The 57671-nt window shown below is 29.1% G+C and carries 48 protein-coding genes and 1 tRNA gene (1 of these 49 running past the window's edge); 17 read left to right on the top strand and 32 right to left on the bottom strand.

Annotated elements, in window-relative coordinates; translation table 11 throughout:
- The 5 genes from EU91_RS0108720 to galE form a co-directional block, all read right to left on the bottom strand.
- A partial coding sequence (locus EU91_RS0108720) for a calcium-binding protein (RefSeq protein WP_052041287.1) occupies window positions 1–1427 on the bottom strand: 1427 nt, incomplete at its 3' end.
- 282 nt (window positions 1428–1709) lie between these two features.
- The gene (locus EU91_RS02995) at window positions 1710–2879 is read right to left on the bottom strand and encodes an HlyD family secretion protein (protein WP_032524708.1); all 1170 of its coding nucleotides are present in this window, start codon (window positions 2877–2879) and stop codon (window positions 1710–1712) included.
- 1 nt (window position 2880) lies between these two features.
- Window positions 2881–5802 carry an ABC transporter transmembrane domain-containing protein gene (locus tag EU91_RS02990; RefSeq protein ID WP_052041289.1) on the bottom strand — a complete coding sequence of 974 codons (2922 nt, stop codon included), beginning with the start codon at window positions 5800–5802 and terminating at the stop codon, window positions 2881–2883.
- Window positions 5799–6545: a peptidylprolyl isomerase gene (locus EU91_RS08960; protein WP_052041291.1), complete on the bottom strand. Its 747-nt coding sequence runs from the start codon at window positions 6543–6545 to the stop codon at window positions 5799–5801. Before EU91_RS08960 ends, EU91_RS02990 begins: the two co-directional genes overlap by 4 nt.
- 10 nt (window positions 6546–6555) lie before the next feature.
- A complete protein-coding gene (gene galE, locus EU91_RS02985) occupies window positions 6556–7608 on the bottom strand; it encodes a UDP-glucose 4-epimerase GalE (protein WP_032524709.1) in 1053 nt (350 codons plus the stop codon).
- An 876-nt stretch (window positions 7609–8484) separates the two neighbouring features.
- Between galE and EU91_RS02980 the strand changes: the two genes are divergently transcribed.
- The 4 genes from EU91_RS02980 to EU91_RS02965 all read left to right on the top strand — a co-directional run bounded on the left by EU91_RS02980 (window position 8485) and on the right by EU91_RS02965 (window position 13164).
- Window positions 8485–9810: a lipopolysaccharide biosynthesis protein gene (locus tag EU91_RS02980; RefSeq protein ID WP_032524711.1), complete on the top strand. Its 1326-nt coding sequence runs from the start codon at window positions 8485–8487 to the stop codon at window positions 9808–9810.
- A complete protein-coding gene (locus EU91_RS02975) occupies window positions 9811–10785 on the top strand; it encodes a sulfotransferase (protein ID WP_032524712.1) in 975 nt (324 codons plus the stop codon).
- Between the two features lie 70 nt (window positions 10786–10855).
- Window positions 10856–11770 carry a GNAT family N-acetyltransferase gene (locus EU91_RS02970; RefSeq protein ID WP_032524713.1) on the top strand — a complete coding sequence of 305 codons (915 nt, stop codon included), beginning with the start codon at window positions 10856–10858 and terminating at the stop codon, window positions 11768–11770.
- 101 nt (window positions 11771–11871) lie between these two features.
- Window positions 11872–13164 (top strand): Wzz/FepE/Etk N-terminal domain-containing protein, encoded by a 1293-nt coding sequence (locus EU91_RS02965; RefSeq protein WP_032524714.1) that lies wholly within the window; start codon window positions 11872–11874, stop codon window positions 13162–13164.
- A 1470-nt stretch (window positions 13165–14634) separates the two neighbouring features.
- On the opposite strand, the gene EU91_RS02955 is transcribed toward EU91_RS02965, so the two are convergent.
- On the bottom strand, window positions 14635–15798 hold the full coding sequence (locus tag EU91_RS02955; RefSeq protein ID WP_032524716.1) for a glycosyltransferase: 1164 nt from the start codon (window positions 15796–15798) through the stop codon (window positions 14635–14637).
- Between the two features lie 158 nt (window positions 15799–15956).
- Here EU91_RS02955 and EU91_RS02950 point away from each other — a divergent pair, with 158 nt between their 5' ends.
- The 7 genes from EU91_RS02950 to EU91_RS02920 all read left to right on the top strand — a co-directional run bounded on the left by EU91_RS02950 (window position 15957) and on the right by EU91_RS02920 (window position 23616).
- A complete protein-coding gene (locus EU91_RS02950) occupies window positions 15957–17186 on the top strand; it encodes a glycosyltransferase family 4 protein (RefSeq protein ID WP_032524717.1) in 1230 nt (409 codons plus the stop codon).
- 71 nt (window positions 17187–17257) lie between these two features.
- A complete protein-coding gene (locus EU91_RS02945; protein ID WP_052041293.1) occupies window positions 17258–18100 on the top strand; it encodes a class I SAM-dependent methyltransferase in 843 nt (280 codons plus the stop codon).
- Window positions 18101–18103: 3 nt separating this feature from the next.
- Entirely contained in the window at window positions 18104–18754 is a 651-nt protein-coding gene (locus tag EU91_RS02940; protein ID WP_052041295.1) for a sugar transferase, read from the top strand.
- Complete coding sequence (locus EU91_RS02935; protein ID WP_032524718.1) at window positions 18751–19638, top strand: aldo/keto reductase; 888 nt, start codon at window positions 18751–18753, stop codon at window positions 19636–19638. The genes EU91_RS02940 and EU91_RS02935 overlap by 4 nt, the downstream gene beginning before the upstream one ends.
- Before the next feature lie 9 nt (window positions 19639–19647).
- Entirely contained in the window at window positions 19648–20682 is a 1035-nt protein-coding gene (locus EU91_RS02930) for a thiamine pyrophosphate-dependent dehydrogenase E1 component subunit alpha (RefSeq protein WP_032524719.1), read from the top strand.
- 10 nt (window positions 20683–20692) lie between these two features.
- Window positions 20693–21679 carry an alpha-ketoacid dehydrogenase subunit beta gene (locus EU91_RS02925; RefSeq protein WP_032524720.1) on the top strand — a complete coding sequence of 329 codons (987 nt, stop codon included), beginning with the start codon at window positions 20693–20695 and terminating at the stop codon, window positions 21677–21679.
- Window positions 21680–21732: 53 nt separating this feature from the next.
- Window positions 21733–23616, top strand: coding sequence for a polysaccharide biosynthesis protein (locus EU91_RS02920; RefSeq protein WP_032524721.1), 1884 nt, complete (start codon window positions 21733–21735; stop codon window positions 23614–23616).
- A gap of 2 nt (window positions 23617–23618) precedes the next feature.
- Here EU91_RS02920 and EU91_RS02915 read toward each other — a convergent pair whose 3' ends face one another.
- Genes EU91_RS02915 through EU91_RS02905 form a run of 3 tightly spaced genes read right to left on the bottom strand, consistent with a single transcriptional unit; the run spans window position 23619 to window position 27974 of the window.
- Window positions 23619–25592 carry a hypothetical protein gene (locus EU91_RS02915; protein ID WP_206538271.1) on the bottom strand — a complete coding sequence of 658 codons (1974 nt, stop codon included), beginning with the start codon at window positions 25590–25592 and terminating at the stop codon, window positions 23619–23621.
- Entirely contained in the window at window positions 25486–26838 is a 1353-nt protein-coding gene (locus EU91_RS02910) for a polysaccharide deacetylase family protein (RefSeq protein WP_032524722.1), read from the bottom strand. Before EU91_RS02910 ends, EU91_RS02915 begins: the two co-directional genes overlap by 107 nt.
- A gap of 32 nt (window positions 26839–26870) precedes the next feature.
- Window positions 26871–27974 carry a Gfo/Idh/MocA family protein gene (locus tag EU91_RS02905; protein ID WP_032524723.1) on the bottom strand — a complete coding sequence of 368 codons (1104 nt, stop codon included), beginning with the start codon at window positions 27972–27974 and terminating at the stop codon, window positions 26871–26873.
- 198 nt (window positions 27975–28172) lie between these two features.
- Here EU91_RS02905 and asnB point away from each other — a divergent pair, with 198 nt between their 5' ends.
- A complete protein-coding gene (gene asnB, locus EU91_RS02900; RefSeq protein WP_032524724.1) occupies window positions 28173–30056 on the top strand; it encodes an asparagine synthase (glutamine-hydrolyzing) in 1884 nt (627 codons plus the stop codon).
- A 9-nt stretch (window positions 30057–30065) separates the two neighbouring features.
- Complete coding sequence (locus EU91_RS0108735; RefSeq protein WP_032524725.1) at window positions 30066–31205, top strand: glycosyltransferase; 1140 nt, start codon at window positions 30066–30068, stop codon at window positions 31203–31205.
- Window positions 31206–31211: 6 nt separating this feature from the next.
- Here EU91_RS0108735 and EU91_RS02895 read toward each other — a convergent pair whose 3' ends face one another.
- The 10 genes from EU91_RS02895 to EU91_RS02850 form a co-directional block, all read right to left on the bottom strand.
- The gene (locus EU91_RS02895) at window positions 31212–32549 is read right to left on the bottom strand and encodes a nucleotide sugar dehydrogenase (protein WP_052041297.1); all 1338 of its coding nucleotides are present in this window, start codon (window positions 32547–32549) and stop codon (window positions 31212–31214) included.
- A gap of 104 nt (window positions 32550–32653) precedes the next feature.
- Entirely contained in the window at window positions 32654–33244 is a 591-nt protein-coding gene (locus tag EU91_RS02890) for an acyltransferase (RefSeq protein WP_032524726.1), read from the bottom strand.
- A gap of 150 nt (window positions 33245–33394) precedes the next feature.
- Window positions 33395–34600 (bottom strand): DegT/DnrJ/EryC1/StrS family aminotransferase, encoded by a 1206-nt coding sequence (locus tag EU91_RS02885; protein WP_275040662.1) that lies wholly within the window; start codon window positions 34598–34600, stop codon window positions 33395–33397.
- 274 nt (window positions 34601–34874) lie between these two features.
- Complete coding sequence (locus EU91_RS02880) at window positions 34875–35894, bottom strand: NAD-dependent epimerase (RefSeq protein WP_032524727.1); 1020 nt, start codon at window positions 35892–35894, stop codon at window positions 34875–34877.
- Window positions 35895–35927: 33 nt separating this feature from the next.
- Window positions 35928–37334, bottom strand: a complete 1407-nt coding sequence (locus EU91_RS02875) for a nucleotide sugar dehydrogenase (protein ID WP_032524728.1) — start codon at window positions 37332–37334, stop codon at window positions 35928–35930.
- Window positions 37335–37418: 84 nt separating this feature from the next.
- The gene (locus tag EU91_RS02870) at window positions 37419–38699 is read right to left on the bottom strand and encodes an O-antigen ligase family protein (protein WP_032524729.1); all 1281 of its coding nucleotides are present in this window, start codon (window positions 38697–38699) and stop codon (window positions 37419–37421) included.
- Window positions 38700–38772: 73 nt separating this feature from the next.
- Window positions 38773–38846: transfer RNA gene (locus tag EU91_RS02865), tRNA-Arg, on the bottom strand.
- A 169-nt stretch (window positions 38847–39015) separates the two neighbouring features.
- Window positions 39016–40026, bottom strand: a complete 1011-nt coding sequence (locus EU91_RS02860) for a GDP-L-fucose synthase family protein (RefSeq protein ID WP_241433940.1) — start codon at window positions 40024–40026, stop codon at window positions 39016–39018.
- Window positions 40027–40033: 7 nt separating this feature from the next.
- Window positions 40034–41170 carry a GDP-mannose 4,6-dehydratase gene (gene gmd / locus EU91_RS02855; RefSeq protein WP_032524731.1) on the bottom strand — a complete coding sequence of 379 codons (1137 nt, stop codon included), beginning with the start codon at window positions 41168–41170 and terminating at the stop codon, window positions 40034–40036.
- The gene (locus EU91_RS02850) at window positions 41167–42639 is read right to left on the bottom strand and encodes a mannose-1-phosphate guanylyltransferase/mannose-6-phosphate isomerase (protein WP_241433941.1); all 1473 of its coding nucleotides are present in this window, start codon (window positions 42637–42639) and stop codon (window positions 41167–41169) included. Before EU91_RS02850 ends, gmd begins: the two co-directional genes overlap by 4 nt.
- 103 nt (window positions 42640–42742) lie before the next feature.
- On the opposite strand from EU91_RS02850, the gene EU91_RS02845 reads away from it, so the two are divergent.
- A complete protein-coding gene (locus EU91_RS02845; RefSeq protein ID WP_032524732.1) occupies window positions 42743–43393 on the top strand; it encodes a hypothetical protein in 651 nt (216 codons plus the stop codon).
- Between the two features lie 226 nt (window positions 43394–43619).
- Here EU91_RS02845 and rsmI read toward each other — a convergent pair whose 3' ends face one another.
- Window positions 43620–44480 carry a 16S rRNA (cytidine(1402)-2'-O)-methyltransferase gene (rsmI, locus tag EU91_RS02835; RefSeq protein WP_032524734.1) on the bottom strand — a complete coding sequence of 287 codons (861 nt, stop codon included), beginning with the start codon at window positions 44478–44480 and terminating at the stop codon, window positions 43620–43622.
- Between the two features lie 3 nt (window positions 44481–44483).
- Between rsmI and EU91_RS02830 the strand changes: the two genes are divergently transcribed.
- Complete coding sequence (locus tag EU91_RS02830) at window positions 44484–45386, top strand: 3'(2'),5'-bisphosphate nucleotidase CysQ (protein WP_032524735.1); 903 nt, start codon at window positions 44484–44486, stop codon at window positions 45384–45386.
- 2 nt (window positions 45387–45388) lie between these two features.
- Here the strand turns inward: EU91_RS02830 and EU91_RS02825 are convergent, their stop codons facing one another.
- From EU91_RS02825 to sppA, 12 genes are all read right to left on the bottom strand, one after another.
- Window positions 45389–47554 carry a polyribonucleotide nucleotidyltransferase gene (locus tag EU91_RS02825; protein WP_032524736.1) on the bottom strand — a complete coding sequence of 722 codons (2166 nt, stop codon included), beginning with the start codon at window positions 47552–47554 and terminating at the stop codon, window positions 45389–45391.
- 179 nt (window positions 47555–47733) lie between these two features.
- Complete coding sequence (gene rpsN, locus EU91_RS02820; RefSeq protein ID WP_032524737.1) at window positions 47734–48036, bottom strand: 30S ribosomal protein S14; 303 nt, start codon at window positions 48034–48036, stop codon at window positions 47734–47736.
- Between the two features lie 57 nt (window positions 48037–48093).
- Entirely contained in the window at window positions 48094–49173 is a 1080-nt protein-coding gene (rseP, locus tag EU91_RS02815; RefSeq protein ID WP_032524738.1) for an RIP metalloprotease RseP, read from the bottom strand.
- 9 nt (window positions 49174–49182) lie between these two features.
- Window positions 49183–50460, bottom strand: coding sequence for a serine--tRNA ligase (gene serS, locus EU91_RS02810; protein WP_032524739.1), 1278 nt, complete (start codon window positions 50458–50460; stop codon window positions 49183–49185).
- A 124-nt stretch (window positions 50461–50584) separates the two neighbouring features.
- Window positions 50585–52051, bottom strand: a complete 1467-nt coding sequence (locus EU91_RS02805; RefSeq protein WP_032524740.1) for an AAA family ATPase — start codon at window positions 52049–52051, stop codon at window positions 50585–50587.
- A 15-nt stretch (window positions 52052–52066) separates the two neighbouring features.
- Window positions 52067–53209, bottom strand: coding sequence for a membrane protein insertase YidC (gene yidC / locus EU91_RS02800; RefSeq protein WP_032524741.1), 1143 nt, complete (start codon window positions 53207–53209; stop codon window positions 52067–52069).
- A 72-nt stretch (window positions 53210–53281) separates the two neighbouring features.
- Window positions 53282–53695, bottom strand: coding sequence for a PH domain-containing protein (locus EU91_RS02795; protein WP_032524742.1), 414 nt, complete (start codon window positions 53693–53695; stop codon window positions 53282–53284).
- The gene (gene rnpA, locus EU91_RS02790; RefSeq protein ID WP_032524743.1) at window positions 53692–54078 is read right to left on the bottom strand and encodes a ribonuclease P protein component; all 387 of its coding nucleotides are present in this window, start codon (window positions 54076–54078) and stop codon (window positions 53692–53694) included. Before rnpA ends, EU91_RS02795 begins: the two co-directional genes overlap by 4 nt.
- Before the next feature lie 16 nt (window positions 54079–54094).
- On the bottom strand, window positions 54095–54232 hold the full coding sequence (rpmH, locus tag EU91_RS02785; RefSeq protein WP_002808184.1) for a 50S ribosomal protein L34: 138 nt from the start codon (window positions 54230–54232) through the stop codon (window positions 54095–54097).
- 30 nt (window positions 54233–54262) lie between these two features.
- Window positions 54263–54844 carry a DUF2808 domain-containing protein gene (locus tag EU91_RS02780; protein WP_032524744.1) on the bottom strand — a complete coding sequence of 194 codons (582 nt, stop codon included), beginning with the start codon at window positions 54842–54844 and terminating at the stop codon, window positions 54263–54265.
- Window positions 54845–54914: 70 nt separating this feature from the next.
- Window positions 54915–55298, bottom strand: a complete 384-nt coding sequence (aroH, locus tag EU91_RS02775) for a chorismate mutase (RefSeq protein WP_082303033.1) — start codon at window positions 55296–55298, stop codon at window positions 54915–54917.
- A 6-nt stretch (window positions 55299–55304) separates the two neighbouring features.
- A complete protein-coding gene (gene sppA / locus EU91_RS02770) occupies window positions 55305–56114 on the bottom strand; it encodes a signal peptide peptidase SppA (RefSeq protein WP_032524745.1) in 810 nt (269 codons plus the stop codon).
- Window positions 56115–56166: 52 nt separating this feature from the next.
- Between sppA and EU91_RS02765 the strand changes: the two genes are divergently transcribed.
- Together EU91_RS02765 and EU91_RS02760 are read left to right on the top strand one after the other, a co-directional pair.
- Complete coding sequence (locus tag EU91_RS02765; RefSeq protein ID WP_032524746.1) at window positions 56167–57108, top strand: DMT family transporter; 942 nt, start codon at window positions 56167–56169, stop codon at window positions 57106–57108.
- A gap of 28 nt (window positions 57109–57136) precedes the next feature.
- Window positions 57137–57671: the beginning of a glycosyltransferase family 4 protein gene (locus EU91_RS02760; protein WP_032524747.1), read on the top strand. It continues 548 nt past the right edge of the window; the window shows 535 of its 1083 coding nt (coding positions 1–535); it begins with the start codon at window positions 57137–57139; the stop codon falls past the right edge of the window.

Below are 57671 nucleotides of genomic sequence, written 5' to 3' on the forward strand. Positions count from 1 at the left end.
GCTCCGCCATTGAGATAATCTGCCCCATTTCCGCCATCAAGAGTATCGTCCCCGCCATTGCCAAAAAGCTTATCATCCCCATCTTGACCAGTTAATGTATTTTCTCCACTATTACCTCTTAAGATATTGTTTAGGACATTACCAGTGGCATCGATATTATTAGAACCGGTGAGATTAAGATTTTCTACATCGGCAGAGGCAGTAAAGCTAACAGAAGAATAAATTAAATCAGTACCTTGTGAGAAATTTTCTGTAACGGTATCGCTAGTACTGTCAACCACATAAATATCATCCCCATCTCCACCTGACATGGCATCATGTCCATCTCCTCCATTGAGATAATCTGCCCCATTTCCTGCATCAAGAGTGTCATCCCCTCCATTGCCAAAAAGCTTATCATCCCCATCTTGACCAGTTAATGTATTTTCTCCACTATTACCTCTTAAGATATTGTTTAGGACATTACCAGTGGCATCGATATTATTAGAGCCGGTGAGATTAAGATTTTCTACATCGGCAGAGGCAGTAAAGCTAACAGAAGAACGAATTAAATCAGTACCTTGTGAGAAATTTTCTGTAACAGTATCGCTAGTACTGTCAACCACATAAATATCATCCCCATCTCCACCTGACATGGCATCATGTCCATCTCCTCCATTGAGATAATCTGCCCCATTTCCGCCATCAAGAGTGTCGTCCCCGCCATTGCCAAAAAGCTTATCATCCCCATCTTGGCCAGTTAATGTATTTTCTCCACTATTACCTCTTAAGATATTATTTGATATGTTACCAGTGGCATCGATATTATTAGAACCGGTGAGAGTTAGATTTTCTACATCGGCAGAGGCAGTAAAGCTAACAGAAGATTGAATTAAGTCAGTACCTTGTGAGAAATTTTCTGTAACGGTATCGCTAGTACTGTCAACCACATAAATATCATCCCCATCTCCACCTGACATGGCATCATGTCCATCTCCTCCATTGAGATAATCTGCCCCATTTCCTGCATCAAGAGTGTCGTCCCCTCCATTGCCAAAAAGCTTATCATCCCCATCTTTACCAGTTAATGTATTTTCTCCACTATTACCTCTTAAGATATTATTTGATATGTTACCAGTGGCATCGATATTATTAGAATCGGTGAGAGTTAGATTTTCTACATCTGCAGAGGCAGTAAAGCTAACAGAAGAATAAATTAAATCAGTACCTTGTGAGGGATTTTCTGTAACGGTGTCGCTAGTACTGTCAACCGCATAAATATCATCCCCATCTCCACCTGACATGGCATCATGTCCATCTCCTCCATTGAGATAATCTGCACCATTTCCTGCATTAAGAGTGTCGTCCCCGCCATTGCCAAAAAGCTTATCATCCCCATCTCCACCGATAAGGTTATTATTATTATCGTTGCCAATTAGTGTGCCCAAAATTAATAGTTTCTAAATACTAATAGCAGATTTGACATTAAGTATAAGACTAAATTTTTTTTCTTAGTGTAATAAAGACAATAACCTTTTAATAAGTAAAGTTATTGCTTACTATAAATAAGTTTTAATGGATAAATTAAAATAATTTTCTATAGTTTTGCCAATTAAATAAAAAAATACTTTTCATATAATTTTCTTTAAATATATTAAAACAAATTATAAGGGCCATATAAATAATTATTTTGTATTTTTTTTTCAAAATCTCTATAAACTCGAATAAGCTTAAATGCTTTTTATTGACTCAGCTTTATCTCTAAAACTTCCAAGAAGGAGTTTTAAGTAGCTAACTTTTCTTAACTTTATATTTGCTTTGAGAGACATTCCAACTTGCAGAGGCAATTCATTTCCATTGTTTAAAATTAAAGATTGAGAATTTAATTTTATACTTCCAGGGAAAAAATATTCTTGATTATTTTTTTCATTTAAATCAAGCACATCTGAACCAATTGAATCAACAATACCTTCTAAAGGAGCAAAGTCATTAGCAGGAAAAGAATCAATACTTATATCCACTGGCATTCCAATTTTAATAAAACCAATTTTGCTACTTGGTATTTTTACATCTGCCTCTAATTTGTTAAAGGGAACAATTTTCATAATAGAAAAGTTTGATTGAGCAACAAAGCCGATATTTCTTGGTCTCATATCAAAAACCATACCATTTACAGGAGACTTGATGGATTTATATCCTAATAGGACTTCAGCTTCTAATCCTTTAGCTTCTAATTCAGATACTTCAGATTCAATTTGCTTTATTTGTTGAGAAAGTATTAATGATTGCCTTTTTAAATTAATCTCATTTTCAACTATCTCACCTTCTAAGGAATTTATATCGCTTATTTTTTTAAGATAAGCTATTTCCGAAAGCGCTCCTTCATCAAATAATTCTTTGAATTTATTTTTAATTTCATCTTGAAGTTCAAACTCATTATTCAAGAATTTTAATTTACTTCTATACAATTCATTTAATTTAATTTTTTCCTCTTTTTTCAATTCCAATTCAACCTTTACTTGATTTAGTTGATTTTTTAAAGAGTTAACATTTTCTTTTAATATTTCATCATCAAGAACCAATAAAATTTGACCTTTAGATACTTCCTCGCCATCACTTACTAAAATATCTTTAACTACGCCACCTGAAGGAATATTGATAATTTTCACATCTCCAATTGGCTCAAGCTTGCCTTTTACTATTACGATTTCTTCTGTGTAAGCGAATGCCAACCAACTAATAGTTAAACCACTTACTGATAATAAACCCCAAGTCAAAGTTCTTATAAAAAAATTACTTTGTTTCAAATTTATATTATTTATTTCAAGTTTAGAAACTTTATCTTTTAATTTAATCTGTATCTTTTTAACGAAAGAATTAATCCTTTTTAGTTTCTCCAATTTATAACTCCCTAGTTTCCTGTAAAAGGGCAAAGTATCTGCCTTTATTCTCAATTAGCGCTTGATGAGTGCCTAATTCATCAATTCTACCTTCATGAAAAACTACTATTAAATTTGCTTCTTTAATAAGGGACAATCTATGCGTAATGAAAAATATCGAACCACTTTTTTGATAATTTAATAAATTCTCATATACTCTTTTTTCGGTGGAGTAATCAAGTGCACTTGTTGCTTCATCTAAAATAATAATTCTTGGATTTTTTAATAAAGTTCTTGCAATAGTAATTCTCTGTTTTTGACCTCCGCTTAATGTACTACCTTTTTCACTTATTAAAGTACTATAACCATCTGGAAGTTCCATAATAAAATCATGAGCACACGCCAATTTCGAAGCTTGAATTATATCCTTTTCGGTTGTTTCATAATCTTTTAAAGCAATATTATCTCGAATTGTTCCATTAAATAATAAAGGGTCTTGTGGAACAATACCAATTTGATTTCTTAAAGACTTTAGTTCAACTTTTGATATATCGAATCCATCTATTGAAATCTTCCCTTCATTAGGTGAATAAAGCCTATAAATAAGCTTCATAATTGTACTTTTTCCACTTCCACTTTGACCAACAATTGCCACAAAGTTATTTGGTTTAATGGAAAGATTTAATCCGCGTAAAAGATAATTTTGTTTATTATCAAATTTAAAATGAACATTTTCAAAATCTATAAATCCATTAATTTTTGGCATCATAATTTTACTTTTTTCTACTTCATTAATTTCCTTTTTTGTATTAACGATATCTGCTAATCTTTCAAAACTAATTTTAAGTTCCTGTATTTCTTGCCAAATATTGGATAGCCTAAGAAGAGGTTGAGTAACGTAACCAGAAATAATTCTGAATGCAATAAGTTGTCCTAATGATAAATAACCCTGAAGTACCATGCTTGCACCAAACCATAAAACTAATATCTGTGAAATTTTTTGGAGAACTTGACTTGATTGCATAAATATTGTTCCAGTTAATGTTTTCTCAAAACTTTTATTAATGAATCTTTCATATAATTTTTGCCATTTCAATTTACTTTTAATCTCATAGTTTTGAGATTTTACCGTTTCAATTCCATTTAAAATTTCTATAAGATGACTTTGGGATTTAGCATTTGTTTCGGCAACGCTTCTAAATTGTTTTTTAAATAAAGGTCCGCAAATAAAAGCAAGTAATATCTGAAATGGTAATACTATTAATGATATTAAAGTTAGCTTAATGCTATATGCAATCATTACTGCCAAATAAATAATTGAAAAAGCGCCTTCTAATAATGTTGTAAGAGCTTGGCTAGTTAAAAAATTTCTAATCTTTTCAAGTTCACTTATCCTTGAAGATAATTCCCCGGTACGCCTCTGCTGAAAGTAATTTAAAGGTAAACCTAAAAGGTGGTCAATGATTTCGCTAGATATTCTTTTATCTATTCTGTTAGAAGTATCCGATAAAAGAAAACTTTTTAATCCACTTAAAATCCCCTCAAAAATAGTAACAATTAATAAAGCAATTCCTAATACTTGAAGGGTATCAAGACTCCTTTGAGAAATCACTTTATCGATAATTATTTGTATTAAAAGTGGATTTGCAAGTGCTAATAATTGAATTACAAAACCTGCAATTAATATTTGTAAAAATACTCCTTTATACTTTTTAAAAAATGGGTAGAACCAATTCAATCCAAATACCTTTATTTGAGTCAAATTTGTTTTTTCCAGATTTAAAATCTCAATCCCATTTGGGAATAAATTATCTAAATTTTCAAAATTAATATTTTTATATCCTTCTAAAGGATTAATAATTTCTAGCCCTTCTCTATTAATTCCAGAAACAACTGCAAAGTCATCTTCCCATTTAATCAATGCTGGTGTTGTTATTCTATTTGCCATTTCTGAATTAATATTGGAAATATTAATTTGTAATCCATGATATGAAGCTATCTCTCCACAAACTCTTAAAGATATAAATTTATGATTAACTAAATACTCATTTAAGCTATTTTTTACCGATTCTTTTTTAAATGGAAAATGCATTATTTTTGCAATAATTTCAAAACAAGCCAAGGTTCCTTCTAAATGTCCCTTTACAGGTACATAAATTTCTTTTCCTACTTCAGCATTGTGAACATTATTTTTTAAAGGTATTGAGGTATTTAAAAGTTGAACATTTTTATCAAATCGTTTCTTTTTGTCTTTACTTATTTGGTTGACTTTCTCAAGTTTTATTTTTTCTATTTCTCTAGAAACAGAAAATAATCTTAATGGGAAATTTGAATTTTTTTGCAATAATTTTTCTACTTGAGCAAAAGATTGTATTTCAGACCATATTTCATAATCATCAGAAAAATAATTAGAAAATAATCTTTTGTTATTTCTTAGGCAATCATTAATTTGAAATTCATCAGGAGTTATTAAATTAATCTCTTTATAAAGTGAATCAAATAAATTTGTATATAAAAAAAAACTTTTTTTGTTAAGTTTTGGGAATTTTTTTAAAATAGATAATATTTCTGCTTCCCAAATATAATTATCGCAAAAATTTTTTATACTTAAATTTTCTTTATATAATTCAAGAAACTTTTTATCATCAATACTATAAACTATAAGTTCTTCAGAAGCCCTTACCTGTTCTATAGATTTCCCTCCAAGTAATGAAGCAATGCCAATAGTATTACCCTTTGATAACTTTAAAACTGATATTAATTTCCCATTAATTTCGGTTATTAATCTTGCATTACCATTTTTAATTAAAAAAACTTTATCAGCGAGAAATTTTTCAGATGATATTATTTCACCAGTTGCAAATTTAATCTCTTTACCAAAAGACTTAAATATGTCTAATAATTTTTCGTTATTTTTAATTTGCTTTGTGATTTTATCTATCATTGATTCCCATTTTTCAAATAATCATCAGTAAAATTTTTTACCAAATTATTTATATATTTATTAAAAATTTCTATTAAAAGCATATTTCTAGTTGGTTTATCAAGTTTTGCTTTTTTTTTGTTTATTAATTTCAATATTATCCACCATTCATCAACTTGAAAAGGTTGAATTAGGTCATTTGGGGAAGCATGTATTAACTTATTAACTATTAAAGTATTCATCCCCTGAAGATTTTTAGGTCCAAATAATCCTTTTGGATATAAACTACTGTAATATGAATAAGTTTCTGATAATTTTAAAAAATCTGACTCTTCAGAATCTATCCTAAAATATAATTCATATGCTAAATCTTTATTTTTAAGTCTAATTATATTAAAAGTATATTCATCTAGAAAATCTTTTCTCTCTAAAAAATAAGACTCTATTTCAGCCTGAAATTGTTGTTTCGCAAATTCTAAAATTTTTAAAGGTAAAGTTATTTGATAGTGAAGTTCCTCTTCTGTGTTACCTTTGATTTTTAAAATATTATCTAAATCTTTCTTATTCAAAATATTATTTTTTGAATAAAAATTTTTAATTTCCCTTTCGTATATATCTTTTTCTAAATATATGTCACTTGCGATTTTATCAATTAAAAAATTCCTAATAAGGTTAGGAAGCATATTTCCTGATTTTAAAAATTTTAATGTGTTTTTATTTATTTCATCTAAAAATTGAATAGTTTTTTGTTCTAAATTTTTCATTTATTTATTTTTAGATATAGCCATTTGGATTATTTTTTTTCCATTTCCATCCATCATGGCACATCTCATCGATCCCCTTTTTGGGAGACCAATTTAATATTTTTAAAGCAAGTTCATTACTAGCCACAAGCTTTTCAACATCGCCTTTCCGTCGTTTTGAAAATACATATGGGATTTTTACTTTATTAACTTTTTGGAATGAATTAATCAAATCTAATACTGTTACTCCTTTCCCAGTCCCTAAATTTATATTAATTATTTGCCCTTTGTTTTTAAATAAATAAATCATCGTACAAAGATGTGCATCAACAAGATCCATTACATGGATATAGTCTCTTATCGGAGTACCATCTTTTGTATTCCAGTCTTTCCCAAAAACTTCTAAGCAAGATAATTGTCCATGAGCTACTTTTAGGATTAAAGGAAAAATATTATTAGTATTTCCAGAAGGAGATTCTCCAATTAAGCCAGATGAATGTGATCCAATAGGGTTAAAGTATCTTAGATTTGCTATTCTCCAATCATTTGGAGCAGTATTATAAATATCCTTTAATAGAATTTCCATTGCAAGTTTGGTATTGCCATATGGATTAATTGGATTGAGAGGGTCATTTTCTTTTAAATTTTTATTTGATTTACCATAAATTGTTGCACTACTACTGAAAACTATGGTTTTGCAGTTAAATTTTTTCATTACTTCCAACAAATTTATAAGATTTAATAAGTTGCTTTGCCAATAAAGGCATGGATCACTAACTGATTCATTAACAGCCTTCAAACCTGCAAAATGTATTACTCCTTCAATGGGCTCATTAATATTTTTTTCAGATAAAAAAATTTCTTCTATTAAATTTTTATTATTTAAATCCCCTTTAATTACTTTAAGATTATCTTTGATATTTAATCCATTTGATTCGCATATTTTTAATACTCTTTCTAGGGATTTTGGATTGCTATTTATAAAGGAATCGATTACTACTATTTTGAATTTTTTTTCTAATAATGTTAGACACATATGACTTCCAATAAAACCAGCGCCACCAGTCACTAAAAATTTCTTCATCTCTAGCTTTTAGATAATAAATTTATGGTGTTTAATAATAATTTGATCATATAAATATTATTAAAAAATTAATTAATATGGGTATATTTAAATTTATAAGAAAAATTGATTTTTGGGAATATTAATAAATTAAAAATATAAAGAAATGATGACACTAATGAAATAGGTGAGATTAAAATCAATTAATCAAAAGAAAAAGTAGTTGCTTTTTAGGAATTCTTAATATTGTTAGCCCTGCGACCAACTTAGCTAAAACAGTTGCAAAAACTAGTTATAGCTTACTTGAGTACCTACAGGGCATGCAGGGGGGCAGCGATTCGAGTCCGCTTGGCTCCATAAGATTTCTAAAGATTTTAAGGATAAAAATTTTACTCAATTATTTCAGAATACAATTACTCTTTTTTTTGTGATTTAATTTTGTGAAGCATGCAGTGTGGGGCATTTGTTCAAATCCACATGGCTTAAGTTTATTAAGAAGAATTTTTAAAAGAAATTTCTTGTGCCAATCAGGTAAAAATTTGAATTTCTCAAAATTTTAATGAGGAATTGGCTTTTAATTATATATCTGATCTGAAATTCTCATAAATATTTTCTGCCATCATATAATTCCCAATTTGAGCAAAATGACAATTATCGATATATATAGGTAAATTTGTTTTTTTAAAAGTAAAAGTTAAATCAATCATCTGGTTACAGTTAATATATTCTTTATTGGAACAAATTTCATTCCACTGATTTTTAAGTTCTTTATAAAAAGATGTATAAAAATTCAAATGCTTTAATGGTTTTTTTCTCTCATGATTATTTATAATGATAAGCCTATAGGTTTTCTTAAAATCATATCTAATTTAATTTTTAATTCTTATTTTTTGAAGCATGATTGAATATTTTTTAAAAAAGGTTCCAAAGAAACTTGATTATTACAATAGTCTACTTTCAAATTCATATAAAGATATACTAAAACTTTCTTCAGGAGCTGCGACAAGTCAGCTAATAGCAATAACTACATTGCCTATAGTAACAAGGTTATATGGTCCGGAAAATTTTGGTATTTTAGGGGTTTTCATCTCTCTAATATCTGTCCTCTCAATATTTAGTACCTTAAGTCTCGAATTAGCTGTTGTCGTTCCTAAAAAGAAGTCAGAATCATTAAATTTAGTTTTTTTAGTGATTATCTTATCATTAATAAGTTGCGTAATTTATTTCATAATAGGTCTTATTTTTAAAGAAAATTTATTCACTGATTCAGGAATTTCTATAGTTAAACCGTTTATGTTATATTTGCCCGTTGCTATTTTTATTTTGGGCATTCATGAAGCATTTCAGGCTTTGCTCATAAAAAAACAACAATTTGGATTCATCTCAAAGATAATTGTTCAACAAAGATTAATAGCAGTTACTGTAAATTTGTTATTCTATCAATTTGGAGCTTTAGGTTTTATTCTTGGATATTTGATTAGCCAGGTTTTAGGACTTCTAAGAATGATAATAAAATCAAGTAATGATTTTATGAATTATGGAAAAATAAGTCTTAATAAATTAACAACGACTTTTCTCAAATATAAGAATTTTGCACTTTTCACTACTCCTGCATGCCTAATTAATTCTTTAAGCAAACAGTTGCCAAATTTAATTTTTGCATCTTATTTTGGCCCTAAAACTTTTGGTTTATTAATTCTATCTGAAAAACTATTACAACTACCTCTTAACTTAATAAGTGATCCTGTGGGAAAAGTTTTTCAAAGTAAAGCTCCAATAAAATTTAGAGAAGGTAATTTGTTTGATTTTATTACAAGAATAGTTCTTAGATTATTTATATATGGATTGATTATTTCAACAATTTTAATTTTTGTAATTTCTCCTCTGATGCCTCTTGTCTTTGGAGATGAATGGTCTGAGATTAAAAAAATATTACCTATCATGATTCCAATTTTTATTTCTACATTCGTAGTTACTCCTTTGAGTACAACATTTATTTCTATTAAAAAAAATAATTTTGGTTTATTTTCTCAGATTTTGCAACTCTTTACAAGGTTAACTCCTCTTTTAATTGGTTTGAAATTCTTTGATTTATCTTTTATTCAATCATTATCTATATACTCAACTTCATTTTTTATAGGTCAAAGTTTTTATATATTAATAATATATTTTGCAATAAATAAAAAAAAATTTATGAGTTTTTTTAAAGAAGATATTATATAAATGATTAAATCTCAAAAAAATTTACTTAAAAAATTTCTTAATTTAAATTTATATTTTTCGAAAATTATTTTTTGGATTAATAATCTTTTATTATCGAGAATTGAAAGATTATTTTCTTTTAATAAAGAATTAAAATATAGTCCTATTTTTATTGTTGGAGCACCGCGATCGGGATCTACGCTTTTAATGCAATTGATAATTCAATCTTTTGATGTTGGATACTTTACAAATTTGCATAATTTATTATTTGGATTCCCTGCATTAATTGATTATTTCTTTAACTGCAGAAAATATCTTAAAAAATCAAAAAATAAATTTAGTTCTTTTCATGGGACTACAAAAAATCTTTTTGGGGTATCAGAAAATTTCAAATGGTGGTATCGATTTTTTAAAATTTATCCAACATATACTTCTTTACTAGACTTAGATAAAAGATCTATGAGTAATTTTAGAATTTCTATCACATCGATGATAAATGTTGTTAAGAAACCATTTTTATTTAAAAATCTTTATTCATCATTTCGATTATTACCGATATGTGATACTTTGCCAGAAAGTTTATTTATTTTTATTACGAGAGATGAGCTGCAAAATGCGCACTCATTATTAAAGTGCAGGATTGATACTTTTCATAATTACGATGAATGGTTTTCTTTAGAGCCTAGAAATATAAATGATTTAAAGAAACTCAAACCACATGAGCAAGTAATTGAACAGGTTAGAGAAATAAATAAAACTATAAAAATGGATTTTAAAAATTCAAAAATTTCAAAAAGAAAAATTTTTTCTGTTTCATATGAAGATTTATGTGATAGACCATTCGAGGTAATTGAAAAATTGGAAGCTTTCTTTAAGGAAAATAATTGTAAGATTAAAAAAATTAAAAAATTTAAAAAGAAATTTAGAACAAATAAAAAAATATTAATTGATAAAGATTTATTTAATAAATTAGTAGATTATAAAAAAAATTCCTGATTCCCCTTAATGCTTCTAAAATAAGTAGATTGGAATGTTATTCTGAGATTTAAATAATAAACAAAATATTTTGAAGTTTAATGTTTTCTCAGAGGAATGGTGGCTTGATGCAGTTTCGATTAATGGTGAATGGGGTAGGGAAGATATTTTCGAAAATGGTAAATTAGTTGCTTCTTTCCCTTGGTATCTTAAAAAAAAAATTGGATTTAAATATTTATGTATGCCACCAATGACTCAATCATTGGGACCTTATATAGACCATCCAAATAATGTTAAATATGCTCAAAAGTTGTCTAGAGAAAAGTATTTAGTAAACGAATTAATTGATAAATTACCTTATTTTGATCACTTTGAGCAAGCATTCTCGGTTGAATTAACTAATTGGCTCCCATTTTATTGGAGAGGTTTTTCTCAGACAACACTATATACATATAGGTTATCAAATATCAGAAATCAGGAAAATTTATGGAAAGGTCTACAAACAAAAATCAGAACTGATATTCGTAAAGCCAAAAAAATTGGAGTTAATATAGAAATTTCTGATGACATTGAAAATTTTATTGAACTAAATTCTAAAACATTTTTAAATAAAGGTTTGAAAAACCCCTATAGTAATGAATTAATAAAAAGAATATATTATGCTTCAATAAAAAATAATTCTGGAGCTTTATTTCTAGCTAAAGGATTAGATGGAGAGACACATGCCGGTATTTTTTTGATCTGGAATAAATATTGTTCATATTATTTGTTAGGAGCAGGTGATCAAAATTTACGAAATAGTGGTGCTACTAGTCTTACTATTTGGGAAGGTATAAAATATGTTTCACAATTTACAGATATTTTTGATTTTGAAGGTTCAATGAATCCCTCAATAGAAAGTTTTTTCAGAGGTTTTGGAGCATATCAAGTGCCATATCACTTTGTAAAAAGAACAAATTCAAAAATTTTAAGTTTATTTAAATCTACAAAGTCTATTTTTAAATAAAAATCCTTTTCGAAAATTTAGTTTTCTTAATGTTATATTAATATAATTTAGAGTTTTAAACTCTCAGGTTATTTAAGATTTTTTTGTTATTTAATTAGATTATGAATCAAAATGAATATAACTTTAATAGTAATAATGAGTATTTTGATAAATCAATAAATTTGGTTAGTATTTTCAATGCATTAAAGAGAGGGAAAAAAATATTTTTTTTGCTAATTATCTTATCTACAATATTTTCAATTGGCACTTATAAATATCAAAAACCAATTTATAAAGGAAATTTAACATTCCGTATAGTTGAAAAGAATAATTTCGGTGAGATTTTATTTTTTGGAGATCAAGGTCAAATATTAAAATTAAATTCCTATAAAAATATAAATAAGCCTACCTTTAAAAAAATATTAACTTCTAAAGATTTACTTTATCCTGTTTTTGAAAGTTCCAAGCAAATATATAAAAAAAAGGGTATGGAAACCCCTATTTTTAATAATTGGATAAACAAAATTAATTTAGATTATATTGGTCAATCAGATGTCTTAAGTATAAGTTTTAAAGGTGAGAATAAAGAAATTATTTTAAAAAACTTGGATTTAATTTCTCAAGCATATAAGGATTATGCAGACTCAAATAAAATCATATCTAAGAAACTATTAAATTTCCTAATAGAAGAGAAAAAAGAATTTGAAAAAGAATATCAAAAAAATTTGAATGAGTATTCATCTAAAACAAATAATAAATTATCCGAGATTTCAATAATTAATGATGTTTTAGAAAGGAATAAAAAAACTCTCGAATATTTTGATGAACAAATTTTAAAGGCAAAATTATTAGCAGATTTTAAAATAAATTCCCCCACTTTTGAGATAATGTCATATCCTTATATTTCAGAAAAGCTTTCGCCAATTTTCATAAAGTCTTTAATAATAAGCCTAATAATTGCTTTGCTTGCATCGACTATTATTGTTTATATTAAGGAAAATATGGATGGATACATTTTCGAGATAGATGATTTAAAACAACTTATAAAATGTGATTTTATAGATACTTTAATTTTAAAAAATAAAAAAATTACAATTATGACTATAAATAAACTTTTTACTAACATAAAAGATGATAGTTATAAGAAATATAGTGATGAATTTAATGGCTTGATTTTAATGTCTAAAAATTTTAATTTAGATTTTCTGTTAGACAAGAATTATTCTTCATATTTAGATAGTAAATTAATTAGTTTGAGATTTGATGAAGAATTAAAGGTTGATAAGTGTAAAAATATAATTTTATTAATTCAACCAGGATCAGTTACCAAAAAGGATATTTTTTTAATAAATCAATATTTATATCTCTATGAGGAAAAGATAATTGGTTGGATTCAATTAAAAAAATCTTTTTAAGTTGAACAATTCTTAATTAATTATGCACTTAAATTATTAGATGATTATTGCATTAACTTTATCCATAATAGTATTTAGTATTTATTGGATTTTGATAATACTTAAACCTTCTATATTAAATAACTTAATCTATTCAATTAACTTACCTTTTGTTTTCTTTGTTGGCTTTGGATTAATTACATTTTCATTTAATGAAAATGCATCATTTGAATCTAATATTTCTAGTTTTCCTGATTGGGCCATATTAAAAGCTTACATAGGCTTTTCTTTGTATGTTTTTTTAATTTTATTTTGCTCAATATTTATTAAACAATTTAAAAAATTTTTGTTACCAGATTTGAATTTATATTTATTTCCTAAAGATTTAATTAAAAGGTTTTCAAATTTTAACTTTTTTTTAATTACTATTTTTTGCTTTCCTTATTGGCTGGAAATAGGCTTCGTTAATACAGGATTATATAATTTTTTTATTGATCCTAATAATTATTATTTTTTTAGAGAGTCTTCCCTCAAATTGGCTGAAAGCTCATTTCAATTAAAATTTTATCTTTTTGGCAGTAACCTAAAGTACATATTATTACCTTTTTTAATAGTAATTTTTACTTTTAAAAAAAAATATATTGATAAATTATTCACTTTTCTAAAGATAGTTATTTTAATCCTAATAACAAATATAAACGGCAGCAAAGCAGGATTTATAACTCCTTTCTTGGTATCTCTTATTTTTTTCTATTTTACAAATACATATGACCTTAGGATTAAAATATATTCTTTAATAAAGAAATTTACTACTGAATTTAAATTAAATATTAATTTTTTAAATTTATTTCTTTTAATGTTTTTTTCGGGTTTTTTCTTTTTCTTATTAGTTTTTGTCCTTATAGCCTGGGAAACAGATAATTTTGGAATAGAGGCTTTTTATAAGATTTATACTTCAAGTATAGGCAGAATATTTGGTGCAAAGTTTTTAACAGGTGTTTTTAATATTTTTGCTATAGAAAAATTAGAAATTCCAATTACAGGATTTATAGGAGGATTCCCTGGTGCATCTTATTTATTTAACTTAACGGAACATGCATTTTCAATTGCAGGAAAATATTATAATTCATATTTTTACTTTGAAGAATCTAGCACTTGGATTAACACTAGCGGATTGTTTTTAAATATTGGATTTTTTGGGGTTTTATTAGGTACATTAATTTTTTATTTTAATGTTATTTTTAATATTTTAATAACAAAGTTGCTTAAATTTAAAATTTTTTATTTAGAAAAATATTATTACTATATATTAGTTTCTGTTTTCTTTTCCGTTTTAAGCATACTTTCATTTTATATTAGTTCATCTGTTATAGGAGTTTTCCCCTTCACATGGTTGGTTTACATTACTATTACATATATATTTGTTTTTTTAGATAAGTATAAGATCTTTAAATTATTCTTTAACTGTTTTTAAAATTTATTTTTTAATGTTTAATTAACAATAAGTTTTTGTAAATTTGAGTATAAATAATTTAGTTTTTCTGCTTGATATTCCCAGCTAATTTTATAAAGGTTAGACTTTTCAGATTTCTTAAAAGATTCAATTTTATAGATAGCTTTTTCTAGGGAGGAAGAATTTGCTTCACAAATAATCCCTAGTTGAAATTCTTTTATGACCTTTTTGATCTCAGGTAAATTTGTAGAAATTATTTTTAAACCTGAAAATGCATATTCAAATAATTTATTTGGTAAAGAATAGTAATCACTCAAAGATTTTGAATCTATTAAACATATCCCTACATCTGCGCTCCTAATAACTTTTATTAATTGATCTATACTTATCACTTCATGTAAATGAATATTATTATTTTTAACTGATTCGTTTTTTAAATAATGTTCTAACTCGCCATATCCAATAAAAATAATATGCTTAGATTTATCTTCAATTTTTTTAAATGTATCTATTAAAGTTCCAATACCTCTACCATTTATTAGTTCTCCCACATAAATAAATATCTTATCTTTGTTTGGGATTGAAAAAAATTTATGGAAGTAATTATCACTTTTTGAATCTTCAAAATTATTTTTTATCTCAGGGGAATTAAGAATTAATGTTGAATTTTTTGGACCGAAATTTCTCTGATACCATTCATTGATAGACTCAGATACAGTTATAAATTCATCAATATAATTCCAAGTAAATCTCTCAAAAGTTTTAATCAAAAAGGATGTTATTTTATCCTGTCCTGAAGTATGAGATTCTAATTCATGAGCATCGTAAATTAATTTTGAGCCCATAAATAATTTTATTATTAATGCTGCAGGTAAAGACATAATGTCATGACAATGAACTATTTGAGCTTTTATATTTAAACCATTTAATAATAATCTTTTATTTATATCTAAAATTAATATTAATTTCTTAAATATTCTAATTTTTATGTAATCATAAGAACTTATCTTAATTATTTTAATTGAAGCTTTTATAGTAGAAATACTTTTCTTAGGAGCATTTTTATCTCTTAGTAAATTAGATATGCCAATCGCATGACATTTTATATTCTTATTTTTTGATAAAGCATTTATTTCCTTGATTATCCTGTTATCTCTTTTTATATTAGTATTACTTAAATGCAGTACATGGAGACATCCCATATTTGTAAAAATATTAATTTTCTATTAGTTTAAAACTTTATCATCTCTTGTAATTAAATTTTTGCTTATATTTACTAATTAATTAAAATTTATACTAATTTAAATAATTTTAATCAAAACAAAATATAATTTTAGAATATAAATTTCAAAATATATTTATGAAAGTCCTTTACTTAGGTTGTTATGATCAGCCGGAAGGGCAATCATCTAGATCATATAATTATGTGGAAGGATTATCTAAGTTAGGAGCCGAAGTTACTTATTTATCAAATTCTTACGATCATTATAAATTTAGTACAGTAAAAGTTTCATTTTGGAAGTTATGGACAGAAGATAAATACAATCATAAATATAAAGGGAAATATATAAGACTCAAAACACCTTCTTATAAAGGTAAAAAAGGAAGACTTTTAAATATGCTCATTAATGCTGCATTAGTATTACTTTATGGAATTTATTCTTTTCTTAAAAGAGAAAAATTTGATGTAATTATTGGTCCTTCTGTTCCAACTTTTACTTCATTTTCAGGAATATTGATTTCAAAGATATTGAAAGTACCTTTTTGTTTTGAATTAAGAGATATTTGGCCAGATGCCTTAGTTGAAATTGGGTTGATTAAAAAAAATACTTTTATTTTTGCAATCATGAAAAGAATGGAGTTATTTATTCTTAATAACCTAGATTCAGTTTTTAGTACATTGCCTTATGCAAAAAGATATGTTGATAATTATATTTCTAAATTTTCTTTTTATTATTTACCTAATGGGGTGGATTTTGAATCTCATGAGCATTCAATTAATAACATTGCAGTTAGTTTTCCCTCAGGATTATCAAGTTTCTGTTATGTAGGTGGATTTGGAGCTGATCATGATATTAAGACAATGATTAAAGCTGCTATTATTCTTGAAGAAAAAGGGTATCAATTTATATTTGATTTATATGGAGAGGGTTTGAAATATGATGAATTGAAAAAATTTCTTTCTGATAAATACAAATTTATTAGACTTTTCCCTGCAGTTAAAAGGCAAGAAACAATTAGTTTAATTGCTCAATACGATTTTGCTATAGCTGCAATTACAAATTCTAAATCATATAGGCATGGGATTAATCTTAATAAGCTCACCTCATATATGTTTTCAGCTAAACCAATTGTATTTGCTTCCTCTGCTCCAAACAATCCAATAATTGAAGCAGGTTCTGGATTTACTTGCTTGGCTGAGGATCCGGAAAATCTTTCGAAAAATATTATTAAAATGTTTAATACTTCAAAATTACAAAGGGAAAAATTTGGAAATTCAGGTTATTCATACTTAATAAATAATTTATCAATGAAGAGCCTTTCTAAAAAAATGTACCAAGCTTTAATTGAAGTAATAAAGAACCATTAACGGGAAGAAATAATAACATTTTTCGGGATAAATTAAATGTATGATAGTAATTATTTGGGTTTAATTATTAAATGGAAGAGAGAAAACGAAAGGAAATTGAACATTCACGAAAAAGGCGAGAGGTCTTACAAGGATTTGAAAGGATATCTGATACACATGCAATTGATAAGATAGATAATCTTGATGAATTGATTAAAGATAAAGAGAAATATAATTATTATTTCGCCAATATGAAATATTATTCAGTAACTAAAAGTAGTGAAAGATATAAGGAAAAATGGTTAAAAAAGAAAATAAAATCAAATGATAAAGTTATTGATTTTGCATGCGGTAATGGAGAGAATGGGATCTTGGCTGCACAATTTGGTGCTGCAGTTAAAGGTATAGATATTTCACCTGAAGGAGTTGATAATGCTAATTTAAATGCTAAAGAAATGAACGTTGATAAACGATGTAAATTTCTTGTAATGGATGGAGAGAATTTAGAATTTAAAGATAATACTTTTGACTTTGGAGTAGAGTATGGAGCATTACATCATGTTGATTTAGATAAAGCATTATCCGAATTATCTAGAGTTATAAAAAATGATGGCGAGATGATTTGTGTCGAGGCATTAAGACATAATCCATTAATACATTGGTATAGAAAGTTAACTCCTCATTTAAGAACAGAATGGGAAGTAGAGCATATTCTTGGTGTAGAAAGTTTGGAAATAATGTCAAAATATTTTAAAAAAGTTGATGTCAAATTTTTTCATTTATTTTCATTACTATTGGTTCCATTTAGGAAGATGCCATTTTTTAATCAAATATATAAAATATTCGACTGGTTTGATTCCATAATTTTATCTATTCCAATTATTGGGAAATTTGCCTGGATAATGATTATTGAATTGTCAGAACCAATTAAATAATTTATGGAATTTGGATTGAAATCTAAAATTAATTATTACTTTTTTAAAAGATTATTTGATATATTTTTCTCTTTAATAATAATAATAATTTTCTGCCCACTTCTTTTACTTATTTCAATTCTCATTAAAGCAACATCAAAAGGCCCTATTATTTATAAAGGTAAAAGGGTTGGATATCATGGAAAGATATTTTTTATTCTTAAATTTAGAACTATGCATCAAAATGCAGAAATAATGGGCGGTTATTCAACATCTTTTAATGATCCTAGATTGACAAAAATTGGGAGAATTTTGAGGAGATATAAAATAGATGAGCTCCCTCAATTTTTTAATGTCCTTCTAGGTGAAATGTCCATTACAGGACCAAGACCGCAAGTACTTTACTATACAGATAAGTACAATAATGAAGAAAAAAAAATATTAGATATTAAACCTGGAATAACTGACTTATCTTCTATTTACTTTAATGATATGGATAAAATATTGGGCAATAAAGACGCTGATTTTATTTATGAGAAAGAAATAGAACCAATCAAAAATAAATTGCGTTTAAGATATTTGAGAGAACATAATTTCTTCTTTGATTTAAGAATATTGATTGAGACTGCTTTTGGTATCCTTGGATTAAAAAATATTACTGGATTACTAAATTGAGTGAATCAATATCTAGATTTTGTTTTGGATGCGAAGCTCTTGGAGGAACTGATTGGGGGGAGGTATCACTAGATGAAATTGAAAGATGCATAAATATCGCTATTGCAAATGGAGTTAACTTTTTTGATACTGCCGCTATTTATGGACTAGGTTTATCTGAAGAAAGATTGGCTGCAATATTAGGAAAAAGAAGAAGTAAAATGTTTATTGCAACTAAAGGTGGCCTTGTTTGGTCAAAATCAAAGAATAAGAGAGCTAAAGTTTGGAAGGATTCCTCTGCTAATTCAATAAGAAAAGGGATAATTCAAAGTCTGAAAAATTTGAAGTTAGAATATATACCTTTATTTTATATTCATTGGCCAGATCTAGAAACTGATTTTGAGGAAACATTTTATACTCTTAGAGATCTTCAGAAGGAAGGATTGATCAAATATATTGGATGCTCAAATTTTTCAAAAGAAGAGTTAATAAAGGTCTCGCAATTTTGTAAAATTGACTTTTTACAAGCTCCGTTTAATTTCCTAATTGATCATCCTAAAGAATTGTTTTCGTATTGTAGAAATAATGCAATTAAATTTGTGGCATATAACGTCTTATCATCTGGCCTATTAACTGGCAAATATAACGAAGATTATATTTTTGATTCAAATGATAGAAGATCAAGATTATATTCCTTTAAGAGGGAATCTATTCTAAATTCAAAAAGGAAATTAGAATCTCTTAAATTTAAAGCCAAAAAACATAATCTATCAATGACGCAGTACTCTATAAAATATATCTGCGATAATGAAAATATTTTTTCTACTATTTTGGGAATTAAAAATGTTGAGCAGCTCAAAGAAAATATTGAAGTCTTTAAACATTGTATGATGAAAGAATTATAGGAAGTAAAAATGAATAAATTGAATGAACTTTTTAATCCTAATTTTTATAATAAACCAATAAAAATAGATAATTTTAATAAAGAAGATTTAGTAAATTTCTTTAAATTGATGACCAAAATCAGGTTAATTGAATTTCATTTGGCAGATGAGAGAAAGAAAGGAACTATTGGAGGTCCTGTTCATTTAGGTATAGGTCAAGAAGCAATAGCTATGGGTTTATCTGCAAATTTGGAATCATCAGATTATGTTTTTGGGGCTCATAGATCGCATGCGCATTTATTAGCTTTGGGATCATCTGTAAAAGGATTATTTGCTGAAATACTTGGAAAGGAGACTGGGTTGTCTAAAGGAATGGGAGGATCCATGCATCTTAGTGATCGTAGTGTAGGATTTGTCGGCTCAGTTCCAATAGTAGCTGGCACTGTACCTTTGGCAGTTGGAGCCGGTTTCGCGGCGAAAATAGCACAAAAAGGTAATCTATCAGTAAGTTATCTGGGAGATGGGGCAACAGAGGAAGGTGTAGTTCAAGAGTCACTTAACTTGGCTTCTTTGTATAAGATACCGGTAATTTTTATGATAGAAAATAATTTGCTTTCAAGTCATATGCATTTATCTGAAAGACAGACGTCTTTTGACTGTTCAAGATTTGCTAAGACAAATTCAATCCCATATAGAATGATCGATGGTAACGACATTATTGAAGTTTATAAAGCTTCATCTTGTGCTGTAAAAAATGCAAGAAATGGTGGAGGCCCTTTTTTGATTGAAGCTATTACCTATAGATGGTTAGGACATGTTGATTGGAGGGAAGATGTTGATGTAGGTTTAAGTCGATCTATTAAAGAGCTCAAAATGTGGAAAAAAAGAGATCCAATAGAAAGGCTTGAGAATTCTTTAATTAAAAGTGGTTTATGGGACAAAAAATCTACTGATAATTTAATTAAGTCAATTAAAGATGAAATACAAATATTATGGGATGAGGCATTAAATGATCCTTATCCTGAAAAAAGTCAAACCTTAAAAAGAGTTTTTTGTAAGAAGTAATTTATAAATTATGAAAAAAATTTTTAGATATGATGAAGCAATTCTTGAGGGTTTCAAGTATTTATTGTCAAATTATTCTGATCTTTTCATTATTGGCCAGGGGCTTTGGAGTCCCTGGTATGTAGGTAATTCTATGAAAGACCTTGATAAACTATATGGTAAAGAAAGGATCATTGATACGCCTGTTTCAGAAGCTTCTTGTACTGGATTAGCAGTAGGTGCAGGTCTTGTAGGTATGAAATCAATCATTGTTCATCCAAGGATGGACTTTATGCTTTATGCTGTTGATCCTATTGTTAATCAAGCCTCCAAATGGTCCCATATGTTCGGCGGTGAAAATAGTTCTAACGTAACTATTAGAGCAATAATTAATCGAGGAGGTGAGCAAGGTGCTCAACATTCACAATCATTACATTCATGGTTTGCTCATATACCAGGTTTGAGAGTTGTAATGCCATCAACTGTTTGTGATGCGAGAGATTTATTAATTGCCTCAGCATTATCAGAAGACCCTGTTCTTTACATTGATGATCGTTGGCTTTATAGCCAAGAGGATTATTTGCCTGAAGTCAAAAATATTGAACTAGTTAATCAGAAGCCTAAAATCATAGAAAACGGTTCGGATTTAACTATAGTTGCGAGCAGTTACTCTACTTTGCTAGCTAAGAATGCAATATATTCTCTCAAGAAAGAGGGGATTAATTGTGAATTAATTGATTTAAGAGTTATAAATCCATTAGATCTTGATTTGGTAATTAATTCAGTTAATAAAACAAAGTCTTTATTAGTAATAGATGGTGGTTGGTCATCGTGTGGACTCTCAGCTGAAATCATTGCTAATGTTGTTGAAAATATAGATGTAACTGTTTTGAGATATCCTCCGTCTAGGATTACTTTACCTTTTGCACCAGCACCAACTTCAAGTTTTTTAGAGAAAGAATATTATCCCAATCTTAAGGATATTATTGATAGAGTAAGATGTATGCATGTTAAATAATTAGTGAAATCTGAAATATCCAAAAATTTAATAAAAAGGATTGCTAAACAAAAATGAAAACTATTTTTTCTATTATTGAATGGTTAAAGTCTAAAAAAAGAAGAACTAGATCTTTTATTTTTATTTTTTGCGACGCATTATTATTTTTTTTAATATTAGTTTTCACGTATTGGGTTAATAAGAATGAAAATCAACTTTTTTCACAAAATTTTTTCATTTTATATGCCCAGACCTTATTTATTGGGATCACTATCTATGTAAATACCTCTCAATATAAGGGTTTAATAAAGTATGTTGGCAGCAAAGCAATTTACAAACTTTTATTTAGAAATATTTTTTTAGTTACTTCTTTATTCTTAATTAATTTTATTTTCAGAATTAATATATTGCCTTTGAGTTTTTGGTTAATTCTTTGCTTGAATTTAACGTTTTTCGTTGGTGGAATTAGGTTTTTTCTGAGAGATATAATATTTAATATAGAGAAAGAAATAGTAAAGAATAAAACTAATATTGCTATATATGGAGCTGGCTCTGCGGGAGCTATGCTTTCCTCTTATTTAATAAATAACGTAAAATATAATATAGTTTGCTTTATAGATGATAATCCTTCTTTGAAGGGCAGAGAAATAAATAACATCAAAATTTTTTCTAAAACTAAATTAGAAGATTTAGAAACTTCAATAGATCAAATACTCATAGCTATTCCTTCTTTAAATAGAGAAAAAAGACGAGCATTAGTTTCTTATTTATCAAAATATAGATTGCCAATTTTAGAAATCCCATCTATTGATGAAATCACTTCTGGTAGGTTCCAAATCGATCAACTTAGAGAAATAAAAATTGAGGATTTATTGGGCAGAGAAAGTCATATAAAAGAAATTGAGAAATATTCCTCCAATTTAGAAAACTCATCAGTTTGTATTACAGGTGCAGGTGGTTCAATAGGTAGCGAACTATGCAGAAGAATTTTAAAATTCAAACCCAAAAGAGTAATTTTGTTTGAGTTAAGTGAAGAGAATTTATATAATATCCATAGTGAACTAAAGGATAAGTGCAAAAAAGGAATTGATTTGATTCCTGTGTTGGGAAATGCTACTGATTATAATTTTGTTCTCGAAATATTTAAGAAGCATAAAGTGGAAATAGTTTTTCATGCATCGGCTTTTAAACATGTTCCTTTAGTAGAAATTAATCCAATATCTGGTATTTTTAATAATGTTTTTTCAACTAAAGTAATAGCTGATGTTGCTATTAAATTAAATTTAAAAACATTTATTCTTGTATCTACTGATAAGGCTGTAAGACCATCAAATATCATGGGAGCCTCAAAAAGATTAGCAGAACAAATCATAAAGTCATATTCAAAATATGAAGTTAAAAACGAAAATTCGAGTACTGTATTTTCTATAGTTAGATTTGGTAATGTTATTGGCTCTTCAGGTTCGGTTATACCATTATTTAAAAAACAAATTTCTAATGGAGGACCAATAACTGTTACTGACCCAAACGTGACTAGATATTTTATGACAATTTCAGAGGCTGCTCAGTTAGTTATTCAAGTATCTTCTTTAGCTAAAGGAGGAGAAGTATTTCTTCTAGAGATGGGTAAACCGATAAAGATTATTGATTTAGCTAGGCAAATGATAGAACTAAGTGGATTGGTTGAGAAAAATCCAAAATTGCATAACGATGGGATTGAAATTATTTTTACTGGTTTGAGACCAGGAGAGAAAATCCATGAAGAATTACTTGTTAATAATTACTCTGAAAAAACTAAACACTCCTTAATTTATAAAGCTAATGAGAAAGTTATGGATCATACAATTCTTACCGAATCAATTAATAAATTAGAGAAATATATTTCTAATCAAGAATTAGATAGAGTTTTGGATACTTTATCTCTTCTAGTACCTGAATGGACTAGAACTAAGAATTGATATTAGTATTTTGAAGGTATTTTATTTATTGTCTTTATGACTTCATTAAAATCGAGATTTATGCAATCCGTATACCATTTAAGATTAGGATATCTAGGTTTGTTTTCCTCCTCCACTAGTTTTAAGGCTTCATCTCTTGTTAAATCACCTTCTCTGATTTGATTGCTTCGGAAAGTATCGTGCTCTGTAAAACCGGCGACTGTATAGTAAATATAATTGTACATAGCAGCTGTGCCATCTCCAATTCTCCAAGTGGTAGAGGTGTCAGGGGCTTGTTCCCAATCATATGAATCAATCAATGTTTGGTTAATTTCATTTTCATCCCAACGCCAATAATCATAGAGGTGATAATAATCAGATTTTTTTTGAAAGCTCCTGTAATATTCTCCACTGAGAGTATCAAAGATTGAACGATTTACGTAACCAACATTCCTTGACATTTCTTTGAATCTTAAATATTGATACCTTAATTGTTTAAAGACTCCATTTGAGTAAACAAGTTTCTCTTCAAAGTCTGGGGGAATACCAAGGAACCCAGATTTAAAATAAGTAACTTCTAGAGGATTTACACTCCAAATATTTAAATTGATCCCTGTTTGCTTTTTTACCGTTTCAATGTGCCTAAAAAAGTGCTTATCCCCGGCTGTTAAAATACTCACCATCCCAAGATGTGGTGATTTAAGCCAGGCAGTAAAGTTTTTTGTTATGTTCCTTCTTTTTTTTATTAAATCTGCAGCAACTATTATATTTTCTACATTAAGAATTGAAGACATTCGACTTATATTCCTTCTTCCAAGGTCTGTAATCATTCCCCAGTCGTAAGTATAAGTAATAGGTTTCATTTTTAGCTCCTTAACTATGAGATGTAATCCGAAACAACTATCTCTTCCACCAGAAAATGGGATGATACAATTTTCTGGCTTCTTATATTTATATTTATCTAATAATCCAAATAATTCTTCAATAGGTTTTGGCTTATTTCTCAATTTATAGTTTTTGCAATAGTTACATACTCCTTTATCATCAAAACTAATAAAAGGCATTGTTTCTGGTAAAACGCATTTCGAACATCTTTTCAAATTATGTTTTTTGTATTTTAAGATTTTATCCTCATCACTATTAATGATTCCTAAATTAGGGATAATATCTTTTTTATTAGCATCTAAATTTTCTTTAGATAAAATATTCTTTGTTTTAGGTACATCGTATATTAAATATGAATTTTTAATTTGTTTGATATTGTTGCAATAAAGTTTCTTCAAAAAATAAAGCTCTGAAGCGAAGATGTAGCTATCATTTTTCTTACCTATGTATAAACTTCCATTATTCGAAATTAAAATTATTTTGCCAAATTCAGGAATTAATACTGCACAAGCTAGTGTACCTATGCATTTTTCCAAAATAATTTCAGATATTTCATCTAGATTTAGTTTTTTATTGATAAATTTGCTGTAAATTGCTGGAATAACTTCTGTATCAATAGAAAGTTTAGGTTTATCATCCAGTTCTTCCCATAATTCATTTGTATTAATAATAATACCGTTGTGAATAGTTACGATTCTATCTCTGCAAATCGGTTGATCATCTATTAATCCATTTGTTATTAATCGACTATGCCCAATAATAAAATTTGAAGAAATATTTTTATTTCTTTTTATAAGTTTAGTTATCGGTTCAGAAGATTTTTCCACTGTATATTGGTTATCTTTATAAGAAACTATTCCACTTGAATCTTTACCCCTTTGCTCTGAAAGTGCTGCTAACTTTGACAAATTTTTTTTATCAAAATTAATACTTTTATTGTTAAAAATTCCGAATATCCCGCACATGCTAATCTTTAACTTTAAATAGAATGTATTATAAAGACTATCATAAATCCTTGAAAATATTTTTATAAGTTTTCCACTCATCAATATTATTAAGGCTGCTATTGTGCCATAAAAATAAAAAGTTCCCTCCAACTTCTTTACATTCATTTTTGATATTTGTAATAAAATTATTACTGTCTTCGTAGCTTAGGTTTAAGTAATTACTAGAGAAAAGAGTACTTTCCATAAGAATCAAGGGTTTTAAATAAATATCCCTTTTTTTATTTTTATAGTGGTCAAAAAATCTATATTTAAAACAGGTTCCACATCTAAAACCTCCTGTATCAGCGTAGCCCAAAGTACTATCAAAATTTAAATTAGCATTTTCTAAAGCATCTAGTGAATACCTATGGTCCCATCTTAAATAATGCATCCTTGAAACTCTAATCTGTTTATCGATGCCGAAACTATTTAGTATTTCTTGTAAATTTTTTGTCTCTTGCCAAAGTAATTCTTTATTATTGTATGCCTCATAACTTGGATGAATCCCTATATTATGATTCCTTTTATAAATTTCTCTTAAAATATTTTTAATATAAAGATTATTTAAATTTATATTTCCATCGAAATCTTTATTTGATTGGTTGACTTGAAAAAAAAATATACTTCTAGTATTAAATTGTTCAGAAATGTCCATTAATCTTGAATAATTATTATATGGATCAAGTTTGATTTCTCCAAGATTAATTTTTATGGATTGGTAAAGACTATTAAAAGCTTTTTTAATTTTTTTCCTTTTGATAAAATCGCTTAGGAAAGTCCTAAAAATTTCTCTTTTTGTCGCATAGAGATATTTAAAAGGTAAATCAATATCATGAGTTGGTTCTAATTTAAAAAGGTTTTCTTTAAATTTTAATTTTGGATTTTTTTTATAAATTAATTCTTTTATGATCAAAATCCACTCATCAACTATTGGCCTGTATAAATAATTATTTTTGTATGCGTAGCTATTTCTCCCAAGATTTCTGTAGTGAATATCTAATTTTTTATCATTCACTTCTTCTATTCTTGTAAGATTCCAATAAATAAAGGAAATTACATCATAGTTTAGAGTTATGGTTTTTGTATGATATTGAACAATTGGATAAATGGCAGTTTGGATTCCTGGTAAAGGTATTGATTTTTTTTTTGTGTGATTAAATTGTTCATTTTTGAAATTCCAATATTCACAAGAACCTTCCAACTTTTCAAAATCAACTTTGTTTTTTTCTTGAGCAAAGTAGATTTTGGTTTCATTATTGATTAGAAGTTTTATTCGAGATTTTGCCTTCTCTTCTATGATTTGTGTCTTGATCCCATATCTCTCAGAAAATAGCTCTTCTAACCAATCAAAACCTTCTCTGGATATTTTCATTATCAATTTTCAAATAGATTGAAATTAAACATTTAACTTTTTAAAGGTAATTTTATTATCTTTTTCTCATATGAGGATTTGTATGAAGCAATTAAAAGTTCTAGACTTTTTAATCCATCATTACCTTCGCAAATTGCCTTTTTATTATTTAACAAAGCATCAAGCATATTAGCCCAATATGCTTGATGTCCAAATCCATAAACACTTGTAGTCTCATAGTTTGAATCCTCTACCAATAAATCATCTTCTGAATTGTCAGAAAATTCCCATAACTCTATTTTATTTACTGCTTTACCTCCAATTTTCACACTACCTTTTTCACCCAAAATGGTAATCGATCCTTCAATATTTCTAGGATATGCAAGCATAGTAACAGCCATTGTTCCTAAAGCACCATTTCGCCATTTCATTTGTATTACGGCAGTGTCTTCAGACTCTATTGATCTACTAATTGTAGAAGTAGTAGCACTCAAATAATCAATTGGACCAATAAGCCAATCTATAAAATCAACGTAATGACTTGCTTGATTCATTAGTGCGCCACCATCAAGTTCTTTTGTTCCTCTCCATTCATCTTGATCATAATAAGCTTGAGGCCTTTGCCAAAAAACGTTTATTGTTACAAGAGCAATTTTCCCAAAGCGACCTTTATCAATTTGTTTCTTTACAAGTTGTACTGTTTTATTTAATCTATTTTGCTTAACAACAAAAAGTCTTACATTATTTTTTTTGCAAGAATTTATCATTTCTAATCCATGTTCCCACTTAACAGCCATTGGCTTTTCTGTACAAATGTTAATACCCGCTTCTGCCGCTAATTTTGTTTGTGAGAAATGCATTCCGCTTGGAGTTGTAAGAACAACTAAGTCAACATTAATTTTTTTTGTTGTAACTTCTTCGATAAGTTCTGAATAATTGAGAAATTGTTTTGGAGGATTGTATAGTATATCTTTTTCTTTGGATAAACTTTTTATAAGTTCTATAGAAGAAAGAAGTCTCTCATTGGACGTATCGCATATTGCTACTAACCTAGATCTTTTTTGCTCGATTAAGATTGATTTAATATGATTCTTGCTAATTCTTCCACAACCAATAATTGCGATATTAATTAATTCCTTTTCAATATTTTTTTTCATCTGAAAAAGTTAAGCTTAATAATTATAAGAAGAGGTATTGTTTAAAATTATTTATGAAATAAATATTAAATTATAGTTAGTTTAAAATAATTAGAAAATTATGTTTTGTTGTGACTTTTATTAATTATCAAACTAGGAAATTTTACCCTAATTATGTATAGTGTTATTTTGGTTCGAATTTATTGAGTTGATAAATAAATGTGTGGAATAGCTGGATGTTTTACAAATAATGGATTAATTAATAAAGAAAAATTTAAAAATGCTCTTGATTCTTTAGATCATCGGGGGCCAGATGATTCTGGTATTGAGGAGATTAAATTAGATAATGGGTTTTTAATATTGGGGCACAAGAGATTATCAATATTAGATTTATCAAGGCTTGGACATCAACCAATGATTTCATCATCAAAAAATTTGATATTAACTTTTAATGGAGAGATTTATAATTATAAAGAATTAAAAAAGGAACTTAGTAGTCTAGGTTTTAAATTTGAGACATCATCTGATACGGAAGTTTTATTAAATTCTTGGACCAAATGGGGGAAGGACTGCATTAATAAATTCAGAGGCATGTTTGCATTTTGCATATATGATAAAACAAAAAAAATTTTAACTTTAGTAAGAGATAATTTTGGCATAAAACCCCTATATTTTAAAAACGACAATAGCAATTTACATTTTTCTTCAGAAATAAATGCAATACTAAAGCTATCCCCTTATTCAAATAAGCCTAATTATGTAAGTTTTTATAATTATCTTGTGCAAAATACTTATGATAATAATTGTGAGACTTTTTTTGAAAATATATATCAATTAGAGCCTGGGCATTTAATTGAATTTGAATTTGGTGATGAAATATCTTTTAAAAAAACTAAGTGGTGGCAACCAGATTTTAAAAAATTTCAAAAACCAAATTATGAAAATTCAGTATTTAAATTAAGGGACTTATTTCTTAAGAATATTGAACTTCATTTAAGAAGTGATGTGCCGGTTGGCGCAGCATTATCTGGGGGGTTAGATTCTTCTTCAATTGTTTGTGCAATGAGGTATTTATATCCAGATATTGATATAAATACTTTCACCTATATTGATGATGATCAAAAGATTAGTGAATTTAAATGGGCAAAAATAGTTAATGAATATGTCGGTGCTATTCCACACTATATTAGAGGAACATCTGAAAATCTTAAAAATGATTTAGATAACCTAATCATATCGCAAGGTGAACCTTTTGCTTCTACGAGCTCCTATGCTCAATATTGTATATACAAAGCAGCTAGAGATAATGGTATTAAAGTCACTCTTGATGGTCAAGGAGCTGATGAGTTACTGGGAGGTTATGATGGATACGTAGGTTATAGAATGTTATCTTTAATTGAAGAATTTAAATTATTTAAGACTATTTCATTTTTAATTAAATGGTCTAAGTATCCTAGAAGAAATATAAAACTTGGAATCATGGATTTTGGGAGAATAACCCTTCCAGATAAGATTTATATGTTGTTAAGAAAACAATTAAATAGAGACTTTAGACCAAATTGGCTAAATTATGATTTTTTAAAAAAATATAACGTTTATTTTTCTGAAATTAGAGATGATTTTAAGAACGAATTTAGTGGTAAAAGAGTAACTGAAAAATTAATTGCATCTTTGAATGGAAGAGGTTTACCTGCATTACTAAGAATCGCAGATAGAAATTCAATGCATTTTTCCGTAGAAAGTAGATTGCCATTTCTTACATGCGATATGGCAGAATTTGCTTTGAATTTGCCTGAAAATTTTTTTATTGATGATAATGGATTATCAAAATCCATTTTTAGAAAAGCAATGAAGGGAATAGTACCTGAAAATATTTTATGGAGAAAAGATAAAATAGGCTTAGAAACTTCACAAGAAAAGTGGCTTATAAAAAATTCTGTTTTTTTTAGGGAAATAGTAGAATCATGGGCATTAAAATGTGATGCAGTAGATAAAGAAAGATTGATGAAATATTTTGATTTTTCAATAGAAAAATATCATAATAGTGATGCTATATGGAGATTGATTAATTATGCCCAATGGTATGAACATTTTATTGGATAAATAAATTAAATGCCTTTTAAAAATATTATTCATATTACTCATACAGACCCAATATATGATTCCAGAATACTAAATATTGCTAACAGTATTGCTGATATAAATGGGGATTATGTTCAGTATATTATTGGGATTAATAAGAAAAAATCTTATCTAAAAGAAAACTATAATAATAAAAAGGTAAGTTTAGTTGCTATTAAACCTTTATCTAACTTTTTTTTAAACTCTTGCGTTCGAAAATTAATAAGCTTTTTAGAATTCAATTTAAGGTTTATTTTAAAGTGTTTTCTTTTAAAACCTAAGATTATCCATTGCCATGATTTGTCAGGGCTATATATAGCAATTATTTTTAAAATTTTTTTCAGAACAAGATTTATTTTTGATGCTCATGAATTGGAATCTCAGGATAGTTTCGTTTCCCCTAAAGAACAAGTTTTGAGGACTATCTATGAATATTTACCTATTATTACTTGTGATTATTTAATAACCGTATCAGATTCAATAGCTCATTGTTATAAATGGAAGGGCGCAAAGAAAGTTGCGGTTATTTTTAATAAGCCAGAATCACCAAAAATTACTTTAGGAAGTGGTAACTCACTATTAAAAAAAATACCACCAAAAAAAAATGGTATAAATTTAATATATATAGGTGCACTTGAAGAAAATAGATCGATTGAAAAGCTCATAAATATTTTTAGATTCAAAGATGGATATAATTTATATTTTTTGGGAGAAGGTTCTTTGGAAAATAAAATCACAAAAATTTCTAATCCCAAAAGCAATATATACCTTCATCCATTCGTTCATAAAGATTATATTGTGGAATTTATAAAAGGTTTTGATTATTCATTATGTTTGATAGAAACGAATTCATTAAGTGATTATTTCTGTATGCCAAATAAACTTTTTCAATCTTTAGCAGGAGGGATCCCAGTGATTGCATCAAATATTCCTGATTTATCATCTTATATTATTAAAAATAAAGTAGGAATAATTGTAAATGATGTTAATGAGATAATTGAAAGAATAAGCAATTTATCCAAAAAAATTGATTTTATAAAAGGAAATATAAAAAATAAAGAATCAGAATTTATATGGTCTTCTGAATATGAGAAATTAAATAAGATTTATGAATATCTAGAAAATTCTTAATTAAATTTAGGCTCTTATTATTTTATCGCTTGTATTGTATTTCCCCCTTGTATCTATAATTAATTGACTAAAATTTTTTATCAATTCATAGTCAAAACAATCATGATCCGTAGCAACAATTAAACAATCACTTTTTACTAGATTCTCTTGATTTAACTCTATTTTCTCAATACTTAATTTATATTTTCTTATATCTGGGAACTGCTCAAAATATGGATCAATAAATTTTACATTAGCTCCTTTATTTGTTAAGAGTTTTATGAGTTCAATAGATGGCGACTCTCTGGCGTCATCAACATTTTTTTTATATGCAAGGCCTAATACTATTAAATTAGAACCATTTATTGATTTCTTTTTATTATTTAAAGCTTCTGATACTTTTTGCACTACATATTCAGGCATAGATGCATTTATTTGCCCAGCTAATTCTATAAACCTTGTATCCATTCCATATTCTCTTGCTTTCCATGTCAAATAAAATGGATCTATGGGGATACAATGTCCCCCAAGTCCTGGGCCTGGGTAATATGGGACAAAGCCAAAAGGTTTTGTCGAAGCTGCTCTAATTACCTCATATAAATCTATATTCATTTTATTGGCTAAGGGTTTTAATTCATTCATTAAGCCAATATTTACTGCTCTATGTATGTTTTCAAGAAGTTTTGTCATTTCAGCAGCTCTTAAACTACTTAAAGTTACAATTTTAGAAATTATTTGGCTGTAAAGTTTAAACCCAACCTCGCTACAATTTTGAGTATAGCCTCCTAGCACTTTTGGAATGTTAGATGTGTTGTAACTAGTATTTCCTGGATCTTCTCTTTCTGGAGAATATATCAAGAAGAAATCTTCTCCTATTTTAAATCCTTTTTTGTCTATGTATGGTTGAATAATTTCCTCAGTTGTTCCTGGATAAGTAGTACTTTCTAAAGAAAGAACTTGATAAGGTCTTAAATAATCTGAAATTGACTTAATTGTCTGTTTAATATATTTAAGATCAGGTTCCCTATGCAATTTTAATGGTGTTGGTACACAAATTATAATTGCATCAACTTCTTGAACTCTCGAAATGTCAGAAGTTGGTTCTAGGATATTATTAATTCTTGCTTTGGAAATTATTTCAGACTTGATGTGGTGTATGTAACTTTCCCCATCTCTGATTTTATTAATAATATTTTCATTTATATCAAAACCTAAAACTTTTATTTTTTTTGAAGCATAGGTCAATGCAAGTGGTAATCCAACGTAACCTAGTCCTATGATTCCTACAGTGGCCTCTCCATTATCAAATTTATTGATAATATATTCTTTACCATTTTGTCCTTGGTTTTTGCTATCTATTTTCATTAATTATTAAAACAAATAAATGATAACATCGCTCAAAGATCCTCTACATTAATCTTGTTATTTTAAACGTTTAATATAGTATCAATTCTTCAGCAATTTATTATTTAATCTTTTTTAATTAAATTTTGACCTTCAAGAATATATTTAGAATTTGTATTAGGGCAAATCCATTCACCAGAACCTGACAAAGGTAGATAAATTTTCTCACCATATTCACTTATCCATGAGACTTGTACAGCTGGAACTCCAACCATTAAAGAATATGGTCTAACATTTTTTGTTATTACCGCACCCGCTCCAATAAAAGCATATTTCCCAATCTTATTTCCGCAGATTATCGTACAGTTTGCTCCTAAAGTAGCACCCTCCTCTACCAACGTACTTAAGTATTCATTTTTTCTATTAATTTGAGAACGAGGATTAATTACATTCGTGAAAACCATACTTGGGCCACAAAAGACATTATCTTCTAAAGTGACATCATCATAGACTGATACATTATTTTGTATTTTTACGTTTTTGCCTATTGAAACTTTATTAGAGACGTATACATTCTGACCTATTGAGGTTTCATCTTTTATTTTAGCTCCCCCACAAATGTGTGACCAATGCCAAATCTTACAATTTGCTCCAATTGATGCTCCTGTATCAACAATAGCGGTTGGATGAATAAAAGCAGTTGGATTTACTGACATTATTAAATTTTAATAAAGTTGTATAAGGTTGAATAAAATTATTTAGTAAATAATTTTAAAATTTATAGAATTATATCTAGAACTAACAAAACTACCAATTTATAATCCAAAATAAAAGAATATATAAATTAGAAATTTATGATAAAAAAGTTAGTCTTTTATTAGAAAATCTTTATTTTCAGAAATTAAGTTTTTTATGTTATTAACTATATAGTTAATCTCTGACTCTTTTATCCAAGGATGAAATGGTAAGCTGATTACTCTTTCGCTGGCTAATATTGATTCCTTATTCGCACTGGTAATTTGTTCAATATTTGCATTATCTAATAATGCAGGTTGCATGGGTAATATTTGAGGATAATGAACTGCAGTAGGAACTCCATTTTGTTTTAATTTCATTTGGAATTCATTTCTAAAATTTATCTGAATAGTAAATTGTGCATAAACTGAGCTATTAAATTTTTCAATAAGAGGTGTAAAACTAATATTAATTTCATTTAACTTTTGTGAATAATATTGTGCAATCTTTGATCTTTTTTTTATTTCAGATGGATAAAAATCAAATTTAGCTAAAAGTATCGCTGCTTGAATCGTATCTAATCTTCCATTGATACCAATTTGAGTATGTGTGTATCTTTTCTCTTGACCATGCAGAGATATTCTTCTTATCCTTTCCGCTATTTTTGCATCATTTGTAAAACATGCTCCTCCATCACCGTAACATCCTAATGGTTTTGAGGGGAAAAAACTTGTGACGCCTATGGTACTTAAATTGCAACTTTTAATTCCGTGATGTTCTGATCCAAAACTTTGGGCTGCATCTTCAATAACTGGTATCGAGTGTTTAGATGCAATTTTATTGATTTCAGTAAAATTAGCTGGTTGTCCATATAAACTTACAGCCACTATAGCCTTGGTTTTTGAATTTATCTTTGCTTCTATTTTTGTATGATCAATATTGTATGAATTAGGATTAATATCAACAAATATTGGTTTTGCTTTTAATAAACAAATGGCTTCAGCAGTGGCAAAAAAAGAAAATGAAGTTGTTATCACTTCATCATTTTCAGATATTCCTAATGCCATTAATGCTAATAAAAGAGCATCTGTTCCACTAGACGCGCCTATACAATATTTGGAATTAGTAAAGTTTTTTAATTTCTCTTCTAAGAGTTTTACTTCAGGCCCCAAAATATATTGGCCATGATCCATAACATTTTTGATATTCTTATCAATAATATTTTTGAGTGTAAAACCTAAATGGTTCCTTGATTTTCTTTGTCGAGATAAATCAATAAAATTTATTTTTCTTTTTATATTATTAGATTTGTTTCTTGAAAAAAAAGATAATTTCAATTTAAGTTAAATAATTATTTTAAGTTTATATTGCGAAAATAGTTTTTGAAAATTTTAAATAAAAATTAAATATAAATTTTTATTTATTTATTGAAATTTAAGTTTAAATTAATAGAATTTAAAGATTTTTAAATTTATTTAAAAATACAATTTAATATTTATCAAATAAAGATTTAGTTGAATTTTAAAATAATGAATTCGATATATATTATGAATTTATTGAAGAAATCTAAGAGATTTGTATGGACTTTTTAAAGTTATTAAAATAATAAAACTAAGCCTTTTTATAAAAGAATTTATACCAATGCACGAACTCTTTGATACCATCTTTTATCTTTGTTGATGGTTTATAGTTTATCCAATTCTCTAAAAGTGAAGTATCAGCTAGCGTAGATTTAACATCTCCAGGTTGCATAGGGAGAAAATTTTTCTTGGCTCTTACTCCTAACTCCTTTTCAATACTTTCAATGAATTCCATAAGAGTTATAGAGTTAGAATTACCAATATTAAAAATTTTATGAGGAGCCCAGCTAGAACTAATTAGTGGATTTTTTTTATCAAAGGCTTTTTCACCAGTGGGGGCCTTTTTCATTATCCTGAACAAACTTTCACAAATATCATCTATGTAAGTAAAGTCTCTAGCCATTTGACCGTGATTAAAAATTTTTATATTTTCTCCTGCAAGAATTGCCTTAGTAAATAAAAAATATGACATATCAGGTCTACCCCATGGACCATATACTGTAAAGAATCTTAGCCCTGTGCAGGGAATTGAATACAAATGACTGTATGCATGAGCAATTAATTCATTTGCTTTTTTGCTAGCCGCATAAATGCTTACAGGATGATCAACAATATTATTTTCAGAATATGGAAGTTGCTCATTACCACCATATACTGAACTGCTGCTTGCGTATACAAGATGTTCAATTTGATTATTTTTACATGCTTCTAATATATTTACGAATCCTTGGATATTAGTACTAATAAATGTTCTTGGATTTTTAATTGAATATCTAACCCCTGCTTGGGCAGCTAAATTAATAACTATTGAAGGTTTATAATTTAAGAAAATCTCATCAACTTTTTCTTTATCTTCAATGTCAACTTTGAAGAAATTGAAATTTCCTTCAGTATTTTTTAAATTATCTAATCTTGCTTTTTTTAAGTTCGTATCATAATAAGAATTTAGGTTGTCAATTCCTATAATATTTATTTTTTCTTTCATCAACTTTTTACAAAGATTAAATCCAATAAAACCTGCAACGCCTGTTATTAATACTTTTTTATCCATTTATTAAAAGTTACTATTGAGATTTTAAGGTATTTATGAGCCAGATCCTACCTGCCAAATATTAATTCCATATTTTTTAATTACATTTTTTTTAATAATAGATCTCGTATCAAAAATCCATGCTGGTTTTCTCATTTTAGGTGAAATTGTACTCCAATCAAGATTTTGAAACTCTTCCCATTCCGTCATAAATATTGCAGCATCTGTATCATTAAAAGTCTCATAAAGGGAATTGGAAAAAGTCCATTTTTTGTTATTGTTTGGAACATTAAGGTCCTCTTTACATCCTTTTAGGTCTTTATTAATCTGATTTTGGCTAACTTTTGGATCATAAATATTTAAAATTGCTCCTTCTTCAATCAGTTTCCTGCAAATATAGATAGCGGGCGATTCTCTGGTGTCATTAGTATTAGATTTAAAGGCAAAACCTAAAATTGCAATCTTTTTTGATGATATGGTCCCGAACATTTGTTTTACAATTAATTCCACAAATCTTTTTTGTTGCCAGAGGTTTATATCTAAAACTTTTTGCCAATATTCTGCAACCTCACTTAATCCATAATGATTAGAGATGTAAACCAAATTAGAAATGTCTTTTTTAAAACAACTTCCTCCAAAACCCGGCCCACTATTAAGAAAGTATTTCCCAATTCTTTTATCCATGCCTACTGCTAATGCAACATCTTTAATATTTGCTCCAGTTGCTTCACATAATGCTGAAATTGTATTAATGGAGCTTATTCTTTGAGCTAGAAACGCATTTGCAATTAGTTTAGATAATTCAGAACTCCATAGATCTGTTGTTAAAACTTTGCTTTTATCAACCCAATTTGTATATATACGAACTAATGAATCTATTGCTTCTTTGTTGTCTCCACCTATTAAAATTCTGTCAGGATTATTTAAATCATTTATGGCTGTTCCCTCAGCTAAGAATTCTGGATTTGATAGTACAGCAAAATTTTTCTCAGTAAATTTTTCTTTGGATTTTGATTCTGCGTCTAGTATATCTTTAATAGTTTGCGCTGTTTTTACTGGCAATGTGCTTTTTTCAACAACTATTGTGAATCCTTCTGAGTACTTCGCAATTTCTCGAGAGGATGCTTCTACATATTTAAGATCTATGGCTTGGCCAGCTCCAATTCCTTTAACTTTTGTTGGTGTATTAACAGATATGAAAATCATATCTGCTTTCTTGATTTGATTCTCCATCTCATTTGAAAAATGAAGGTTTACTCCTCTACATTTTTTTACAATTTCTGCGAGTCCAGGTTCAAAAATAGGTAACTTTGAAAAATCATCATCATTCCATTGATCAATTCTTTCTGGATTTATATCAACTACATTTACCTGAATATTAGGGCAATAATTGGCAATGACTGCCATTGTTGGTCCCCCTACATAACCTGCGCCAATACAGCAAATATTTCTAATCTCCATTAAGTTATGATTTTTTCTTTAAATTCTAATCCTATACTTTTCTTATTCTAAAAATATACTTAGAGAGTTAAAATTGATATATTGTTAAACATATTTTTTACTTTTTTTGCACTCATCAATTATACATTTTAGACCAGCTAATAGTATCCAAATCAAAATACTTATCTTTCCATCATAATAAGTAATATCGAAGAAATGATGAAAAATAGTCGCAAACGAAGCAATTAGCCAACATCTGTTAAATATATTTGTTTCCTTATATGATTTTGCCTCTAATATCGCTTGATAGCCTCTAAAAACTAGAAATGTAACAAACAAAGTTAAAATTATTGAATTAAGTATTCCATAATCGTATGCAATTTGTAGCGGTAAATTATGAGTATGCTGAATCCCAATATCTCTAATGCTGAAATAAATTGGGAATGTTGCAGCACCGTATCCAAATATTGGTCTTTGTGCAATCAATTTAATTGTATTTGACCAGATATTAAACCTAAGATATTGAGAATAAAATATTGACCCGATTCTTGCAAATGCCTCTGGGAAGATTGAACCAAATTTAAGTAAATCAACAAAAAAGAAAATTAATATAATGATTATTAAAGCTAGCAATAAATTTTTTAATCCAAAAACCAAAAAAGAAGTAACGAATAAATTTAATATCGCATTCCTTGATCGAGTATATAATATTAAAATAACTGTTAAGAGAGATAATCCAATAGTAAAGAATTTTTTATAATTAAAAAATTTGTTTTCTAATATCAAGGCAACTATTAAAGGAAAGATGGTAGATAACCAAAAACCTAAATAGTTTGGATTGCTGAATAAACCTGAAAGTCCATCAAATGGTGCTCCCCCATCAATCCCATAAAGTGGTTTGTTAAACCAAACTATTAATCCTCCAAATGTTTCCCAAGGCCCATAAAGTCTATATTTATATTGTAAGAGGCAACTGAAAAAAACTGGAAAAGTTCCTGAAATAAGTATTTTTGAGAACCAAGACCTTTGATCTTTATTCTTTAAGTAATGTTGAAAGTATATAAATATTAAAAATAGTGGGATCCAATTAAATAATGAGTACCAGGAAGATGAATATTGAATCTCATTTGTATTATTTTGCAGATGAAATAAATTGGTTTTAATTGAACTAAAAAGAATGAATCCAGATGAGACAATCAAAATTTGATTCCATCCATCTTTTAATATGGAACGCTTTGTTTTGTGAATTGAAGTAAAAAGTGCAATCAAATAAAATATGCCAGCTATTGGTAAAGCTGAAGCCAGGAAAAATGTGCCTAAATAAAAACATAATTGACCAAAACCTCCTATATTTTTAATTTGAATTTTTAATTCTTTAATAATCACTTTCTAAATTTATTTTTACATGGTCTAATTTATTTTAAATTCATTATTTAAATAATTAAAACTTTAATTTTAACGCTTCCTGCAGGATTCGAACCTGCGGCCCACTGCTTAGAAGGCAGTTGCTCTATCCAGCTGAGCTAAGGAAGCAATATGAAATTCTGAGGAAATTTTATATTTTTTTATCCCCTTTTAATTAAACAAAATCCATAATATGAGTAATGTTTTATTAAAGTAAAATTCTAATACATTATTTCTCAACAATAAATCAGAATTTGTGTAATTTATAAAAGTTATTAATAAAAAATTCTTTAAAAAGTTAGGAAAAAAATTGATCTTTTGCTCCCAATTCATTTTTGTAGCTTATTATGGTTTTCTTAATACCATTATTTAAATTGGTATTAGCCTTCCACCCTATTTTATTAATATAGTTATTATCTAATTTTTTTCTTGGAGTACCATCAGGTTTGCTTTTGTCCCAGATTATTTCTCCATCGAACTTCATATAATAAGAAATCTTTTGTGAAAGTTCTTTTATTGATATTTCGTAATCAGATCCTACGTTAAGCCAATTCAATTTATTTCCATCTTTGTCTATAGGGCAATGAGCATGATCAGGATCCCAATTCTTGAGAATGTGAAAACAAGCCTCTGCGAAATCCTCAACATATAGAAACTCTCTTAAAGGTTTTCCTGAACCCCAGCAGGTTACTGATTTAGAATTTCTTATCTTGGCTTCATAAAATTTTCTAATTAATGCTGCTAATACATGGCTATTTTTTAAATCATAGTTATCGTTAGGGCCATAAAGATTTGTTGGCATTAGGGAAATAGCATCAAAATTGTATTGTTTTCTGTAAAATTGGCATAACTTTAACCCAGCGATTTTAGCAATTGCATATGCTTCGTTTGTAGGCTCTAATTCACTAGTTAGTAAATACTCTTCTTTTATTGGTTGGGGTGACAATTTTGGATAAATACAGCTACTTCCAAGAAATATTAATCTTTTGACCCCGAATTTATAAGATGTTTCGATTAAATTGTTCTGAATTTTTAAATTTTCTAAAAGAAACTCTACTTGATTAAGTTTATTTGCCATTATCCCTCCAACTTTTGCTGCGGCAATTATTACAATATTTGGCTTAAATTTTTTGAACCAAGCCTCTACTTTTTTGGCATCTTGTAAATCTAAATCTTTCCTAGAGGTGGTTATGAGTTTTTTGTTATTGAAAGTAAATCCATTTTTTAATAGTAGTTTGCAAATTGCATTACCAACCATCCCAGTTGAACCAGCAACGTAGATGGTCTCATCTCCACTTAATAAAGTCACGTTTTTTTTAATTCATTATGTTTGGTATCGTTTCAACTGAATTGAGTGTTGAGAAGCCTTTGTTTTTTAAAATTAATTCCTTTTTGGCGTCATTGGAATCATTTTTGATCATTTCAGATACTAATTGCTCCAAGGTTGTCGTTGGTCTCCATCCAAGTTCTTTATTCGCCTTACTAGAATCTCCTAAAAGTAAATCTACTTCAGTAGGACGGAAATATCTCGGATCAATCTTCACAACAATTTTACCGTTATCAGCTCTTACCCCAACCTCGCTTAGCCCTTCGCCTTTCCAAATTATACCAGGAGAGTTTTTTTTACTATTCCATCCAAGTTCTATCGAACTTAATTCAACAAATCTCCTTACTGTCTCCGTCCTCCCTGTAGCTATGACATAATCTTTTGGCTTTTTTTGTTGCAACATCATCCACTGCATTTCAACGTAATCTTTTGCATGCCCCCAATCCCTTTTTGAGTCAAGGTTCCCAAGATAAATGCAATCATCTAAACCTAGATTAACTCTTGATAAGCCTCGCGTTATTTTTCTTGTAACGAAAGTCTCTCCACGTCTTTCTGATTCATGATTAAATAAAATTCCATTACAGGCGAACATTCCATATGCTTCTCTATAGTTGACAGTTATCCAATAAGCATATAATTTCGCTGCAGCATAAGGACTTCTTGGATAAAAAGGTGTTGTTTCATTTTGAGGCGAACACTTTGTAATGCCATATAGTTCACTCGTACTGGCTTGGTATATTTTTGTCTTGTTTGTTAAATTTAATATTCTCACTGCTTCAAGAATCCTTAATGGACCTAAAGCATCACAATTCGCTGTATATTCAGGAGATTCAAAACTTACTGAAACATGACTTTGAGCACCAAGATTATAAATCTCGTCTGGAGATACCTTTTGAATAATATTTAAGATATTTGTGCTGTCAGTAAGGTCACCATAGTGCAGAATTAAATCTAGTTTCTTTTTATGAGGATCCTGATAAAGATGATCAATCCTTTTTGTGTTGAAATTACTAGATCTTCTCTTGATTCCATGAACTTCATAATTTTTTTTAATTAAAAGTTCAGCAAGATAACTACCATCTTGACCAGTAATCCCAGTAATAAGTGCTTTCTTTCTTTTATTCATTCAGAATTATCTGTATTTCTTTTATACTTGTCTTCAAATCTTACAATATCATCTTCCCCTAAGTATGTTCCGCTTTGAACTTCTATTAAAATTAGAGGAAAAGAAAAAGGATTTGATAATCGATGCTTTGCTCCTTGTGGAACATAAGTGCTTTCATTCTTATTCATTAAAAATGTTTCGTTATTAATTTCAATCTTAGCTTTACCTGAAACTATAACCCAATGTTCGGATCTATGATGATGCATTTGAAGTGAAATGCTCTCATAAGGATTTATTTCTATTTTTTTAACTTGCCAATTTTTATTTTCCATAAGAGAAACGTAATGCCCCCAAGGCCGATGAACCTTATTATTTATCTTTAGTTCTCTATAGTTATTTTTATCAAGTTCTTTGATGATATCTTTAAGTGAGTCGATTGAATTTTTATTTGAAATTAAAATTGCATCTTCAGTATCAATTGCTGCAATGTTATTTAACCCTAAACCAACTAAGAGCCTATTATCACTTTTTAAATAAGAGTTTTTTACATCTTTAATAATAGTTTTACCCTCTAAGGAATTATTGTTTACATCCTTAAAAGAACTCTCCCACATACTTTTCCAGCTGCCAAGATCATTCCAGCCTACATCTAAAGGTATAACAGTCCCTAATTTGGTTTTTTCCATAACAGCAATATCGATAGAAATGTTAGGCGATTTCTTAAAAAGATTATGATCAATCCTTCGAAATGAAAGATCTTCAATTTTTTTTTCTAAACATTTTTCGCATGTTTCAACAATTTCAGGTTGATATTTTCTAAGCTCGGATATTATTGATGATGCTTTAAAAAGAAAAATGCCGCTGTTCCATGTATAGTGCCTATCTTTAAGAAGTTTTTTTACTAATTCCTTGTTGGGTTTTTCAATAAAACTCTTAATATCACTAGATTTTGTTTCTTTAGAAAGTTCTTCCATTGATTCGATGTAACCAAATCCTGTTTCAGATGTACTAGGAACCACTCCAAACGTTACTAATCTTCCTCTATTAGCAAAAACGATCCCTTCTTCTATTGTTTCTCTAAATTTTTTATTTTTTTCAATTTTGTGATCTGATGCTAAAACTAATAATAATGGGTCGTTTTTTTCCTTAATTCCAATCAAAGCTGCCAAAGCAATTGCAGATGCTGTATTTCTTCCACAGGGCTCAAGTAAAATAGATTCCGGTTCAACATTAATAGTTCTCATTTGCTCAGCTACTATGAATCTCTGCTCTTCATTACATATAATTATGGGATTTTTTAAAAACTTTATTCCTTTAAGTCTTAAATATGTCTCTTGAAGAAGAGTATATTTGGAATTTTTATTTAAAGTTAAATATTGTTTAGGATATGATGATCTTGATAGTGGCCATAACCTTGTGCCAGAACCTCCAGAAAGGAGCACTGGGAAAATATTCTTATTAATGTAGGAATTAGTTTTAGTTTCGAACAAGTTTTTTTTCTTAGATTAATACGATTAAAAGGTTAGAGCAAATATTAAAAAATAAAATTTCTTCGTTGAGGACTATAATTAATTAGGAAGTCATCTTTATGTTTTGCCTAAAAAAGTAACAGAACAGGATAAAAGTAATATTCTTAAATCATTTATTGATGGAATAAATATCAAAGAATTATCAGAAATGTATGGTTTCTCTGTAACTACTATTACAAGACAATTAAAGAATAAATTGAGTAACGAGAAATTTAAAAAAATTAGGAATATAAATAGTAAAGAAATTTCCTCTAAACAAATCCCTGTAAATTTCAAAAAGGAAAGTAAGGTAGAGAAAATTAATAAAACGAAGGATGATAATATTAATTTTGAAAATGAAGGAATCTCTAATAATTTTTTTGAAATTGCCCCTTTGAATTATGAGGTTGATCTGGATAATCAAAAGGATCTCGCTTCAATACCTTTAGATGAAGTTGATTTTCCTAAACTTATTTATATGATCGTAGATAGTAAAATCGAATTAATAATAAAAATGTTGAAAGATTACCCTGAATGGGAATTTCTACCTGAAGATGATTTGAACAGAAAAACAATAGAAATTTATTATGATTTGAAAAACGCAAAGAGGAATTGTGGCAGGGATCAAAAAGTTATAAAAGTTCCAAATACCAATGTTTTTAAAATTGTATCTCCAATCTTATTATCTAGAGGGATTTCAAGAATACTAGCTGGAGATAAATTGATATCTATCTAATTTGGTTCTTTTAAAAGAAAGTTTGATGAAAAGAAACTACCTATAATTGACCCACTTATAAAGCTTGTTCCAATTATGAAGCTTACAGGTAAATTAATGGTCTCATCAATAATTAAATTCACCTTATTTTTTGTATTACTATTTTGAATTATGATTATCAAAATAAAAAACAAGAACAGATTAGAAAATAAATTTTTAAAAAAATTGACCATTTAAGGAGTTTATTTTATATCAAATTATATACTACTTTCTTTGTAAGGTTTTCTTTTTTAGCAAGATATTTTGAAGCGGCTGATAAACTTAACCCTGCTTTGATGAGATCATTTAATTCTTTTTTTAATGCTGGTTCATTTATTTTCTGTTTATTTAAAGAGTCTATTCCTTTTAAAACAATAGTGAATTCTCCTAATATTTCTTTTTTTTCAAAATAGTTTATTACTTCATCAATATTAAAACCTATATGTTCCTCAAATTTTTTGGTTAATTCTCTAAAAACTTTTATTTCTCGTTCTCCACCACAGAATTCTTTAAGTCCTTTTAAAGTTTGCTTTAAACGATGCGGGGCTTCAAAAAATATGGTAGTTTTCTCATTTTTACTTATTTCAAAAAGTGCTTTATCTCTTAGTGACTTCTTTTTAGGTAAGAAGCCCTCAAAAATAAATTTAGATGATGGTAGGCCACTTGAGACGAGTGCAGTTAATGCGGCACAAGGACCAGGAATACAAATAGTATCCAAATTATGTTTGTTCGTTTCTCTAACAAGTTCTTCACCAGGATCACAGATTCCTGGTAGGCCTGCATCACTTACTAGAGCTATGGAATTACCCTCTTTGAGGTAACTAATAATTTCAGGAATTTTACTTAAACAATTTATTTGATTAAAACTAATCAATCTATTTGAAATCCCATACTTATTCATTATTTTTTTCGTTTGTCTGGTATCTTCACAAGCTATCAAGAAAACATTTTCCAAGATATTTAGTGCTCTTGAAGATATATCTGATAGGTTTCCAATAGGAGTCCCAACAAGATATAAAATACCTTTTTCTGGCTCTTGACCTCTGTGAGATAATGAAATTTTATTCATATTATGGTTAAGGTTCCATTTTGTGTAGATACAGATAAGCTTATAAGTGATTTGAAGATTATAAGTTGGGAAGCTGCTGATATTTTGCTTTACTATTCAAAAGAAATCAAAGATATTAAACAAAAAAATAAGATTGTTAGAAATAAAGGTTTAAATGATCCTGTTACATTAGCAGACCTTAAAGTTAACGAATTAATTATAAAAAAAATTAGAGAAAATTATTCAGACTTTGAATATAGTATTTTGAGTGAAGAAAACGTAAATCTTTTATCTAATAGTCTTTGTTCAAATTGCGATTGGTTATGGGTATTAGATCCTCTTGATGGTACAAAAGATTTTATTCAAGGTACAGGTAATTATGCAATGCATTTGGCATTGAATTATAAAAATAAACCATATTTAGGTTTTGTTTTAATACCATCTAAAAATGAATTATGGATAGCAAATGGAGTGCAGGTTTGGGGTGAAAGAAAAGATGGAGTAATTTTAAAATCAAAATTAAGCCAGGAAAAAAACCTTAAAGACATGACAATAATAACAAGTAAGAATCATAGGAATGAGACCCTTGAGTGTCTTATAAACACAATTAACTTTAAAGAAAAAATTGTAATGGGAAGCATAGGATGTAAGATAGCTTCAATCGTAAAGGGAGATGCTGATATTTATATTTCACTAAGTTTACCAGGTGCAAGTAGCCCAAAAGACTGGGATTTCGCTGCGCCTGAGGCTATATTAAATGCAGCTGGAGGAGCAATAACATTTATAGATAATAAAGAGATTTCTTATAATCAAGAGAATTTCGAGCAGCCAGGAATAATTGTTGCTTCAAACAACAAACTTAATCATGGAAGAATATGTTCGGAAATTATTGAGATAATAAGAAATAACAACCTATATCCTATTTGATATTAATTAAGTGGAGCAACTGGTGTTGGTGTTGGCTCTGGATAAGACATGCCTCCATTTTGCCCTACACCTCTGAGGGTTAGATTTATTCGCCCTCTACTGTCAATTTCTCTAACCCTTACAGTGACTTCATCTCCCTGTCTTACAACATCTTCTACTCTCTCCACTCTGGCCTCAGATAACTGTGATATATGAACCATACCCTCCTTGCCAGGAAGAATTTCAACAAATGCACCTATCGGAATAATTCTAGTTACAACTCCTGAAAAGATCTCACCTTCATGAACTTTTCTAGTTAAACCTTCTATGATTTTTTGAGCATCTTCTGCTGCTGCTCCATCATGAGAGGCAATGGTAACAATACCACCATCTTCGATATCTATTTTTGTATTTGTTCTTTCAGTAATACCTTTTATGGTCCTTCCTCCTGGGCCTATAACAGTACCAATAAGTTCTGGATCAATCCTAAAGCTAAGTAATCGAGGAGCGTGAGGTGATAAAGAATCTTTAGGTTGGTCTATAGCTTCTTGCATCTTTTCTAAAATATGCAATCTTGCAGGCCGAGCTTTTTTTATGGCATCTGAAATTACAGGAACAGGCAAGCCTGTAATTTTCATGTCCATCTGTAAGGCAGTAATACCTTTCTCGGTACCAGCAACTTTAAAATCCATATCTCCAAGAAAATCTTCAATCCCTTGAATATCTGTAAGGATTCTTATATCTTTGCCTTCTTTAATTAAGCCCATCGCAGTACCGCTAACAGGAGCTTTCAGAGGCACTCCAGCATCTAATAATGAAAGTGTACTTCCGCAAACGGAGCCCATAGATGTAGAACCATTTGAGCTTAATACTTCACTAACTACTCTTAGCACATAGGGAAATTTCTCTTTACCTGGTAGGACTGGTAATATTGCCCTTTCTGCCAATGCTCCATGGCCAATTTCTCTTCTTCCGGGAGTTCTCATAGGTCTTGTTTCTCCAACTGAAAAAGATGGGAAATTATAATGATGCAAATATGTTTTCTCGGTACTTGGATTAAGATCGTCCATTTCTTGTGCATCGCTAGGAGTACCAAGAGTAGTGGTAGATAAAACCTGCGTTAAGCCTCTTTGAAATAGCGCTGAACCGTGTACTCTTTTAGGAAGTATCCCTGCAGCTGCAGATATTTTTCTAACTTCATCAAGCGCTCTGCCATCAACTCTTTTCCCATCATTAATTATTTGGGATCTCATTAACTTTTTGGTTAATTTCTTAAAGTCGGAATGAATTAGTTTATCGTTCTCTGAAGTTAAGATTTTTAATTGATTATCTTCTTTTAGAGATTCGATTTTTGTTTGAACATCTAATTTTATTTTTTCTAATTCAAGATCTCTTTCTTCTTTAGTCTGATCAAATTTCTTAAGAATTAAATCAATAGGTTTTGAGCAGTTTTTTTCTAGATATGTTGACAAAGTTTTGTCCTCTGCTGGTTCTGAGGGCTTGTCTTGCTTAATTCCAAGTTCTTTAAGAAGATCTTCTTGAGCTTTTATAAGTTCAGTTGCAGCTTCATATCCAAAATCAATAGCCTCAATAGTATCTTGTTCTGAAAGTTGATTTGACCCTGCTTCAATCATAACTATCCCATCAGGAGATCCTGCAACAACTAAATCAAGATCACCATTTTCGATTTCTCTATAACTAGGATTCAAAATAAAATCATCTCCTATAAGCCCAACTCTTACTGCTGCCATTGGGCCAAAGAAAGGTATCTCGGCAAGCAATGTTGCAATAGAGGCACCAGTTACAGCTAATACATCTGCAGGAACTCTTTCATCTAAGGAAAGACAAGAAGCCACAATTTGTATCTCGTCTCTCATCCATGACGGAAAAAGGGGCCGCATAGGACGATCAATTAATCTTGCAATTAATGTTGCCCTCTCAGGAGGTCTCCCTTCTCTTCTCATGAAACCTCCAGGAATCCTCCCGGCTGCATATAGTTTTTCCTCGTAATCACAAATGAGAGGGAGGAAGTCAGCAGCTTCCTTCTTTATGGTTTTTGTTGCTGTAACTAATAAAGATGTGTCTCCACACTCGATCATTACTGATCCATTCGCTTGAGGAGCATAAAGTCCTGTAGTTAGTCGTATCTCTCGTCCGTCAAACGTGATCGACTTATTTTGTCCTTCCACTTTTTAAATTATAAATCTATACATAATTTATTCTTACATCTCATAGGGACATATTGAGAGAATTATTTATATATGGTTGAAAATAATAACTAAATTAATTTTAGTATTTAAGTTAAACGACTGGTAATACTTGTTTTTTTTTAACATTTAAAATTCTGAAATCTATTAAATTTCTACAATTACCAACTCGACTTTACTACACCCGGTAATTCTCCGTTGTGAGCCCTTTGTCTTAATTGATTTCTGCATAACCCAAAATCTCTATAAACGCCTCTGGGTTTTCCAGTGGCCCAACATCTATTTCTTACCCTAGTTGGCGCCGAATTCCTTGGAAGTGCTTGAATCTTTCTATGAATTTCTAATCTTTCCATAGGATCCTTTGCTGAATTAAATTCTAATAATAGTGATTTTCTTTTCTCAGCATATTTTTTTACAAGTTTTTTACGCTTCACCTCTCTCGCAATCATTGATTTTTTTGCCATCAAAAAAAATTATAAAGTTATCGTATATTCTAACAGCTTGACTAACATATTTAAAAATTATTGATTAAGTAATCTCTGAACAATTAATAATTGACTTGTATCTCTTATTATTAGAAGGACACTAAGTCCCACTAAAAGAAAAAAGCTTGATTGTGTTACTGCGATTTGAACCTTAGCAGGCACTGGCTTTCCTCTTAATCCCTCAATTAAAGTGAATAAAAGTTGTCCTCCATCCAATAATGGGAGAGGTAAGGAATTAAGCACTGCTAAATTTATTGATATTAAAGCAGCAAATAATAATATTCCGGTCCCACCCTGCTGAGAAAGCTGTGCACCAATTTCAACTATTTTTACAGGCCCACTCAATTGTTGAGCAGTAGAAGCGAAATTTGTAATTAATCCCTTATATCCTTGAATTGTTTTTACTAAAAGAGAAGAAAATTCTTTATTGGTGTAACTAAAAAGATCATAGAAACTTTTTGTCTTTATAGTTTCTTTTCTGATATTAGGTTGTAATTGAGCACCTATCGTACCTTTCCCATCAATTTTTTTTGGGAAAAGTGTTATTTGTTTTAGTATTCCTTCCCTATCAATTTCTATTTGGATCGGACTATTTGCGGAACTTTGAATTTCTTTTACAAGTTCAGATACTGCTTTATCTCCTACTCCAAGAAATTTGCCCTCGATTTTTAAGATTTTATCTCCTGGTTCTAATCCCGCTTTAAAAGCAGCTTTGTCTGGCTGAGTTGCCAAAACTAAGATCCCAGGTTCAGGATCATATGGAATTCCTATAGTTGTGACATTAATAATTAGGATTGTATAAGCGAGCAATAAGTTGGCTAAAACTCCCGCTGATATGACGATTACTCGTTGTATGATTGGTCTATTTTTTAAAAGATTTGGATCTTTTGGATCAATATTTTTTTGCTCCTCATCAGGAAAAGATACAAATCCTCCTAGAGGAAATGCTCTAAATGAATATGTAATTCCTTTAAAATTTTTTTGTATGATTGAAGGCCCAAAACCGATTGAAAATCCATCTACATATATTCCTTGAAGTATTGCTGCGAGGAAATGCCCCATTTCATGAAAAAAAATTAGGAATCCTAAAACTGTAATTGAGGTTAAAACGTTCATTAATTAATTCTAATCATTTTTTATTTGAGATTCACCAAAATATGGAATAAGTGCATCAGGGATTTTTACACTGCCATCTTGTTGCTGACCATTCTCAAGAATTGCTGCCATAGTTCTCCCAACGGCTAAACCACTTCCATTTAAAGTGTGAATGTATGAAGTTTTTTTATCAATTTTTGTTCTTATTGAAGAACGACGAGCTTGAAAGTCTCTGCAATTACTACAACTTGAAATTTCTCTATACCTTTTACTATTCGGTAACCATACCTCAAGATCAAAAGTTCTGCTGGAGGAAAAACCTAAATCTCCAGTACAAATATCTACCAATCTGTAAGGTAGGTTGAGCTCTTTTAAAATGTTTTCTGCATCAGAAGTAATTCTTTTATGAGCCTCCAAAGATTTACTTGGTTCACAAAACCAATACAGTTCTACTTTATTAAATTGATGAAGTCTTATTAAACCTTTAGTATCTCTTCCATAACTTCCAGCTTCTCTTCTAAAACATGGGCTATAAGCAACATATTTTATAGGTAACTGCTTTGGATCAATAATCTCATTTTTATGAAAAGCAGTTAAAGGAACTTCAGCTGTTGGAGAAAGCCATAAATCGTCATTAGAACACTTAAAACTTTCATTCGAAAATTTAGGTAATTGTCCTGATCCCGTAAGACTTTCTGAATTTACTAAAGCTGGAGGTATTAACTCTAAATATCCATTTTTGGTATGCATATCGAGCATGAAATTTATCAATGCCCTCTCTAATCTTGCTCCATTACCAATAAGTGTAATGAAACGACTTTTAGATGTTTTTGATGATTTTATAGAGTCAAAAAGATTGAGACTTTCCCCTATCTCCCAGTGAGATTTAAGATTATCCTTTATCAGAGGTTCTCCCCAAGTTTTTACTTGGATATTATCGCCTTCGTTTTTTCCAATTGGTGCATCTTTGCTTGGGAAATTAGGTAAATTAGAAATCTCATTATCTATTTCTTTATCTAAAATTCTCTGTTTTTCTTCAAATTCAGAGATCTTAATTCTGTATTCATTTCCTTTTTTCTTTAAATTATTTAGTTCTGAAGAATTATTGTTTTGAGATTTGTTAATTTCTTGACCAATTAATTTACTTAATTTTTTACTTTCAAATTGAAGATTTGATACTGTTATATCAATTTCCTTTTTTTTAATAGTTAATTCGTGTATGTGGGATATGTTATAGACTTTTCCTCTTAAAGATAAATTCTCTTCAACGGATGTTGGATTTTCCCTTATTAATTTTTGATCTAACACTCTTTTTTTTTAATACCTTAATTAAGATAGTTAGTCTAAAATCATTATTAGGTATTTTTGGTAAAAAATTAACGAAATTAATGATTCCTAACTTATTAAACAATTTTAAAAAATTTCGATTTAATTAGGATGCAGAACGGGCTCTTCCTGTTGATGACCATTTTTTTAGTAAATCAATTTGTTCTTTAGCTGTTCTAGATAAGGGAACTAATTCAGAAACTGCCTTTATCAAATCTTTCTCCATAAGCTCTCTATTTTCAGAAAATGAAATGTGCATCCCCTCTATTACTACTTGTTCAAGCTCTGCTCCTGAGAATCCATCTGTTCTATCAATAATAGTAGAGAGGGGGAAATTATAACTTGGTCTTCTTTTTTTTAAGTGTAAGTCAAGAATGCTTAATCTTTCTTCTGAATTAGGTAAATCAAGAAAAAATATTTCATCAAACCTTCCCTTCCGTAATAATTCCGCGGGAAGCTTATCTATAGCATTAGCGGTGGCAATTACGAATACGGCTGATTCTTTTTCAGCCATCCAAGTTAACAAACTTGCTAAAACTCTTTGACTTGTCCCTCCATCACTTCTAGCATCTCCACCAAATCCCTTATCAATTTCATCGATCCAAAGGATACAAGGTGACATAGCCTCAGCTCGCAATATTGTTTCTCTTGTTCTTGCCTCGCTTGAACCTACAAGGCTAGAAAATAGTCTTCCCACATCCAACCTAAGGAGCGGCATCGACCAACTCTTAGAAATAGATTTTGCGGTAAGCGATTTCCCTGTTCCTTGGGCTCCAACGAGTAAGACTCCTTTGGGAATGGGTAGCCCATAGTCTCTAGCTTCTTTAGAGAAGGCTCTATATCTTTGATTGAGCCAAACTTTTAAAACCTTTAAACCACCTATATCATCTTGACTTGATTTAGCTTCGAAAAATTCTAGAATTTCACTTCTGGCGATAACTTGTTTTTTTTCTTCAAGAATATCTTTAATATCTTCTTTACTTATTTTTCCTCTTTGTGCTAAGGCTTTTGCAGTGACTTGCTTTACTCTTATTTCTGTTAATCCACTTGAAGCCGTAGAAAGTTCAATTAAGTCTTGTTCATCAAGATTTGAATTGGTATTAATAGCAATTTTTTTTATTAGATTTTTTAATTCTTTTTGATCAGGTAAAGGTAAATCTATAATTGTCATTAATTCTTCTAGTTCTTCTGATGATGGGAACAAATGTGAACTGATAACTAAATTATGATTCGTTTCCTTTAGAGAATAAGATAGTTCTTTAATAGTTCTATTAATAGATGGATCATCATAAAATTTATGAAAATCTTTTACTAATAAAACTGTTGAAGCTTCAGAACTTTGTTCCTTAAGCCAATTAAGTACTCCTAACGGATTGTTAGAAAATTTACCCTCTTCATTTATTAAACCCTTAATACCGCTAACGAAATCCCAGCAAACAAATTTATTTATTTTTAATCTTTCACATGAAAAATTAATTAATTTTTCTAATCTTTCCTCTTCTTTAGTTCTTATCCATATTAGTGAAGTTCTTGATTTTATTAATAATTCTAAATTTCTACACCAAGAATTCATTATTAAATATCAAGATTACTTTTTACTGTTTGGCTCGAAAGGTAATCTTTTATCTGAAATAGTTGAAGCAGAAGTTGTTATTACTGAATCTTTGGCCAATAATTGTTGATCCAAAATTTTTTGTAGATTCTCAGGAAGAGCTTCTTTATTAAGAAGAAAAGTCTGAAATGCCTGAAATATATTAGCAACAACCATATATAGTAAAACTCCTGCTGGTAGCGGGAAAAACAGGAACATTCCAGTAATCATGATTGGTGTAATTTTATTTGCTGTCGATTGCTGTGGATTCGCAGGCATCCCTTGACTAGATAGAACTTGAGAAAGAAGTAGGGTTAATCCAAAGGCACCAACTAGTGCTGCAATATCCCAATTAATTGCCCCATCTACATAAAATCCAACTTGACCAAGAGCTTTAATAAAAAGAAAACCACTTTTAGCAGCTAGACCTGGGATCTTTGCCTCGATTGTTGCATCCCCTGGTTTAATTGCTGTTACTGTACCGTCTTGAGAAACTTTAAGATTTTCGGATCCTTTAGAAACGGTCCAAGTGGGTAGAAATTTTGATCCATTATCATATTTAGATAAAACTTCCGAATAGCTATTGCCGTTTGTTGTTTGTAAATTTATTTTTACTGATTCTTCTGTCCCTAATTTTGTTCCACTGGGGATTGAAGCTACTACAGGAAAATGAGATTTTTCTGTAATGAATATAGAGTGTCTTGGAGATTTATAGGGTTTTGGATCAATAGCCGCTACTTGATCCTGTGGAACTACTTTGAGATTTATGTTGTATGGGACATCCGCGAATGGTGATCCTCTTAAAGTTGCAAATAATGCGAACAAAACGGGCATTTGTACAATTAAAGGAAGGCAACCTGCTAAGGGGCTACCAAACTCATTCATTAATTTTCCAAGTTCTTCTTGCTGTTTCTTTGGATCACCTGAAAACTTAGATTTTATTTCTGCTTGTCTTTTTTGCATAACTGGTTGGGCAATCTTCATCCTCCTTGCGCTTCTAATGGAGCCAGCGCTTAGAGGGAAAAGTGCAATTCTAATTACGACTGTTAATGCAACAATCGCTAAACCATAACTAGGAACTAAACCGTAGAAAAAATCTAGAATCGGGATAAGTAATTTTTCAGAAATGAACCCTATCACGATATTAAAAAGAGTGTAATTTTATTAGACATTTTATTTTACAGGAAAATAAGGTTTTTGTAATTAATTTATTTAGGACTTAGTAGCAAATCCCTCAACCTCCTTGAGATTTGGAATTTGTGATCTTTTATTTATATTTTCTTCAATAAATTTTTGCTTTTCTCTGAATAAAGGTAATGATTTCATTTCAACCTTTGATCCGTCATTAAGGATAAGAACCATATCACCGTATGATCCGAATCCTCTTGGAATTGATCTAATTTCTTCGATGTTACTTAATGAAACTTGTGTTTTGTTTTTGCCAAACCATCCGCCATCAATTGTAATTCTTTTGTTTGTAATTTTATATCTCAACCACAATGCTCTAACTATTGCAGCAAAGGTAAATGGCAATCCAAGAATAGTTATGCCTGCAAGTAGATTTATTATTAAATCACTTTTTGCGGGCCCACCTTCGTAAAACGTTTCTTCTTTCATGTTAATCATTTGATTAGACGAGATTTGAACATTAAATTTTGAAATTCCTCCAAAAGTTTATTTTTATCATTGTAGAAATCTCCAAATCTTAGGTTAACAAGTAACCAATAAGGTTTGTGGTTATTAATTTTTTGAATGTTTGTTAATAACCACTCCTGCAGAATTCTTCTGATTTTATTTCTATCTACAGCCTTTTTTGAAACTTTCTTACTAATAGCAATTGCAACTCTTAAATTGTTCGAAGTATTTTTGAAATTATGTGATAAAAGAATATCTGGATTTGATCTTGCCACTTTAAAAGTCATTAATTTTCCATGATATTTAGTGGAGTTTTTATGAATATAATTAAAAGTCCTATGACCTTTTAAACGCATATTTTTTGGTAAGGCCATTTTAATTAATATGGAGTTAAACTGCTATTCTTTCTCTACCTTTTTGTCTTCTGCTTTTAATAACTCTTCTACCAGTATGAGAGCGCATTCTTACTCTGAAACCAGATACACGTTTTCTTTTTCTTGATGTACCGCCAAAAGTTCTTTTAGTCATTTTTTTTTATATCCCTAATTAATTTATCATTTAATCGATCAAAATAGTCCAGCTTCCTAAATAACTTGAAACTGATTGCCCTTTAGGTTGTCCATATGAATGGAATTGATATAGTCCAGATCTCTTTGGATTAGTAATTCTTTTAAAAACAATTGCATAACTCTCTTTGCTTGAGGGGATTGGTTGATAAGGGAAAATATTAATTTTACGAAGGGAAGATTCATCAGTCGTAATTTCAATATCAGCTGGAATATCTTCTAGACATTTTGTTCGCTCTTCAAACCCACCTATTCTTACCTTGCAAAGAGTTATTTTTTCTTGATTAAGAGTTACTTTAAAAGTTTCAGGAATGGCTAAATTAATTTTTAAAAGATCATTTTTTCTATCACTTGGCCTTAAGAAAAAATAAATTGTATTTCTAAATCTTTTTTTTTCTTCTTTTTGAAACCACTTTAATCTTCGGTAATTAGAGTTCTGATCCCATTGGAATTCTAAACCCGCTTTAGCATTTTGTATGTTACTAAATAATGGAGTTGAAAATAAAATTAAAGGAATTAAAAAAAATCTAAAATTTATAAATTTTAAAGTAACCTTTTTTGTTTTTTTTAACATTGATTAAATAAATTTCTAGAGGATTAATTAGGTTTATCCAAGTTTGAAGTGGAAAATTGTTTTACTAAGATTAACATCTATCAGGTCTTAATTTTGAAGCCCCTCTTAAATAGGGATGATTTACGGGATTATTTGAATGTAATAAAACTTGTGCCATTATTCTTATACAAAAATTTACATCATTAGACACGAACATTTGTTGACAGTCTAAAAATGCTACTGAATCAAGTCCATTACATCTTCTAGCAATTGAAGCAGGGAAGCATGCGTCCAAATCTTTTGTCGCTGTGAAAGTAATGGATAATAAGTTTCTTTTAGTGAGATTGTTGCGTGAAATTAATTCATCTATTAATTCTACGACTGCATCTTCTATTTCATTGACAGAATTCCCAGATGCCGTTGTTGCCCCTCGAATAAATGTAATTTTATAATCATTATTCATTTTTTCTTCCATTTTTATCTATGGCTTATAAAACCAAAGGATTTTATTAGATGCCTCAATCTCGAAAAAGAGACTATTAATAATTTTTTCAACCACTTTACTACCAGGAATTAGTCCAAGTATTTTCTTTTTTTTCTTCCCGAATGTGAGGGGGTGAATTTTAGGATCTATATTTACCATTTTTGCAGCAAGTTCCCTCGCAACAAATTCATCTCCAATCTCATCAACGAGACCTAAATCTTTTGCTTGCGATCCAGTAAAAATTCTTCCATCGGCAAATTTTTTTACTTCATCAACTGGTAAATTTCTTCCTTCAGCGACAGCTTCAGTAAATTGTTTGTAGCTTTCATCTATTAAGCCTTGAAGCAATGTTCTTCCTTCCTCACTTAAAGGTTTATCTGGCGATAGTATATCTTTGAATACGCCGCTTTTAACAGTCTCAAATTTTATACCAACTTTATCTAATAATTCAGAAAGATTATTTCCTCTTATAATCACTCCAATAGATCCTGTAATTGTGCCTGGATTCGCAACTATTTTGTCAGATGCAACACCAATGTAAACCCCCCCAGATGCTGATATGTTCCCAAAACTAGCAATGACTTTACATCCTTTATCTTTTAATCTTTTAATAGCAGAGTATATTTCTTGGCTATCACCAACAGTGCCTCCTGGTGAATCAATTCTCACAATTAAAGCGGGAAATTCTCTATCCTCAATTTGTTTAAGAGCTTTAAGGATAGAAACTCTTGTTGAACTTGTAATTGGCTCATCAATTACAATACGAGCCATTCTTTTTTTCGACTTTCGTCTAAAAGGCCAAATCATACTTTTAAGGTAAATACATAAAACTACTTTAAAAAGACTATCAGCAGACCTAATGAATTCAATCTTAAATTGGTTTTTAATGATACTCCCATTTGCACTTTGGGGTACCTCAATGGCGGCTATGACTCCATTAGTATCTAGTGCTGGGCCAGAGTTTGTGGCTTCCTTAAGATTACTTCCTGCAGGAGTTCTTGTGCTAATAACAACATATTTGTTTAAAAGAGATTTGAAAATTTATAGATGCGATTTGAAGTGGTTCTTTGTTTTTACGATTGTAGACGCAACTTTTTTCCAATTGTTTTTAACTTATGGTATAGAAAAAACTGGAGCAGGTCTAGGTTCTGTATTGATAGATTCTCAGCCTCTTTTGGTAGCAATTTTAGCAAGATCGATATTCGGAAATTTAATTAATCCAATAGGATGGTTAGGCTTACTTTTTGGCTTGGGAGGAATAGTATTCTTAGGTGTTCCGCAAGAAATATTGGGCAATTGGTGGTTAATGTCAGATATAGCTATTAGTGATGTAGCTTTTAACTTTGGAGAACTTTGGATGCTTGCAGCTTCTCTCGCTATGGCATTAGGGACCATTTTAATAAGATTCACGTGTACTAAAAGTGATCCAGTTGCAGTTACGGGATGGCATATGGTTTTAGGGAGTGTGCCATTAATTATTAGACATTGCTTAAAATCAAATTTTCAAATAATACCGGACTGGTCAATATTTGATTGGGGCCTCATGTCATTCGCAAGTGTCTTCGGAGGAGCAGTAGCTTATGGATTGTTTTTCTACTTTGCTAATAATAAGGAAATAACTGGATTTAGTACTCTTGCATTTTTAACTCCTGTATTTGCTCTACTTAGTGGAGGTATTTGGTTAGATGAAAGACTTACAATAATTCAATGGATAGGAGTAGCGTTTGTTCTTATCTCTGTATTTTTTGTTAGCCAGAGAAGGTCACTATGGGAAAATAAATTCTCTGATACTACTATCTAATTAGTTACTCAGTATAAAAAATCAAATAATGCGAATAGTCTTAATTAGTACCCCAATTGGTTTTTTGGGCAGCGGTAAAGGTGGAGGAGTTGAATTAACTTTGAACTCCTTAGTGTCAGGTCTGGTTTCTTTGGGTCATTATATAGATGTGATAGCTCCAAAAGATTCTAAATTAAATGAAAATAATGCAAAAATAAGATTACACTTGGTTGAAGGTGAAGATCAAATTAGCTGGCAGCATCAAAATTATAATTCTCCAATTATTATCCCAGACAATTCACTCCTAGCAGGAATGCTTGAAAAGGCATTAGAAATAGCAAAACAAGCAGATATCTTGTTGAACTTGTCTTATGATTGGTTGCCAATTTGGATGACTTTAAATTTAGAAACCCCCATTGCACATATTATTAGCATGGGTTCTGAAAGTTCAGTAATTACCAATTTAATCTCCAAGGTATATGCTAAGTATCCACATAATTTTGCTTTTCATTCAAAAACTCAAGTAAATGATTATTCATTCATAAAAAGGCCAACAATTATTGGTAATGGTTTTAATTTAGGTA

Origin of the sequence: Prochlorococcus marinus str. GP2, from assembly GCF_000759885.1 — a bacterium.
Lineage (GTDB): Bacteria > Cyanobacteriota > Cyanobacteriia > PCC-6307 > Cyanobiaceae > Prochlorococcus_A > Prochlorococcus_A marinus_J.

Bases quoted from the DNA above. Each gene is read 5' to 3' on its own strand.
- rseP (WP_032524738.1), bottom strand. From the start codon at position 49,173: ATGAACGTTTTAACCTCAATTACAGTTTTAGGATTCCTAATTTTTTTT.
- galE (WP_032524709.1), bottom strand. From the start codon at position 7,608: ATGAAGAAATTTTTAGTGACTGGTGGCGCTGGTTTTATTGGAAGTCAT.
- EU91_RS02765 (WP_032524746.1), top strand. From the start codon at position 56,167: ATGAATTCAATCTTAAATTGGTTTTTAATGATACTCCCATTTGCACTT.
- EU91_RS02930 (WP_032524719.1), top strand. From the start codon at position 19,648: ATGAATAAATTGAATGAACTTTTTAATCCTAATTTTTATAATAAACCA.
- EU91_RS02910 (WP_032524722.1), bottom strand. From the start codon at position 26,838: ATGAAAATATCCAGAGAAGGTTTTGATTGGTTAGAAGAGCTATTTTCT.
- EU91_RS0108735 (WP_032524725.1), top strand. From the start codon at position 30,066: ATGCCTTTTAAAAATATTATTCATATTACTCATACAGACCCAATATAT.
- EU91_RS02950 (WP_032524717.1), top strand. From the start codon at position 15,957: ATGAAAGTCCTTTACTTAGGTTGTTATGATCAGCCGGAAGGGCAATCA.
- rsmI (WP_032524734.1), bottom strand. From the start codon at position 44,480: ATGAATAAAATTTCATTATCTCACAGAGGTCAAGAGCCAGAAAAAGGT.
- EU91_RS02875 (WP_032524728.1), bottom strand. From the start codon at position 37,334: ATGGAGATTAGAAATATTTGCTGTATTGGCGCAGGTTATGTAGGGGGA.
- gmd (WP_032524731.1), bottom strand. From the start codon at position 41,170: ATGAATAAAAGAAAGAAAGCACTTATTACTGGGATTACTGGTCAAGAT.
- EU91_RS02920 (WP_032524721.1), top strand. From the start codon at position 21,733: ATGAAAACTATTTTTTCTATTATTGAATGGTTAAAGTCTAAAAAAAGA.
- EU91_RS02915 (WP_206538271.1), bottom strand. From the start codon at position 25,592: ATGAATGTAAAGAAGTTGGAGGGAACTTTTTATTTTTATGGCACAATA.
- EU91_RS02980 (WP_032524711.1), top strand. From the start codon at position 8,485: ATGATTGAATATTTTTTAAAAAAGGTTCCAAAGAAACTTGATTATTAC.
- EU91_RS02905 (WP_032524723.1), bottom strand. From the start codon at position 27,974: ATGAAAAAAAATATTGAAAAGGAATTAATTAATATCGCAATTATTGGT.
- aroH (WP_082303033.1), bottom strand. From the start codon at position 55,298: ATGGAAGAAAAAATGAATAATGATTATAAAATTACATTTATTCGAGGG.
- EU91_RS02955 (WP_032524716.1), bottom strand. From the start codon at position 15,798: ATGGGATGTCTCCATGTACTGCATTTAAGTAATACTAATATAAAAAGA.
- EU91_RS02895 (WP_052041297.1), bottom strand. From the start codon at position 32,549: ATGAAAATAGATAGCAAAAACCAAGGACAAAATGGTAAAGAATATATT.
- rpsN (WP_032524737.1), bottom strand. From the start codon at position 48,036: ATGGCAAAAAAATCAATGATTGCGAGAGAGGTGAAGCGTAAAAAACTT.
- EU91_RS02890 (WP_032524726.1), bottom strand. From the start codon at position 33,244: ATGTCAGTAAATCCAACTGCTTTTATTCATCCAACCGCTATTGTTGAT.
- EU91_RS02990 (WP_052041289.1), bottom strand. From the start codon at position 5,802: ATGATAGATAAAATCACAAAGCAAATTAAAAATAACGAAAAATTATTA.
- sppA (WP_032524745.1), bottom strand. From the start codon at position 56,114: ATGATTTGGCCTTTTAGACGAAAGTCGAAAAAAAGAATGGCTCGTATT.
- EU91_RS02830 (WP_032524735.1), top strand. From the start codon at position 44,484: ATGGTTAAGGTTCCATTTTGTGTAGATACAGATAAGCTTATAAGTGAT.
- EU91_RS02940 (WP_052041295.1), top strand. From the start codon at position 18,104: ATGGAATTTGGATTGAAATCTAAAATTAATTATTACTTTTTTAAAAGA.
- EU91_RS02925 (WP_032524720.1), top strand. From the start codon at position 20,693: ATGAAAAAAATTTTTAGATATGATGAAGCAATTCTTGAGGGTTTCAAG.
- EU91_RS02780 (WP_032524744.1), bottom strand. From the start codon at position 54,844: ATGTTAAAAAAAACAAAAAAGGTTACTTTAAAATTTATAAATTTTAGA.
- EU91_RS02880 (WP_032524727.1), bottom strand. From the start codon at position 35,894: ATGGATAAAAAAGTATTAATAACAGGCGTTGCAGGTTTTATTGGATTT.
- EU91_RS02965 (WP_032524714.1), top strand. From the start codon at position 11,872: ATGAATCAAAATGAATATAACTTTAATAGTAATAATGAGTATTTTGAT.
- rnpA (WP_032524743.1), bottom strand. From the start codon at position 54,078: ATGGCCTTACCAAAAAATATGCGTTTAAAAGGTCATAGGACTTTTAAT.
- EU91_RS02805 (WP_032524740.1), bottom strand. From the start codon at position 52,051: ATGAATTCTTGGTGTAGAAATTTAGAATTATTAATAAAATCAAGAACT.
- EU91_RS02975 (WP_032524712.1), top strand. From the start codon at position 9,811: ATGATTAAATCTCAAAAAAATTTACTTAAAAAATTTCTTAATTTAAAT.
- asnB (WP_032524724.1), top strand. From the start codon at position 28,173: ATGTGTGGAATAGCTGGATGTTTTACAAATAATGGATTAATTAATAAA.
- rpmH (WP_002808184.1), bottom strand. From the start codon at position 54,232: ATGACTAAAAGAACTTTTGGCGGTACATCAAGAAAAAGAAAACGTGTA.
- EU91_RS02795 (WP_032524742.1), bottom strand. From the start codon at position 53,695: ATGATTAACATGAAAGAAGAAACGTTTTACGAAGGTGGGCCCGCAAAA.
- EU91_RS02945 (WP_052041293.1), top strand. From the start codon at position 17,258: ATGGAAGAGAGAAAACGAAAGGAAATTGAACATTCACGAAAAAGGCGA.
- EU91_RS08960 (WP_052041291.1), bottom strand. From the start codon at position 6,545: ATGAAAAATTTAGAACAAAAAACTATTCAATTTTTAGATGAAATAAAT.